The sequence below is a fragment of the Variovorax sp. GW821-FHT09B01 genome (assembly GCF_059418345.1).
This window is the reverse complement of sequence record NZ_JBWKPQ010000001.1, coordinates 956,843-1,014,513: the sequence shown is the minus strand read 5'-3', so window position 1 is coordinate 1,014,513 and position 57,671 is coordinate 956,843. Positions and strand designations below refer to the sequence as shown.

At 70.1% G+C, this 57,671-nt stretch carries 40 protein-coding genes (2 of these 40 running past the window's edge); 20 read left to right on the top strand and 20 right to left on the bottom strand.

The annotated features are described in order from the left end of the window. On the top strand, positions 1 to 556 hold the 3' portion of the coding sequence (locus AC07RV_RS04340; RefSeq protein ID WP_296785535.1) for an AraC family transcriptional regulator. Its footprint begins 395 nt before the window's first position; 556 of the gene's 951 nt are visible here — the last part of the coding sequence; its start codon lies off the left edge, out of view; its stop codon occupies positions 554 to 556. Between the two features lie 31 nt (positions 557 to 587). Further along, a complete protein-coding gene (locus AC07RV_RS04335; RefSeq protein WP_296785533.1) occupies positions 588 to 1,079 on the top strand; it encodes a GNAT family N-acetyltransferase in 492 nt (163 codons plus the stop codon). 27 nt (positions 1,080 to 1,106) lie between these two features. Here the strand turns inward: AC07RV_RS04335 and AC07RV_RS04330 are convergent, their stop codons facing one another. From AC07RV_RS04330 to AC07RV_RS04320, 3 genes are all read right to left on the bottom strand, one after another. Continuing rightward, positions 1,107 to 1,367, bottom strand: coding sequence for a hypothetical protein (locus tag AC07RV_RS04330; protein WP_495338093.1), 261 nt, complete (start codon positions 1,365 to 1,367; stop codon positions 1,107 to 1,109). Positions 1,368 to 1,376: 9 nt separating this feature from the next. After that, positions 1,377 to 1,712: a patatin-like phospholipase domain-containing protein gene (locus AC07RV_RS04325; protein ID WP_296785528.1), complete on the bottom strand. Its 336-nt coding sequence runs from the start codon at positions 1,710 to 1,712 to the stop codon at positions 1,377 to 1,379. A gap of 640 nt (positions 1,713 to 2,352) precedes the next feature. Next, complete coding sequence (locus AC07RV_RS04320; protein WP_296785525.1) at positions 2,353 to 3,279, bottom strand: LysR family transcriptional regulator; 927 nt, start codon at positions 3,277 to 3,279, stop codon at positions 2,353 to 2,355. 119 nt (positions 3,280 to 3,398) lie between these two features. On the opposite strand from AC07RV_RS04320, the gene AC07RV_RS04315 reads away from it, so the two are divergent. The 4 genes from AC07RV_RS04315 (at position 3,399) to AC07RV_RS04300 (ending at position 6,771) form a co-directional block, all read left to right on the top strand. Beyond that, positions 3,399 to 4,346, top strand: coding sequence for an alpha/beta fold hydrolase (locus tag AC07RV_RS04315; protein WP_296785522.1), 948 nt, complete (start codon positions 3,399 to 3,401; stop codon positions 4,344 to 4,346). Positions 4,347 to 4,380: 34 nt separating this feature from the next. Further along, positions 4,381 to 5,172 carry an SDR family NAD(P)-dependent oxidoreductase gene (locus tag AC07RV_RS04310; protein ID WP_296785518.1) on the top strand — a complete coding sequence of 264 codons (792 nt, stop codon included), beginning with the start codon at positions 4,381 to 4,383 and terminating at the stop codon, positions 5,170 to 5,172. Positions 5,173 to 5,437: 265 nt separating this feature from the next. Further along, the gene (locus AC07RV_RS04305) at positions 5,438 to 6,211 is read left to right on the top strand and encodes a DUF1444 family protein (protein ID WP_296785515.1); all 774 of its coding nucleotides are present in this window, start codon (positions 5,438 to 5,440) and stop codon (positions 6,209 to 6,211) included. Beyond that, positions 6,187 to 6,771: a DUF695 domain-containing protein gene (locus AC07RV_RS04300; protein ID WP_444852452.1), complete on the top strand. Its 585-nt coding sequence runs from the start codon at positions 6,187 to 6,189 to the stop codon at positions 6,769 to 6,771. Before AC07RV_RS04305 ends, AC07RV_RS04300 begins: the two co-directional genes overlap by 25 nt. A 175-nt stretch (positions 6,772 to 6,946) precedes the next feature. Here the strand turns inward: AC07RV_RS04300 and AC07RV_RS04295 are convergent, their stop codons facing one another. The 3 genes from AC07RV_RS04295 to AC07RV_RS04285 form a co-directional block, all read right to left on the bottom strand. After that, a complete protein-coding gene (locus AC07RV_RS04295; RefSeq protein ID WP_296785509.1) occupies positions 6,947 to 7,345 on the bottom strand; it encodes a hypothetical protein in 399 nt (132 codons plus the stop codon). Positions 7,346 to 7,421: 76 nt separating this feature from the next. After that, a complete protein-coding gene (locus AC07RV_RS04290; protein ID WP_093352444.1) occupies positions 7,422 to 7,778 on the bottom strand; it encodes a hypothetical protein in 357 nt (118 codons plus the stop codon). Between the two features lie 241 nt (positions 7,779 to 8,019). Further along, positions 8,020 to 8,673, bottom strand: a complete 654-nt coding sequence (locus AC07RV_RS04285; protein WP_296785505.1) for a hydrolase — start codon at positions 8,671 to 8,673, stop codon at positions 8,020 to 8,022. 152 nt (positions 8,674 to 8,825) lie between these two features. On the opposite strand from AC07RV_RS04285, the gene AC07RV_RS04280 reads away from it, so the two are divergent. Continuing rightward, entirely contained in the window at positions 8,826 to 9,707 is an 882-nt protein-coding gene (locus tag AC07RV_RS04280) for a LysR family transcriptional regulator (protein WP_093352438.1), read from the top strand. Here the strand turns inward: AC07RV_RS04280 and AC07RV_RS04275 are convergent. The 5 genes from AC07RV_RS04275 to AC07RV_RS04255 form a co-directional block, all read right to left on the bottom strand. Beyond that, positions 9,613 to 10,308 carry an RNA polymerase sigma factor gene (locus AC07RV_RS04275; RefSeq protein ID WP_296785477.1) on the bottom strand — a complete coding sequence of 232 codons (696 nt, stop codon included), beginning with the start codon at positions 10,306 to 10,308 and terminating at the stop codon, positions 9,613 to 9,615. The genes AC07RV_RS04280 and AC07RV_RS04275 overlap by 95 nt on opposite strands. An 89-nt stretch (positions 10,309 to 10,397) precedes the next feature. Next, positions 10,398 to 22,835: a filamentous hemagglutinin family protein gene (locus AC07RV_RS04270; protein WP_493196306.1), complete on the bottom strand. Its 12,438-nt coding sequence runs from the start codon at positions 22,833 to 22,835 to the stop codon at positions 10,398 to 10,400. Between the two features lie 321 nt (positions 22,836 to 23,156). Further along, a complete protein-coding gene (locus AC07RV_RS04265; protein ID WP_296784920.1) occupies positions 23,157 to 24,173 on the bottom strand; it encodes a FecR family protein in 1,017 nt (338 codons plus the stop codon). Positions 24,174 to 24,252: 79 nt separating this feature from the next. Beyond that, complete coding sequence (locus AC07RV_RS04260; RefSeq protein ID WP_296784918.1) at positions 24,253 to 24,759, bottom strand: RNA polymerase sigma factor; 507 nt, start codon at positions 24,757 to 24,759, stop codon at positions 24,253 to 24,255. Beyond that, positions 24,756 to 25,481 (bottom strand): TonB C-terminal domain-containing protein, encoded by a 726-nt coding sequence (locus AC07RV_RS04255; RefSeq protein WP_296784915.1) that lies wholly within the window; start codon positions 25,479 to 25,481, stop codon positions 24,756 to 24,758. The genes AC07RV_RS04260 and AC07RV_RS04255 overlap by 4 nt, the downstream gene beginning before the upstream one ends. Positions 25,482 to 25,889: 408 nt before the next feature. On the opposite strand from AC07RV_RS04255, the gene AC07RV_RS04250 reads away from it, so the two are divergent. The 5 genes from AC07RV_RS04250 to AC07RV_RS04230 all read left to right on the top strand — a co-directional run bounded on the left by AC07RV_RS04250 (position 25,890) and on the right by AC07RV_RS04230 (position 41,284). After that, the gene (locus tag AC07RV_RS04250) at positions 25,890 to 26,639 is read left to right on the top strand and encodes an STN domain-containing protein (protein WP_296784913.1); all 750 of its coding nucleotides are present in this window, start codon (positions 25,890 to 25,892) and stop codon (positions 26,637 to 26,639) included. An 8-nt stretch (positions 26,640 to 26,647) separates the two neighbouring features. After that, complete coding sequence (locus AC07RV_RS04245) at positions 26,648 to 27,196, top strand: RNA polymerase sigma factor (RefSeq protein ID WP_093352433.1); 549 nt, start codon at positions 26,648 to 26,650, stop codon at positions 27,194 to 27,196. A gap of 5 nt (positions 27,197 to 27,201) precedes the next feature. Beyond that, positions 27,202 to 28,182, top strand: a complete 981-nt coding sequence (locus AC07RV_RS04240; protein WP_296784908.1) for a FecR family protein — start codon at positions 27,202 to 27,204, stop codon at positions 28,180 to 28,182. A 204-nt stretch (positions 28,183 to 28,386) separates the two neighbouring features. Then, a complete protein-coding gene (locus AC07RV_RS04235; RefSeq protein WP_296784905.1) occupies positions 28,387 to 40,554 on the top strand; it encodes a filamentous hemagglutinin family protein in 12,168 nt (4,055 codons plus the stop codon). A gap of 91 nt (positions 40,555 to 40,645) precedes the next feature. Further along, on the top strand, positions 40,646 to 41,284 hold the full coding sequence (locus tag AC07RV_RS04230) for an RNA polymerase sigma factor (protein WP_296784903.1): 639 nt from the start codon (positions 40,646 to 40,648) through the stop codon (positions 41,282 to 41,284). Here the strand turns inward: AC07RV_RS04230 and AC07RV_RS04225 are convergent. Beyond that, on the bottom strand, positions 41,281 to 41,973 hold the full coding sequence (locus tag AC07RV_RS04225) for a hypothetical protein (RefSeq protein WP_296784901.1): 693 nt from the start codon (positions 41,971 to 41,973) through the stop codon (positions 41,281 to 41,283). The genes AC07RV_RS04230 and AC07RV_RS04225 overlap by 4 nt on opposite strands. 290 nt (positions 41,974 to 42,263) lie before the next feature. Between AC07RV_RS04225 and AC07RV_RS04220 the strand changes: the two genes are divergently transcribed. Together AC07RV_RS04220 and AC07RV_RS04215 are read left to right on the top strand one after the other, a co-directional pair. Continuing rightward, positions 42,264 to 43,286, top strand: coding sequence for a cyclase family protein (locus tag AC07RV_RS04220; RefSeq protein ID WP_296784899.1), 1,023 nt, complete (start codon positions 42,264 to 42,266; stop codon positions 43,284 to 43,286). Positions 43,287 to 43,338: 52 nt separating this feature from the next. Then, positions 43,339 to 44,328, top strand: coding sequence for a Bug family tripartite tricarboxylate transporter substrate binding protein (locus AC07RV_RS04215; protein WP_296784896.1), 990 nt, complete (start codon positions 43,339 to 43,341; stop codon positions 44,326 to 44,328). Positions 44,329 to 44,346: 18 nt separating this feature from the next. On the opposite strand, the gene AC07RV_RS04210 is transcribed toward AC07RV_RS04215, so the two are convergent. Genes AC07RV_RS04210 through AC07RV_RS04175 form a run of 8 tightly spaced genes read right to left on the bottom strand, consistent with a single transcriptional unit; the run spans position 44,347 to position 51,659 of the window. Then, on the bottom strand, positions 44,347 to 45,420 hold the full coding sequence (locus AC07RV_RS04210; RefSeq protein ID WP_296784893.1) for an NAD-dependent epimerase/dehydratase family protein: 1,074 nt from the start codon (positions 45,418 to 45,420) through the stop codon (positions 44,347 to 44,349). 4 nt (positions 45,421 to 45,424) lie between these two features. Continuing rightward, entirely contained in the window at positions 45,425 to 46,405 is a 981-nt protein-coding gene (locus AC07RV_RS04205) for an NADPH:quinone oxidoreductase family protein (RefSeq protein ID WP_296784890.1), read from the bottom strand. Then, a complete protein-coding gene (locus AC07RV_RS04200) occupies positions 46,402 to 47,643 on the bottom strand; it encodes a CaiB/BaiF CoA transferase family protein (protein ID WP_296784888.1) in 1,242 nt (413 codons plus the stop codon). The genes AC07RV_RS04205 and AC07RV_RS04200 overlap by 4 nt, the downstream gene beginning before the upstream one ends. 11 nt (positions 47,644 to 47,654) lie before the next feature. Continuing rightward, complete coding sequence (locus tag AC07RV_RS04195) at positions 47,655 to 48,515, bottom strand: MaoC/PaaZ C-terminal domain-containing protein (RefSeq protein WP_296784887.1); 861 nt, start codon at positions 48,513 to 48,515, stop codon at positions 47,655 to 47,657. 7 nt (positions 48,516 to 48,522) lie between these two features. Further along, entirely contained in the window at positions 48,523 to 49,683 is a 1,161-nt protein-coding gene (locus AC07RV_RS04190; protein WP_296784885.1) for a thiolase family protein, read from the bottom strand. Next, complete coding sequence (locus AC07RV_RS04185; RefSeq protein ID WP_296784884.1) at positions 49,680 to 50,069, bottom strand: Zn-ribbon domain-containing OB-fold protein; 390 nt, start codon at positions 50,067 to 50,069, stop codon at positions 49,680 to 49,682. Before AC07RV_RS04185 ends, AC07RV_RS04190 begins: the two co-directional genes overlap by 4 nt. A gap of 4 nt (positions 50,070 to 50,073) precedes the next feature. After that, positions 50,074 to 50,838, bottom strand: a complete 765-nt coding sequence (locus AC07RV_RS04180) for a crotonase/enoyl-CoA hydratase family protein (protein ID WP_296784882.1) — start codon at positions 50,836 to 50,838, stop codon at positions 50,074 to 50,076. Positions 50,839 to 50,891: 53 nt separating this feature from the next. Continuing rightward, positions 50,892 to 51,659, bottom strand: coding sequence for an SDR family NAD(P)-dependent oxidoreductase (locus AC07RV_RS04175; RefSeq protein ID WP_296784880.1), 768 nt, complete (start codon positions 51,657 to 51,659; stop codon positions 50,892 to 50,894). 235 nt (positions 51,660 to 51,894) lie between these two features. Here AC07RV_RS04175 and AC07RV_RS04170 point away from each other — a divergent pair, with 235 nt between their 5' ends. The 6 genes in view from AC07RV_RS04170 to AC07RV_RS04145 are tightly spaced (at most 44 nt apart) and all read left to right on the top strand, a layout consistent with a single transcriptional unit that may run on beyond the window. Then, complete coding sequence (locus tag AC07RV_RS04170) at positions 51,895 to 53,061, top strand: ABC transporter substrate-binding protein (protein ID WP_296784877.1); 1,167 nt, start codon at positions 51,895 to 51,897, stop codon at positions 53,059 to 53,061. 44 nt (positions 53,062 to 53,105) lie between these two features. Beyond that, positions 53,106 to 54,251 carry an ABC transporter substrate-binding protein gene (locus AC07RV_RS04165; RefSeq protein WP_093352392.1) on the top strand — a complete coding sequence of 382 codons (1,146 nt, stop codon included), beginning with the start codon at positions 53,106 to 53,108 and terminating at the stop codon, positions 54,249 to 54,251. Between the two features lie 7 nt (positions 54,252 to 54,258). Next, positions 54,259 to 55,071, top strand: coding sequence for an ABC transporter ATP-binding protein (locus AC07RV_RS04160; protein ID WP_296784872.1), 813 nt, complete (start codon positions 54,259 to 54,261; stop codon positions 55,069 to 55,071). Next, positions 55,068 to 55,814, top strand: a complete 747-nt coding sequence (locus AC07RV_RS04155; protein WP_093352389.1) for an ABC transporter ATP-binding protein — start codon at positions 55,068 to 55,070, stop codon at positions 55,812 to 55,814. The genes AC07RV_RS04160 and AC07RV_RS04155 overlap by 4 nt, the downstream gene beginning before the upstream one ends. After that, the gene (locus AC07RV_RS04150) at positions 55,811 to 56,683 is read left to right on the top strand and encodes a branched-chain amino acid ABC transporter permease (RefSeq protein ID WP_093352387.1); all 873 of its coding nucleotides are present in this window, start codon (positions 55,811 to 55,813) and stop codon (positions 56,681 to 56,683) included. Before AC07RV_RS04155 ends, AC07RV_RS04150 begins: the two co-directional genes overlap by 4 nt. Then, positions 56,683 to 57,671 carry the 5' portion of a branched-chain amino acid ABC transporter permease gene (locus AC07RV_RS04145; protein ID WP_296784869.1) on the top strand. 16 nt of this gene lie beyond the right edge of the window, so only the first 989 of its 1,005 coding nucleotides appear in the window; it begins with the start codon at positions 56,683 to 56,685; its stop codon lies off the right edge, out of view. The genes AC07RV_RS04150 and AC07RV_RS04145 overlap by 1 nt, the downstream gene beginning before the upstream one ends.

The following is a 57,671-nucleotide window of genomic DNA, read 5'->3' as shown; positions in this document are numbered from 1 at the left end:
TCCGCTCGACGACGGGCTGAAGTTCGACCCCGTGCCGTTCACGCCGGCGCTCGAGCGTTCATGGTCCGGCGTGTGGGACCTGGTCGACACCTTGCCTGCTGCGCTGCCGGCCCCGGCGTATCGTTCGCTCGAGCAGTTCGTTCTCATGTCCCTGCTGCACGGGCATCCGCACAACTACACCGGCTGGATGCGCGGAGAGCGGCCCGTATCGCGGCCCGCGCGCCTTGCGGGCCTGGCCGAGGCGCTCATTCACGACCGCATCGCGGACCTGTCGCTGACGGTGTCCGACATCGCTTCGTCGCTGGGCGTGGGCGTGCGCGCCTTGCAGCTCGCGTTTCAGGCGCACCGGGGGATGACGCCGACGGCCTACCTGCGGCAGATCCGCCTCGCGCAGGTGCGCGAGCGATTGCTGGATGGCGCTGACGACGACACGGTGACGGACATCGCATTCGCCCACGGCTTCTTTCATCTGAGCCGCCTCGCGCAGCAGTACAAGGCGCAATTCGGCGAGGCGCCATCGGACACCCTGCGCGCGCGCCATCGCCGGACGGCATGATGGGCGCATGCCTCGTTCCAACCCCTCATCCATGCCAGAACCCGTTTTCCGCCAGGCCCTTCCTTCCGATGCCGAACGCTGCTACGCGATAGAGATCGGCGCCTACGAGGGCGACGAAGCCGCCACCCTGGCCAAGATCCGCACGCGCATCGACCAGTACCCGCAGGGCTTTCTCATCATGGAGCTCGAGGGGCAGCTCATCGGCTTCATCAACAGCGGGTGCGCGCACGAGGTCGTGATGTCGGACGAGGCCTTCAAGGAGCTGGTCGGCCACGACGCCGCCGCGCCCAACGTCGTGATCATGTCCGTGGTCATCGATCCCCTGTTCCAGGGGCGCGGGTATGCCAGCGTGATGATGAAGACCTTCGTCGACCAGATGCGGCAGGCCGGCAAGCAAACGATCCACCTGATGTGCAAGGAGCGCCACGTGGCGCTCTATGCACGGCAGGGGTACGGCTACGTGAGGCCTTCGCCGTCCGACCATGGCGGGATGTCCTGGCACGAGATGCTGATGGTGCTCTAGCGGGCACAATCAGCGCGCCGCAGGCTCTCAGCCTTCGTTGGTCGGAGGCAGGAAGCAGAAGGCCATCGGCGTGTCCTTCTGGTAGTCCAGCGCCACGCCGTAGCAGTCCTCGGTGTTCCACTGCTGGGCGCCCCAGTCGAAGAAGGCGCCATCGACGTTCCCGTCGATGGACCCCAGCTGTCCCGGCATGGCGCCGCTGGACGTCGCGGCCACCGCGATGGGGGTGTCGCCGTTGCCGTCGAGGCCGTCCAGCCGGTCCCGGTCGCTGCCGAGCATGTTCGTGAACATCATCGGCTTTCACGGCGTGGGCATCATCTTGTTGTCGCGGTCGGGTTCGACCTGGCCGACGTTGAACGAGACGAGCAGGACGTCCTTGCGCGCGTCGGCGATCTTCGTGTCGAAGTGGATGGCCTTCTGGCTGCCCAGCACCTTGTCGATCGAGTAGGCGGGCGTCCGCGGGTCGGGGTTCATGGCGTTGTAGAAGTTCAGTTCATCGCCGGCGAGCATTCTCGTTTCGTCCAGCAGCGCCTTGTTGGCGTCGTACAGGCGCTGGAGGATGGTGGCGGAGAGCAGGCCGCGGATGCCGCCGCCGACGAACGAGAGAATTGTGTAATGGCCGGGAAGCGTCGACATTGCGAAAGCTCCTTCAGGTGAGTTGATCCCATGCGGGGAGTCGCAGTGTCGAGTGCCGCTATTGCAATTGCACCTTACTTTTTTTGCAGTGGATATCTCGATGCAATGGAGAAATTGCCAATCAGGTCTATTGGCTGACAACGGATTTCAGTGGGGAATGGCGGAGGTTGCGAGGTCAATCAGGAGCCTGCGAAGTTCGCCATGGCTCGGGCACCGGAATCGGTGAGACCGGGCTTTTCGGAACTTCACGCCATCGGCCACCCATGGTGATGGAATGCGAGGCGCAATGTGCTTCCTCGCGCGCCGCGCCGGCATGAATTTTTTCGAATTACCGCTAATCGCCAAACCAGAAAATCACCCAAAGCCCGACGGAGCTGTATGCGACGAGCATGGCCAGCGTTTCGCGTTGAAGGGCAAGGCGCGCGTGCTGGGCGCGAATACGAATCGTCATCTCGACCCCCTCTCTCCACAGCCACTCCCCTCGACGGAGATTGTGCGAGGCCTGTCCATTCGTCAAGCCGAAATTAGTTCGCTGCGGGACTGTCGGTATTGCGTGTTGTCAGTAGATACGGTTCGAGGACTTTCCGTGCGACGCAACGGCGAGGCAATTGAACAGGAGGCCTCGCAAGACGTTTGGATATCAATGGCCCGCCATCGCCGATTCGACTTTTTCCCGCGGCGAACTCTGAAGCGCATCGACCAGGAAGTCGACCATCACCCGCACCTTCGCGCTGAGATGGCGACGGCTGGCGTAGATCGCGAGGATGTCGATCGGCGGCATGCGATAGCCGGGCATGACCTCGACCAGTCGCCCGGCCTGCACGTCGTCGCCAATCACGAAACTCGGTTGCCAGATGACGCCGGCGCCGGCAAGCGCCGCCGCACGAGCGGTTTCGCCGTTGTTGGCCCGCAGGGCCCAGCGCACGCGAACCGATTCCAGCGACCCGCCGGGGCCGGCGAACTGCCACTCGTCGGAGGTCGCGCCGTAGGTATAGCCCAGGCACAGGTGCCGCGACAGGTCCGCGGGCACCTCGGGCATGCCATGCCTCGCCAGGTAGTCGGGCGAGGCGCACACGAGGTTCTGCGAACGCCCCAGGTTGCGCGCGATGTGATTGCCCGAGGTGGTCCGCGAGATGCGGATCGCCAGGTCGTAGCCCTCCTCGACGATGTCGACCACGCGGTCGATGAGCGCGATGTCGAGTTCGACGTCGGGGTACTTCGCCATGAACTTCGGCCACAGCGGCGCCAGCACGAGGCTGCCGAAACTCAGCGGCGCATTGAGGCGCAGCCGCCCGCGCGGCTGGAGCGAGGCGGTGGTCGCGAGCGCCTCGGTCTCGGCCACCTCCTCGAGGATCGACTTCGCCCGGTCGAACAGGGCCTCGCCGCCCTCGGTGAGCGACAGGCGGCGCGAGGTGCGGTTGATCAGCCGCGTGCGCAGGTGGGCTTCGAGCTCGTTGACGTAGCGCGTCACGTTGGCCGGGGAGGTGTCGAGCGCGTCGGCCGCCTTGACGAAGCTGCCGCGCGCGACCACGGTCACGAACACCTCGTACGCACGCAATCGGTCCATGGCCCTGGCTCCAATCATTCATGAAAGCTGAATGAGTAAACCACTTTTGGGGCCTTTCTGGAAGTGAAGCTGAATCATAAATTCGCTTCACCCCAAAACACGGACCGAAAGGCCTAGACATGAACACCACCCATCCCGCCCCCACCCGCCGCGCGCTGATCGCCGGCGCCGCCGCATTCGGCGCCGCGCTGAGCTTCGGCCCCGTGGCGCACGCCGCGCCCGCAGTCGACGCGGTACCAGGCTTTCGCGCAGGCAGCGCCGAGGTGAACGGCACCCGCATCGACTACCGCATCGGCGGCACCGGGCCGGCCATCGTGCTGCTGCACGGCTATGCCGAGACCGGCCACATGTGGAACCCGCTGATGCCGTTGCTGGCCAAGACGCACACCGTGGTCGTGCCCGATCTGCGCGGCGCGGGCAACTCGTCGAAGCCCGAGAGCGGCTACGGCAAGAAGAACATGGCCGTCGACATCCACGAGCTCGTCAAGTCGCTCGGCATCCGCAACGTGAGCATCGTCGGCCACGACATCGGCCTGATGGTGGCCTATGCCTATGCCGCGCAGTTCCCCTCGGAGACCGACAAGGTGGTGCTCATGGACGCCTTCCTGCCCGGCATCGGCCAATGGCAGAACGTCTGGCTGCTGCGCGACCTCTGGCATTTCCATTTCCACGGCGCGACGCCGCTGGCGCTGGTGCACGGACGCGAGCGCATCTACTTCGAGCATTTCTGGAACGACTTCGCGGCCGACCCCAAGCGCTCGGTGCCCGAGGCCGATCGCCGCTTCTATGCCAAGGCCTATGCGCAGCCCGGCGGCATGCGCGCCGGATTCGAATACTTCAAGGCCTTCGAGCAGGACGCGGCCGAGTTCGCCGAACTGGGCAAGACGCCGCTGCCCATGCCGATGCTGGTTCTCTCCGGGGAAAAGGCCGGTGGCACCTTCCTGATCGAACAGGGCAAGATGGTCGCGACCAACGTGCAGGGCGTGATCGTCAAGGGGTCCGGTCACTGGCTGATGGAAGAGGCGCCCGACCAGGTCATTCCCGCGCTGGTCAATTTCCTGGGCTGACACCCGTCCCGTCATCGACACAAGGAGCATCGACATGGATCTACAACTGAAGGGCAAGCTGGCCCTGGTCAGCGGCAGCACCGCCGGCATCGGCTATGCGATCGCGCACACGCTGGCCCGCGAGGGCGCCAGCGTCATCGTCAACGGCCGGTCGCAGGCATCGGTCGACGAGGCGGTGGAGCGCATCCGCTCGGAGACGCAGGGCACGGTCGTCGGCTACGCCGGGGACCTCAGCCAGGCCGAGGCCGCCGAGGAGGTCGTGCGCCGCCATCCCGGCATCGGCATCCTCGTCAACAACCTCGGCATCTTCGAGGCCAAGGCGTTCGAGGACATCCCCGACGAGGACTGGCTGCGCTTCTTCGACGTCAACGTGCTGAGCGGCGTGCGGCTCGCGCGCCTGGTGCTGCCGGAGATGAAGCGGGCGAACTGGGGCAGGATCATCTTCATCTCGAGCGAAAGCGCGGTGCAGATACCGACCGAGATGATCCACTACGGCGTGACGAAGACCGCGCAGCTCGCGGTGTCGCGCGGGCTCGCGGAATCGGTCGCCGGCACGAACATCACTGTGAACAGCGTGCTGCCCGGACCGACGAAATCGCGTGGCGTCGGCGACTTCGTCGAGGGCATGGCGCGCTCGAGCAGCAAGAGCTTCGAGCAGGTCGAGGCGGAGTTCTTCGACCATGTTCGCCCGACCTCGCTGATCAAGCGTTTTGCGTCGCCGCAGGAGGTGGCCTCGCTCGTGGCCTATGTGGCGAGTCCGCTCGCGTCGGCGACCACGGGCGCGGCGCTTCGCGTCGATGGGGGCGTGGTCAAGAGCGCCTTCTGAGTTCGCTGGCGCGGGGCGCTCCTCGAGGCCGTCTTTGGTATCGTGCGGTCGAATCGCGGGGCGGTGTACGCCGCTTGGCGATGCGGGCTCGACACCCGACAACGGGTTCAACGATCGCGAGGAGACGCGCAATGGTGGTGCGGCAGTGGTGAGCGAGCACGCAGCGACACGGCCGCCGATCCGCATCGGGCGCCTTCGGCGTGCGTCGTGGGTGGCCGCGGTGGCGGTGCCGAGCCTGGGCGCCGGCGTTTGCCAGGCGGACGGCTTGACCGACAAGGTCTTGCGGGCACTGCGGAGCGAGGCCCCGGAGATCGGCGTGACCGTCGTGACCGACAACGAATTGAAGATCGCGAGCAAGAGCGCGTCGACGGTCTATCTTTTCAATGTCCGCAAGTCCTGCGAATCCCGTGCCGATCGCTGCGACGAGGAGATTGCGAACTTCGTCCGGGGCGTTGTCTCCGTCGCCTCGGTGGACTCGGCGCAGCGTGCGTTCGTGGGCGAAAAAGTGTTCCCGGTGCTGCGCCGGTCCGGCTTCGGAACACGGGCCACCGAGCGGATCAAGGAGCCCGACAAGCAGCTGGTGGTCATGCCCTTCGCCGAAAGCATCGAAACGCTGTTCGTCGTCGACAGCGAGAAGACGGTTCGGTTCATCAACCTCGAAGACATGGCCAAAGCCGGATTGACGGTGACGACGCTCGCCGAGCTGGCGTCGCGCAACGCCGCGCGCCTGCCCGCGTTGAAGGCCGAGCCCATCAACGGGATGGAGGGCGTCCATTTCATGCCCGCCAACGATGGACTGGGATCGTCGAGGGTCTTCGACCCCGCGCTCTGGACCAGGCTGGAGGCCCTGGCCGGCGGACCCGTGGCCATGGCCGTGCCGACCGGGGACTGGATTTTCTTCACGCGCGCAGACCAGCCCGACCAGGTGGCGAAGTTGCGTGGACTGGTCGCGCGTGTCGTTCGCGGGGAGCCTTATTCGGTGTCCGATGCGGTGTTGGTCAGGGATCGGGGCAGTTGGAAGGCATTGCGCGCGCAATGAGCCCGGAGCCAATCGTTCGAGGCGGCCATTCGACAGCGGCGCTGCCATGTTCAAGGCGCCGTTGGCTGTCGTTCACGCTCGGCGTTGCGGCGGTGCCCTTGCTCCCTGCTCATCTGTGGGCGCAACCTCAGGCGGTCGAGCCGTGGCTGATCGTGGAAGGGGAGACCGATGGCGGGAAACGGCTCGTCGGCAGGATCCTGGATCGAGCGCCTAAGGCCGACGAACTGCGCCGCATGTCGCGTCTGGTGCGCGTGACGGCTGCCTACGGTGGCGAAGACAAGGGGATGCCGAGCGAAACCGAACTCGAGGCCTTGCGTCGGCTGGAGGATGAGCTCTGTCTGGCGCTTGAAGAGGGACACCACTCCAAGCTGGTGATGGCAGAAGCGGGCGATGGGATTCGGCTCTGGCTGATCTACGTCGACGACACGGTCGACATTGCGGCGGCCATGCGCAAGGCGAGTTCGAACAACGAGCGCGTATTCATCTTCTCGACCATCGACGATGCCGGGTGGACCGTTCACCAAGGAAAGCGAATTCGGGTCGAGCGGCGCCGGCTGTGAGGGCACGCTGGATGCGGAAGCGCGGCGTTCGGAACTTCAACCGCGAGCTGCGTTGTGCAGCCAGGCTTCGAGTTCTCGTGCAGCAGCCGCCACGAACCACGCCGCCGTTCGCGCGGCCGCAGGGGTCATAGGGATCGCTCCAGCGCGCGATGGAGGCGTCGATGTCGCTCCCGCTTCAACGCGGCACCTGGGCATCGGCTTCCTTGACCGGGCATGCCGAAGCATTGACGGATTTGCCGGGCGCGATGACACCGCCTTCGTACACGCAACGATGCAGCGGGCGATCGGGCCAGCGTGCTTCGTACCACTGCACGCGGCCAGCGACGTAGTAGGCGGTGATGACCTTCTCCATGGCGGACGGTGCGTTGCCATCGCCGATCCAGCCGTATTGGCAACCGGTGAACGAATTCGGAACCGGCTGGGGATCGACGATGAAGTCGAAGCCGTGCGTGTGGGTGACTTCGGCGCCCGCGCGCGGTGAAGCCCGGGAACAGAGTTCGGCCGCGCTCGCGACCCCTGCGCACAAGGCGGCGGTCGAAACAATCATCGGGATGAACAGCCTGTACAGGCGCATGGGTCGATTCCTTGCATGACGGGTCACGCCGGCCTCATGCATCGGCCGGTGCGCAATTCTCATCCAAGGCCGAGCATCAGACCCGGAACCAGATCTTGAACGTCACGTACAGCGCATACCCCAGCGCGAGAACGAGCCACACCATGTAGAAGACGTTCGACCAGTACTCTCCCGCATGCGTCGCCAGCGCATACACCTGCCCCGAGCAGGCCTTGCCTAGGCACGGCACCTCGCCCCGGATCAGCGCGCGCAAGGTGGAGACGAAGAGATAGCACGCGATGGCGCCCGCCACGAGGAAGCCGACCGGTCCGACGAAGCCCTTGGTGAGTTCGTCGTTCTCGTCGCGATTGCCTTTCTTCAGCAGGCTCTGCCCGAAGCGGTACCAGGCGAATCCCAGCAGGAGCATCAGCGAGTAATAGAGAAAGTCACGCATGGCATCGAAGGGGCGAGGGCGGTCGAAAGCACGGATTCGTCACGAAGCCGTCGCGGCCACGATGTGGCCTTCGCCGCATTTTGCGACAGCCGGCTCCTCGGTTCTCCCGATGCCGTCCGCGCCATTCGGCCTGGCCGCGGTCCATGCGCGAGCGCCCAGGCCCTGCGGGGATGAAGTGGCTCGAGCCGGCGTTCAGCCTTCGCAACGCCTCGACGGAAGCGCTCCATCCCCCCTTTTCCCGTCAGGCCGCCTTGGCAGGCACCGGCGTGTTGAGCAACTGCTGTTCCCAGAGGTATGCGATGCCGCTGCCTCCCGCGTGTTGCATGATCACCTGGGTCAATGCAGCGGCGCTCTCGGTGCGCGCCCAGTCGCGCTGCCATTCCGAGGCGACCGCGAGCCAGGTGAGCATGTTCGCGCCGGCCGCGATCATTCGCTGGATCGCGACCTGGTGCGACTCGACGGAGACGCCGCCGGACGCGTCGGTGACCACGGTGACGTCCCAGCCTTCGCCGAGTGCCTGGATCGTCGGCATCGCGACGCAGACCTCGGTCCACAGACCCGCGATGATCAGTTGCTTGCGGCCCGTGGCCTTGACCACATCGACCACCGCCTTGTCCTGCCAGGTGTTGATGAACGTACGGTCGATGACCTCCTGCCCGGGGAAGACCTCGGTGAGCTGGGGGAAGAGGAGGCCGCCGCGCTCGGCGATCACGCTCGTCAGGATGGTGGGAACGCCGAAGGCCTTGGCGGCCTTCGCGAGGCCGACGGTGTTGTTGATGACCATCTGCGGTTCGTGACTGTTCAGGTTCGCGAGCTGGTAGGGCTGGTGGTCGATCAGGACGAGGACCGAGTCTTCGGGGCGAAGAAGCGAAGAGAGGCCGTTGCGAGAAGTCATTGCTGGTTCCTGTGTTGCCGCTGTCAGCGGGAGGGGTTCTGGACGACGGCACCGCTCGTGGCGATGCCGTCCGCAGGGAGTATTGCGATCCCGCTCTTCACCCGGTAGTACCATTCTTCGGCGAACTGTGTCGCGATTGGAGGAACGCCAGCTTGGACATCGAGGACCTGCGTACATTCGTCGAAGTGGCCAGTGCCGGAGGGGTGTCGCCGGCGGCGGTGCGACTGGGCATCTCCAAGTCGATGGTGAGTCGGCGACTGCTTCGGCTCGAAGCGGAACTGGGTGTTCAACTGCTCGCGCGATCCACGCGCGGCGCGGCGCTCACGGAAGCGGGCAGCACGTTCCGCGACTACGCGGCCAAGGTCTGCGTGGACATCGACACGGCGATGGAGACGATCCTGCCCGCGGGCGAGCTTCGCGGCCGCCTGAGGATCGCGGTGCCATTGAGTTTCGGCCCGACGCACTTCGCGCCCATGCTCGCCGAGATGGCGAAGCGCCATCCCCAGCTCCACATCCAGACCTGCTACAGCGACAGATTCGTCGATCTGATCGCCGAAGGCTTCGACTGCGCGATCCGGGTCGGCTATCTCGAGGACTCCAACCTCATTGCAAGAAGCGTCGGCCCGATCTACGGCAAGCTCGTGGCGAGCCCGAGCTACATCAGCGCGCACGGGTCGCCCGAGACACCGGACGAGCTCGGTGCCCATGAAGCGCTGATGCAGGGCACCGAGGCTTGGCAACTGATGGATGGCGACCGGATCATCACGGTCCGACCGCAGGGACGATTCAAGGCCGACAACGGCACGGCACTGGTCGCCGCCGCGGTGGCAGGCCTCGGGATCGCCTATGTGCCGGACTGGCTCACGCACGAATACGTGGCCGCCGGTGCGCTGGTGCCGGTCATGACGCGTTATCCACCGCCCCCCGCGGGGGCTTACGTCATCCGGCCGCCCGGCCAGCATCCGGCCAGGAAGATACGCGTGTTGACCGAACTGCTGATCGAGCACTGCGAGCGGTTGTCGCATCCCGCGTGAGCTGGGGACAACCCACGCCGGCGGGCGCTTCGGGCGCGCTCCGTTCGGCGCAGTGGCCCAGGGCCTGGCGCAGCGTCGTGTCCACGGTACGCAGCGAGATGCGCAGCCACTCGGCGACGTCTTCGCGCGTTCGTTCCTCGATGCGCAGCGCGACCAGCACGGCGCGATGCCGACGAGGCAAAGCCCGCAAGGCACGGTCCAATGCCAGCACCTCGGAGCGCTGCTCGGCGATCTCGTAGGGGCCGGGCGTGGCGTCCGCCAAGGCGTCCAGGTCGACCTCCTCCATGCTCACCATGCGCCGAGCGCGCGCGCCGCGCAGCCGATCGATCGCCGCGTTGCAGGCGACCCGGTAGACGTAGGCCTGCCGATTGGGCAGCGGCACCGCCAGGCTGCTTTCGCCCAGGCGCAACCATGCGTCGTGCAGGCATTCGCTGGCCATGTCCGCGCAGCCGAACTTGCGCGCCAGCTGGCGTTTCAAGCCGTCGTAGTTCATAACCAGCACGTCGCGCAGCGCGAGGCTGTCGTCGATCCCGGCGAGATCCTCCTGCGCAGCAGGGGCGGCCGCGGGCATCTCCAGGTACTGCACAACGCTCAGGTCCATGACGGATCGATCCTCGGGTTGGGGGACGCGCCATCCCAGGCCTCGCGCGAAGCGAGGCCTGCGAAAGCGCAAACGCGGAGAGAGCGGAGCTATCGATCCCGCTGGAGGCTGCGACGCTCGTCGTCGGTCAGGCGGGCCCATTGCCTGGGGTCGATGTTGTTGCCGAGCCCCACGATCTGGGCGACGCTGGAGGCGTTGTAGGGGCGCGGAACGCCGGACTGCGCGCCTGGACGGGGCAAGCTATCCGCGCCTTTTTCGTCGGGCGCCTCGTTGCCGAAACCGAGCACGCGCACCGTGAACACCGAGGGCAGCGCCTGCCGAGCGGCCGTGCGTTCGCGCTGCACCGTGTCCTGCGCGGCCATCGCGGCCTGCGATGCCGCGGCACTCGCATTGGTCAAGGCGCTCACGTTCACCGACGCGACCACCGGCAACCCGGCCGATTCGCCCTTGACCTGGATGTTGGCCGCGTTCACCACCTGCAGCGCAGCGAGGTTCACGTTGCCCGAAACGCGGATGCCTGCCTCGCCTGCGTCGATCGTGCCCAAGGGCGCGATCAGGTCCACGTCGCCCGGAGGCACTTCGGGAATCGGATCGAGCGTGGCGATGCCGGCGCCCGTGCTCGGCACGTTGGGCGAGAGCTTCACGTTGCCCAGCGTGTCGTACTCGCGCTTGGGCGGCGTGTACACCAGCGTCGTCTTCGAGCCGCGACCCGCGTTGATGTCGCCCTCGGCGGACCAGGCGAGGATGTCGCCGCCGAAGGTGGTCATGATGCGCGACAGGCCCAGCAGGATGCTGCCCTTGCTGTACATGTCGATGCTGCCTTCGCCCTGCGTGAGCAGGCCGGCGGGCACGGCATCGGGCGTGTTGGAAGGCACGACGCCTTCCACGCCGAGAATCGTTTTTCCGCCCGGCGTCAGTATCTGGACATCGCCTCCGGCGATGGTGCGGATGCCCGCATTCTTCGGCGCCCCCTGGAACAGCGTCAGATCGCCGCGGCGGACGATGGCCTGGCCCGCCGCATCCTGTTCGGGGAACAGGGCGGCGATCGCATTGCGTCCGCGCAGATAGCTGCCGAAACGCTTGCTGTCCGGCGCGTTGTATTCGCGGCCGCCGGCGGTGAGTTCGGCATAGAACACCTGCCGCACGAAGATGCGTTGCTGCTCCGGCGCGAGGGCCTGGAAGTAACTCAGTGCATCGAGGGCCGACGCGGCCAGGTAGCCATAGCGATCCTTCAGCCACTGCGCGAGTTCGGCGTCGTAGGTCTTCACGACCTGACCCGGCTGGTCGGCCAGTGGCGCCGACGGATCGATCGCGCGGGCCGGATCCAGATACTGCCGCGCGAAGCCGGCGACGTCGGTCGCGCCCTGTCCCGGCAGCCCCTTGCCCAGGCCGCTTTGCACCACGATGCCGGCACCCGGCCGCAGATCGCCGGGGACCAGCGCGCCCATGCTGGTCAGGCTGGCGATGTTGCCCTGATAGACCTGGCCGCCCGCGGACACTTCGAGTGTGCCGGGGCCGGCGATCGAGAAGTTGGAGAAGATCACGTCGCCCTGCGCCGCGATCATCGAGACGTCGGTGACGGCGTCCTGCACGATCAACCCGCTGCTGTTGACGATGTCGCCGCCGGCCAGCATCCGCAGCGGTTTGGAGGCCTGGTAGAGCGTGGCACTCTGCCCCACGCTCCAGTTGACGTTGATCGCCTGGCCGATCTGGACCTTGATCACATCGCCGGTCAGCGCATAGACATGCGACATCACGCCGCTGCCGGCCATGCTGCTGTCGCTCACCGTGTTCGGCCCGAACATGAACAGCGTGCCGCCCGCGCCCTGGTATGCACCGCCGGAAACAAGGTTGAAGTCGTAGAGGGACAGGCGATCCGATGCCGCATCGAGGCCGCGCCAGTGGTTGGTGCCGACGAGGTTCCGCTGCGGCGTGTCGTCGACGATCTGCCAGGCGGGGTGCCGCGGCGTGCTCATCGCCGCCGCGCTGGTGCCGAGTGGCCCGATGAACGAACCCGACGTCGAGCCGCTGTTGGATTCGTCGCCGCTGACCAGGCCCCTGGCCAGCAGATCCAGGTGGCCGTAGGGGGAGGGCGCCATGAACGCGTTGTCCGTCGAGTAGTAGATGCTGCCGCCGGCAGCCACCATGCTCAGGCTGGCGGGCAAGGTCGACGTGGCGATCAGTCCGATCGTGTCGCCATGGGGGCCGAACGGCGAGGCGTTTCCGCCCGCGGAGAACAGCGCCAGCGCCGTGCGGTCGGTCCACAGCGTGAACCAGCTGGCAGCGGAGCCGCTCGCACCGCCGGCGGATGCCATCGTCTCGGATCGTTCGCCCACGCGTCCTGGATCGATCACCGAGCCCAGCACCAGGTCGCCCAGCGTATCGACGCGCAAGGTGCCGTCGCCCGGCGCGAAGTTCACGGCGCCGCTGCGCACCGAACTGTGGGCGATGTAGGGGTCGGCTGCGCGTGGGTCCTGGTTGTTCGCCGTGGCAAAGCCGCTCAGCAGCAGACCGCCGACGTCCCTTGCCTCCAGTTGGGTGTCGCCGCGCAGGTTGACGTACAGGCCGCCGCTGACGAGACCCCCGGCCTTCACATCCAGCGTGCCGCCGCCGGTCTGCAACAGGGTTCCCGCATCCGTCATCCGGCCGCTGCCGCCGACCGACGCCAGCAGGCCCTTGGTCTCGTCGCCGGCCACGCCGATGTTGCCGCCGACGCGGATCACCGCATTGCCGCCGCCCAGTGCGCCGACCCCGGCGTAGCCGGCCAGGCCCAGCGTCGCGAGCGAGATGCCGCCGTCGAGCACGTAGCTGCCGAAACTCAGTCCCCAGGCGGTGCGTTGGCCCAGTTCGGCGCCGCCCTGGCGCCACAGCCAGTCGCCAACCGACACGGCGCTGGGCGTCAGGTAACCGCGGACGTCGCCCTGTGCCGACAGCGTGAAGTCGCCGCCGTTTTCCGTGAACCACAGGCGTTGCGCACCGAGCGTGTTCTCGTAAGCCGAATTGCCGGCGCTCAGGACGCTGCGGCCGCGTGGATCGGTCGCGTCGGGCACGGTGGCGCGCGCCGCGTTCCAGCCGGATTCGGCGCCGGTGCCGGCCACCGAGGTCCCGGCGGTGTAGACGCCGAACAGCGAGTTCTGTTTGTAGTCGCCGCCGACGTACAGATCCAGATCGCCGGTACCGGTGCGGATCACGCTGAGCGCTTCCGACGGCTGCACTGGACCCTGGCTGCCGGGCGCGGCCTGTGTCGCGGCCAGGTGGAGATCGTCGAGCACCATGTTGCCGCGCCCCGAAAGCTGCGTGCCGGTCTGCAACGAGCGCGTATCGGCGGCAGCCAGGTCCGCGCCGCTCACGAGGCGGATGGACGCCGACAGGCTGCCCGCGGCCAGCATCGGCGCGATGGCCCACATCCGGCCCGGCTCCGGCCGCGAACCGGAGAGCACGATATCCGCGCCGCCGGGGACATCCGAGACGAGCACGGTGCCCGCGGCGACCGTGATGGTGCCGTACAGGAAGCCCGGAATGCTGTCGCCCGGCAGGTAGACGGCGCCGGTGCCGTCCGAGACGGAGCCCGAGACGACGACGGGATAGCCGATACCGGTCATGACGCTGGGGAACAGGTAGTAGGCATCGCCCCAGTCCGGATTGAAGGGCGCGTCGAACGTGACGTCCCGCGTCGTTGCCTGCCCCGTCAGCAGCACCTGCTGCCGGATCTGCCAGCCACCATCGTCGGGCGTGGCGGGCGGCGGCGCGAAGCCGTCGTTGATGCTGCCGTGGATGTTGAGGTCGCCCCCCGCGCGCAATGCCAGCGACATCGGTTCGCCGGCACCGTAGCGGGCCGATGCGGGGTTGCGATCGGCATCGGGGCCGTAGCGGTAACCCGAGAGATCGAGGTCGCCCTTGACCGTGAGATTGCCGTCCGGCGTGCGGCTGTCGATCTCGACGCCGGGGCGCAGGTGGAAGGCCGCTGCGTAAGCCGCGAGTCCGGCGATGCGCGCCTGCAGGCCCGCATTGCCGCGTGCGGCGTTGTCGAAGGCCCGGCTGTCGCTGTCGATGAGGTCGAGGTAGGCCTGGTCGACGATCTGGCCGTCGGCATCGTTCGGGTCGACCGGTGCATTGGTGTAGCGCGCCACGCCGTTGAGCGCGATGCTCTGCGCGCCGCGGATGTTCAGCGGCCCGGCCGCCGAGATGGCGATGTTTCCGCCGGTGGCATTGGCGGGCGCGTCGGGGCCGGTGGCGCTGGGACCGGTGCTGCCCACGCGCGGCGCATCGATCTCGAGGCGGCCGCGCGCCATACCGTCGGGCGAACTCAGGTCGATCGTCACGCCCGTGTCGAGGCTCACCGTTCCGTTGACTGCACGCAGCGACACCTTGGCCCGGTTGGCGGCATCGATCGGCGCACCGTAGCTGTCGGTGGCCAGCCTGCTGGCGTGCGCGTCGAGCACGGCGCGGCCGGTCAGCCTCAGGTCGTTGCTCGCGGCCAGGTCGATCTGCCCGGGCCCTTCGCTCGAAGCGTCGATGGTCCCGTCCACCGTCAGGCTGCCCCCATCGGTGCTGATGCTGACCTGGCGCGCGCGCACACCCGTGCCCACCGTCAGATCGCCCTGCTTCACGACAAAGCGGCGCGCACCGAAGAAGCCCGCATCGTTGAGCTGCCGGTTCAGTGCGGCGAAGTCCGTGTCGGCGAGACGCTGCACGGTCAGACCGAAGCGCCCGTCCGAGAATCCCGCGCCGCCGCCGGTGGCCGCGAGCGTGCCCGCCAGCGTCGCGCTGCCCGCCGCCGCGCTGACGGTGAGCGATCCCGCATCGTTGTGCGCGGCAGAGACATCGATGCGCGAGCCGGCCGACGGCGCGATGCTGCCTCCGGTGCTGGTCATCGTCACATCCCCGCCCCAGCTGTACTTGGTGATGTCGTAGAACGTGACGGCACGGCCCGACAGATCGATCCGCGCATCGTCGCCCAGGCGCACATCGCCGTCGGCCCTCAGCGTGAGCACGCCGCTGGGCAATGCGACTGCCGTGTTCAAGGTGATGCTGCGGCCCTCCAGCGTCAGCGATGCGCCCAGGTCGGCGATGGACGCCGTGTCGGCCGCGCTGGTTCCCGGCAGCGTCGACACGTCGATCGCGCCACCCGCCACATAGCGCATCGCCGCGCCGGCCTCACCGGTCAGCAGCGGCGTGGCGATCGTCAATGCGCCGCCATGCAGCGTGCCATCGGCATCCCGCGACTGCCCCACCGACAGCGCGCCCTTGTTGTTCGCCGTCACGCGTCCGGAGGCATGGATCGCCACCGCGCCGAAGCCCAGCGCCAGCCGGTTGAGCTCCACCTGCCGTTGCGGCTGGCTCATCGCGTCGTAGCCGAACTGCACGGTCTGCGCATCGATGACCAGCGAGCCCCGTCCGGTACCGGGCCCGCCGGGCCGCACCGCCACCGGCGGCACATTGGCATACGGGCTGGTGGTGCGTCCATTGCCGGTCGCGAGACCATTCCAGACGAAATTGCGGGTGGCGATGCGCACGGTGTCGTCCTCCGCGCCCAGGCCATAGAAAGCCGGGGTGTTGAAGACCATCTGCGCCGACGAGTCGCCGGTATCCAGCGTCAGCGAGCCATAGAAGTTGAAGGCGCCGCCGGCCGTCAGGCTCAGGCGCTCGAGTGCCGGCACCCCGGCGGACGACGACGGACGCAGCAGGCGATTCAACGTGTCCTGCGTCAGTTGCCAGCCAGGCTGCAGGCTGCCGGCCGTCTGCGCCGCGGCCAGGCTGGCGGCCGTGCCGATGTTGATCTGGTCCTGCGCCACCGTGAGATAGCGCGCGCCCAGGTTCACGTCGCCCAATGCCAGTCCGCCCGGCGCGGCGAAGGCGATCGTGCCTTCGCTGAGCAACGAGGCGCCGTCGCTGACGACCATCTTGCCGGTGCCCGTCGCGGGCAGGAAATCCAGCCAGCCATTGCTCAACGCGAGCACCGCCGGGCCGTCATTGGCGTACAGGAAGCCCAGGCTGGAATCGATGCTCGGCTGCCCCATACCCCGGGTGTCCAGGACCGCGCCGCCATCGACGTCGACCTGCTGGCCCAGCAGGAAGATCTGGCCGGCGCGCAGGCTGGCGCCGTCGTGAACCCGCACCACGCCGCCCGTTCCGTAGGCGGAGAAGGAAATGCGTGCACCGGCGTCGCCGGTGGATGCGCCGTTGTTGAACACGACGACCCCACCGATCGACAAGGTGCCGGCATTCAACGCGCTGAGGGTGTCGGAAGAAATGGAGATGGCGCCCGCCGTCGGCTGCGCGGCACCGCCGACGATCTCGATCGGCTTGTCGCCCAGCACCGAGACCTGGCCGCGCGTGCCGCCGGCGGCCGCCTCCAGGCGTGCCGTGCCGTCGAACTGCAGCGGCACCACCTCGTCGTTCTGCACGAGCCTGAAGCGCAGTATCTTGCCGTCGGCCGGCAGCATCGGCCGCACATTGCCGAACTGCGCGGCCTGCGCCGCCGCGAAGTCCGCGTAGCCGGTCTCGTTGTACTGCGACAGGTGCCGCACCGTGTCCGCGCTGGTGAGCAGCACCTGGCTCGGCAGGCTGTCGCGGATGCCGGTGTTGGCCGTGGACAGCGTGCCCGACGTGGCCCATGTTCCCGCCGTCGCCAGCGCGCCGGGGACCGGCCCGGTGCCGGCCCGAGCGCTCAGTGGCGGTCCGACTTCGATGCGCCATGCGTTCGGCATCAGTGCGAAGCTCGCCGGCAGCAGCGTGTAGGTGCCGGCCGGCAGGCCCGGCACACCGGCGCCGATCGTGATCTGCCGCCCCAGCGCCGGATCGCCGGCCCCCTTGTCGTCGATCGTCGGCGCATAGCTGGACGCATAGCCTGGAACGATCGCATAGACCGCGTTGCCCGCCTGGCTCTGTCCATGGCTGCGCGGATTGGCATTGGCCAGCGGCGTGGTCAGCACATCCACCGAACCGCCGCGTCCGCTGACGAAGCCCGCGCCGCGCAGCTCGCCACCGCCGGACAGGTCGAGCACCGCGCCCGCCTCGGCCAGCACCGAGCCACCCCCCAGTGCGATGCCTTGCGGCAGCGAGAAGCTTTCGCCGCGCACCGCGCCACCGTCATGGACGAGATAGTCGACCGCATTCACCCCCAACTGGTAGAGCGTGCCATCGGCGCCGCGGTAGCTCACGCCATCGGAGGTCCCGCCATAGGGCATGCTCAGCCCGGCCGCGCTGACCGAGGTCACGCTGCCGTTGCGCAGGATCAGGCGCATGTCCGCCGTGATGTCCGTGCGCAAGGTGGCCGTGGTGATCCAGTTGAGAAAGCCACTGCCCCCGCTGTCGTTCAATGCGATCGAGCCCAGCGGCGCGCGGACGATGCCGCCCTGGTCCAGGGTCGGCGCGATCATCACCAGCCGGCCGAAGACCGAATCGGGCATGGGCGCGGCGTGGCCATTGGAACGAATCACCAGGCTGGCGTCGGGATTCCATGCGGTCCGGCCCGTGTTGTCCGAATAGAAGCCGGCCAGCAGCATGCCGCGCTGGTTGCTGACGGGATAGAGCTGGGCCGCCTCGATCGACAGATCGAGCGGCACCACGAAGGCCGCCTCCCTGTTGAAGCGGATGTCGCCATCGCTTCGCAGCGTCACGCTGGCGAAGCCGTCCGCCGTGAAGGCCACGGTGGAACTGGGATTGTTGGGGTTCGGCGGCGCCGCGATCGTCGTGCCGTCGCCATGGGTGCCGGAAACTCCGCTCTGCACCGTGCCGAAGATATCGATCAGGTCCGCCGTGAGCGTCAGCGCGCTGGCGCCAGCGGGCTTTTCCGCGGGTCGAGCCGTCGCGATGCCCGGGGTGTAGTAGTTCGGTGTCCCGGTCCAGTTGCCACCATCGAGCCGGATGGTCGGCGCGGCCAGCCGCACCTGCGCATCCGGGGTCTGCGCGGCCACGGTCAGGAAGCCGTTGCGCAGATTCAGGCTGCGGCCCAGCGACAGGTCGATGTCGCCGTCGAAGACGAACAGATCGCGGGCCGACAGCGTCAGCGCATCGAAGCCGCCCGCCTGCACCTGGTCCACGCCGAGCACCGCCGTGCCGACCTTCAGCGTGGGATCGCTCACGCCGGGGCGCAGCTCGGCCGGCAGATCGTTGCCGGGACGCTGCTGCACCAGCGTGATGTTGTGCATCGTCTGGAAATCCATCGAGATGGCTTCGCTGTTCGCGGAGTAGTTCCGATTGGCCATCTCCAGCGTGAGCGAGCCGCCGGCCGCGCCGGCACCGCCCGCACGCGCCGACAGGCTGCCGTCGATCGCCATGCCCATATAGGAATGCAGACCGATGCTGCCGCCGTTTCCGGCCAGGGCCAGCGGTTGCGAAGCCTGGCGGGCCGACCCGCCGGCCGCGCCATCGACTTCGGCGAACGCACCCGATGCGTCCAGCACCGCGCCCGGACGAATCACCACGAACGCGTCCGACAGTCCGATGTCGATCGTGCCGCCGTCGGGCGCGATACCGTAGGCGCGCCCCTCGATGTCGTACGCCACATGGGGGCGCGCGGCCGCATCCAGCACCGCATGCTCGCCGATCCAGATCGAACGCGACGGCGATGCCCGATAGGCCAGCGGCCCCGGCAGCGAGGCGATCGAGATGCTTCCGCCCCAGGCGTCGAGGCGGCCATCGACCGTCACCTGCCCGCCATTGCTCCACAGCGCGATGTCCTGGCCGGGATCGACGCCGATCCGCGCGCCGGTGCCGACGATCAACGATGCATTCGTGCCGGCACTCGCCACCCGGGACCCGGCGTCCAGCGCGATGCCGGCACCGCCGCGCTGCGTCAGCGTCGCATGCACCGCATCCTCGAGATAGAGCGGCGGCGTCCAGGTCGCAAGGCGGTCGCTCAGCCTGGCACCGGTGGGCAGTGCGCGCACGGCATCCAGATCGGGCCACAGCACGGGCATCTTCACATCGACCTGCGTGCCCGGCAGCACCGTGATGCCGTCGTTGGCGGACACGAGGTAGTGGGCAAAGCCGCTCTGGAACAACGACGATGACAACTGCGCCGTGGCGCCAACCCCGGCAGCCCGCGGCAGCACGGCACCGGCGGACAGCATCGATCCGGCAGGCAGCGTGAGCGCCGCGCCCAGTACCGTGCCCGCCTGCAGGTACTGCGGCGTCGGATAGATCGGCACGCCGTCCGGAAACACGTCCGGCGGAATGGTGGCGCCAACGCCCAGCTTCAGGCTCAGCAGTGCGGTTCCCGCGGGGATGCGCGTGCCTTCCAGATAGGCGGCGCGCGCATCGGTAACGATCGATCCCGGTGGCACCACCCATTCGGCCTGCGTCACCACGGCCGCGCCGTTCTGCAAGTACGACAGCACGGGAGCGTCCGTCACCGTGTAGCCGGCGGGTCGCTTGGAGATGGTGACGACCACGTCCATCGGCACGCGCTCGCCAGCGGCAAGCTTGTAGTCCTGCAGCAGTCTCAGGTTGGCCGGCGCGGCCTGGCCGGCCTGCAGCAGTCCGGGCGTGTCGAGCAAGGCGCCGCCGATGCCGACGGCCGCGCCCGACTGCACGTGGAGCGTGCCGCCGCCGTCGACGCCATAGCCTCGCAGCGCCCCCTCCAGCGTCAGCAACGCCGCTCCCGGCGTCGCGCCGAGGTCGGTCACATACGCCGCCGCCAGCGTGATGTCCCCGCCGGTTCCGCCGCGCAGCGCGCCGGTGGACAGCAGCGCCGCGCCCGAGGACACGTCGATCGCGCTGCCTTGCGACAGCGTGACGGCACCGGTGTCGCGGATCGATACGCTGCCGCCGTCCACATGGGGCAGTCCGGTGGCATCGTCGGGGTCGCCTTGCAGGTTGCTCCAGAGGCCGCTCGCATCGAGCGTCACGCCGCGGGCCACCGTGACTTGCGGTGCATCCTGCCCGGACGGCGTCGGCAGCGCCACGTCGAGCGTCTTGCCCGAGGCGGTGATCGAGGTCTGCACATTGCCCAGGGCGATGTGGCCGCTGCGCGCGGTCAGGTCGGCGTTGACGCGAACCTGCGGTGCGTACAGCGCGATCGTGCCGCCCGGCGTCACCGTCAATGCACCATCGACCGTCAGGCTCTGCTTCGCGGCGGCCAGCATGGCGCCCAGCCCGAAACCATCCAGCAGCGAGCTGTCGACGCGCGCCTTGCCCTGCAGTTCCTCCGGCAGCGGCGCGCTCGCGTTGCCGTCCTGCAGCGTGTCCGTCACCTGCTTGCCACCCGTGCCGAACACGATCTCGTTCATGGTCGGTGCGAGGTTGTGGAACACGCCGGTCGGACCGTTCTTCGCATCGGTGTTGAAGGCGCTGGTGTAGCTGCCGAGGATCAGTTGCGCGGCGAGCGCCGCGGCATCATGCGATTGGCCGTACCCATCCATTCCGTCATCGCGCTTGATCGTTTGCCGCGGGCCCTGGTACACGTTCGATGTGATGTCGCCCTCGAGCACGGCCGCTCCGGTCGAGACGATCAACTGCCCCGCATCGCGGCCCACCGTATAGCCGTTCTCGAGCCGCTGCTGCGGCCCGATCAGCGGGTTGTAGAAGAAGCCCGTGGTCTTGTCGCCCCAGCGCTTGTGCGCGTCCTCGTAGCCCTTGTAGAGGCCCGTGTACTGCACATCGGCGGGCGCGCTCGAGACTTCGTAGAGCCGGCCATCGGCCCCCTTGATCCAGCTCTGTTTGATCATCCCGGTCTGCACGTCCAGCGTGCCGCCCGAGAGGTTGATGTTCGAACCCGCCTGCGCGACCAGTTCGTTGCCCGCGAACACCACGCTGCCGCCCTGCGCGCCCCACTCGCCCACCGTGTGGCCCTGCAGGCCCAGGTAGCCGCCGACCTCGAGCAGGCCGCCCGGCGTGTACCAGCGCTCCTTGTCGTAGCCGCCCACGCCGGCCGCCACGCGCAGCAGCTTGCGCCGGTCGATCCACACATTGCTGTTGTTGAGCAACGTGGTGTCGCGGTTCAGCGGGGCGTCGCGCTGTTCGTTGCCCTGGATGTTGATTTCGACGTTGTTCGAGGACATCGCGACCTGTACGCCCACGGCGCCCGAGACATCGAGGCGCGCGCCATTGGCCACCGTGCTGCGGCCATTGCTCGCGGCCACCGCGATCTGCCCACCGGTGGCCAGCGTGGTCGATCCGCCTTCGAACACCACGCCGCCGCCCGAGACGATCTCGATGCGCGACTGGTCGCGGCGGTCGTCGAGGCGTGCGAGATTGTCGAAGCCGCCCGAGGCCGCGGTGCGGCGCGCCAGGTCCTGCACGGCGGAGTCGGCGATCAACGCGTCGCGCTGGCTGTCCAGTGCCGTGCGGCCGTTCTGGTCGTCGAGCAGGATGGCATTGAGACCGCGTGACGTGACGGTGACGCTGCCGAGCTTGTCGCTCGCCGAGTTCAGCAGATGGATCGTGCCGCGCGTGTCCACCGTCGTCGTTGACACGGCCACGCCGTCCTGCATCACCTTGCGGCCCGCGAGCGTGATGTCGCCTTCGGGCGCCTGCAGCAGGCCGGTGTTCGTCACCGCGCCCGCCGCGCTGTCGGCATTGAACTGCGGCGCGACCTCGTTGCCGCGCGTGGTCGCGTACTGGTTGCCCGTGGTGCTCTGGCCGGGCCGCACGATGAAGAAGTCGCCGGCTGCCATCTGCACCTGGCCGCGCGGCGTGGTGATGGTGCCGGCGTTGCTGACCTCCTTGCCGAGCAGCAGCGCATAGCCACCGCCTTGCGTGACGGTCGTCGGCACCGCGGTGTTGATGCGCGCACCGGCCTGCACCTCGACCTTGCCGTTGGCATCGGTGAAGCTCGGCGTGTAGGCCCCGCTCTCCTGCGCGCTGTAGATGCCGCGCGCCTTGAACTGGTCATCGCCGATCCTGGCGGCGGCCGCCACGAGGTTGCGCGTGTCCGTCTGGCTGCTGCCGCTGAACACGATGCCGTTGCGGTTCGCGATCAGCACCGTGCCATCGGCCTTGATCTGGCCCTGGATCTGTGACGGTCTCGCCTGTGGGTCGTTGACGCGGTTGAGCACGGCCCAGTCGGCCTGCTGCTTGAAATCGACCGTGGTGCGCTTGCCGACGTTGAAGGTCTCCCAGTTGAGGATCGCGCGGTCGCCGGTCTGCTGGATGGTGACCGTGGTGCGGCCATCGGTGCCTTGCGATTGCACGGGCGCTTGGGCATTGAGCCAGCCCGCGGTCAACGAATTGGTGTCGACACGAAGACCACCGTTCGCGAGGCCGTCGGGCACCGACGAAGGATCGTCCAGCGCCGCCTGACGTGCCGCAGCCTGTGCAGCCTGCTGCGCCGCAATGCTCTGTGCTGCGAGATTCAGATTGCCGAGCGAACGCTGCAACTGCTCGCGCGCCTGCTGCTGTTGCGCACTCGGCGTGTTGAGCGAGGACACCGGCAGGCCATTGGGCAAGCGCCCGGTGGCGATCGCCTGTCCCTGCGCGATGTTCTTCTGCGCCATCCAGCCGGCACTGAATGCGCGTTGCTGCGCATGCGCCGCACCCGCCGCGCCGATCGCAGCCAGCATCAGCGTGATGACCCGTGCCACCGGTGCCATCCTGAATACCGAAACCTCCCCGCCCGCCCTGTGGTCCTTCGCGCCGCGCTGCCGTGTGCTCATTGAAATGCCCGCTGATAGGTTGTGTCGATATCAAGCGGCCGTCCGACTCCTGCCGGCCAGCCAAGTCCATGTCCATTCACGCGGTACTGCGACGGGTCGCGAGCAGTGCGCAAATCTTCTGTGGGACTAAGACAAATGGCAGCCAACGAGTCCGCAAACTTTTTTTGTTTTCTTTTTGAAGCGATGCGCTGCCCCAACGCGCATCGAACAGGAGAGCCCCTCGCGGATGACGCGACGCGATGGTGTCCGTCAGCTCAGAACGTACAGGCCACCCGGCAGGGAACGGGCTTTCAGGTCATAGGTGCGCTGCAGCAGCGACAGGGCCTCGCTCAAGGAGGCAATGTAGAAACTGCCGCTCACGGGCATGTCGCGCACCGATCCATTCATCAGCAGCACGCGGCCAGGGCGGTAGCGGTTGATCTCGGCGATCACTTCCGCCAGCCGGGTGTTGTTGAACACCAGTTCCCCCTTTCGCCAAGCCGATGCCTGCGCGGGATCGACGGTGCTCGCAAGGCCCAGCGTGCCGCCGTCATAGATCAGCTGTTGATGGGCGACCAGGCGGCGTTCCCCGAGTGGATGCTCCACGCGGGCCGATCCCTCGATGCAGGTCACGCAGATCTTCCCTTCCAGGTTTCGCACCTCGAAGCGTCCGTCCTCGGCGAGGCTGCGACCGGGCCCGGCCACGACCGCGAAAGGCCGGCCGCCCGAGGCGGTCGCAGGCCTGTCGATGTCGACGGCCGCCTCTCCGCTCAACAGCTCGATCCCCGTGGTCTCGCCGCCCGCGCCCTGACGGCGGATGCGGGTCTGCGTGTTCAACGTCACCTTGACCCGAGGGGCCAACTCGAGCGCCTGCTGCTCGCCGGTCGCGGTACGGTAGTCCGCCCCCCATTCGCCGGCGGCCGGCCAGAGGCCGGCCGGTGGATACACCAGGGCAACGCCCGCCACCGCCGCCGCGCCGGTCGCAGCGGCCAGGAAGGCGCGGCGGTTTCGCAGATCGCGCGAGCGTTCTTGCTTGCCTCGCTCACGCGCGGCAACGGCATCGGGCATGCGACGCAGCGCGGCGCCGGCCACGGGCTTGAGCGTCGCCCACTGCTGCTTGGCGGCCCGAAAGGCGCTCTCGTGCGCCGGGCTCGCGTGCAACCAGCGTTCGAAACCTTCGACATCCCAGGCCTTGGCATCGCCGGACGTGAGCAGGCGCAGCCACACCCAAGCCTGCTGAAAGGGCTCGTCGGACGGACTCGCTCGATGGTCGGCACTGATCTTCATGGCGCTACCTCAGGGGCTCGCACGCCCGGGGCTGCATTCACCAAGACAAATGGCGCGGCATCGGTCCGCAAACTTTTTTTCATCGGCGTGACATCCGGGCCGTCAATTGATCGTGCGCGTGCTTCAGTTCATATTCGACCGTGCGCTTGGAGCATCCCATGCGCTGGGCCGCCTCCTCCTGGGTCACGCCTTCCCAGTGCACCAGGATGAAGATATCCCGGCGGCGCGCGGGCATGCGCTCCACCCACTGGATCAGGATCTCCATTTCCTCGCGCGATTCGGCGGTCTGCGCCGGACCGGGTGCCGGATCGGACAGGTCCGCCAGCGCGTCGATCTCCTCGATCGACACCGAGCGGCTCTGCCGCCGCTGGACGTTCACCGCCAGGTTGATGGCCATGCGCACCAGATAGCTGCCCGGACTCTGGATCGATCCCTCCACCTCGTGGGTCTTCAGGCGCAGCCAGGCATCGTGCAGTGCATCGCTGGCCAGGTCGTTGTTGCCGACCAGCCGGGCAATGCGCTGCTTGAGCGTGCCGTAGTGCTTGGTGAGGTAACCGATCAGGAGCAGGCGGGCTTCTTCGCTCATGGCCGCAGCGATCCGGCAGCGCACGGCGTTTCATCGGCGTGGCCCTCGTCGGGTGGCGCGATCAGCAGGGTCACCGGCTGTGGCAGCCCGGACGGCGGAGGACCGCCCACGCGCACCCCCTGCAGAACCGTCAGCACCGCGGCGTCCCGCGGTGCGTCGCCGGTGGAGCTCAGCAGGCGCGGTTGCCGGATCTGCCCGGCGGCATCCAAGCGAAAGCGCATCAGCGAGCGATAGCTGCCTGGCCTGGTCCGGGCGTCGGCACACAGGGCCTCGAGCACGCGGGCCTGGATCTCGCCCGGATAGCCGGACAGGTCGTTCAGGCGGGCGCGCGGAGCGACGGACGAGGGATCGAGCGCCATCAGCACGAAGCCGGCACGTGGACCGGCGTCGGCCCTCTCGGCCGTGAGGCCGGTGCCCTCGAGCAGCAGAAACAGGGCGGCCGCCGCCGAGTAGCGGCCCTGCACGGCGGCTGCCGAACGGCCGTCGACCAGGTCGCTGCGAAAGAGCGTGGGTTGCCGCGTCAGCGACGCATAGAGGCGCAGTGCATCGGCGAGCGGCTGGGCAGGAAGATCGAATTCGAAGCGCTCCGCGGCAAGCTCGGGGTCGGCCGCGGCGAGTCGCACCGCGCGCATATCGGCCGGCCATGCCGACTGCATGACCAAGGCGAGCAGCGCCGCCTGCATCGTACGAACGCCGGTCGAGCCGGCCACGCGCAGGAACATGCGGCTCAGCCAGCGAGTCCGGATCGGCCGCGCACGGGCTTTCCGCCGCAGCAGTGCCGTGTTCGCCGCAGTTGCGATGGGAAGGCTCGAGACCGATTCGACACGATGCAGACGCCGTGGGGGAACCCGGCATGGTGCGACGACTGCGTGACAGGGCTGTTGCAACGCGTGCTGCATCGGCTTGCGCGGACAGGGGCTGAACGACCGGAAGAGCCGGCGTCGTTGTCGCCGTTCTGTCACGTACATGTAAACAAATCGAACTAGCCTCCTCGACAACTTGCTGAGCGGTCTGCCTCGGGCACTTTCATTTCAACTTCCGGACGTGTGCGATAGCAGATGACAGCTAACCCGGCATCGGTCAGTGTGCTGGCACTGACAGGGTGCCTGCTGTGGGGCTGCCTCGCGTTCATGGGCACGCTGCTGGTGGCTTCGGAGGCCCGGGCGCAGGTGCCGGCGGCAGCCGATGGCGTAGCCGTGAATCCCATCCCTTTCGACATTGCCGCCCAGGACCTGGGCAGCGCGCTCAACGCCTACAGCCGCCTGACCGGCCTCGCCGTGATGATCGACAGCGCGGACGCGAAGCGCCAGGCCGGCGCGGTGCAGGGCAGCTTCGGCGCGGACGAGGCGCTGCGGCAACTGCTCGCGGGAACGGGGCTGCGCGCGCGCCATGCCGATGCGCAGTCCGTCGTGATCTCTGCGGCGGACGATCCGGCGCCGGCCACCACGGTGCCGCCGGTTGCGACGACGGGAGGCCCCGACATCCCGGGCGTCACCGGCAGGAACCCCGACTTCATGGCTTACATCGCGCGGGTGCAGCAGAGCCTGCGCGATGCGCTGTGCGCGTCGCCGCAGACCCGGCCCGGTCCGTACCGGCTGGCGTTGCAGCTTCGCCTCGATGCGCGTGGCATGGTCGAGCGCTTCCGGCTGCTCGACACGACAGGACAGGCAACGCGCGACGCGGCGATCGCCCGGGTGCTGCGGCGCATGGCCGTGGGTGCGCCGCCGCCCGCCGCGATGGCGCAGCCGGTCTCGATCCTGTTGCTGCCCGAAGGGCCCTCGGCGCGCCCGCAATGCCCGTCCGTCATCGAGGGCGAAGGGGAGGGCGCGGCCCTGACCGCCGCGCGCACGCCGGACGCGTTCCGGATCGTCGGGCCCTGAGCCACGCCATGCCGGACTCGCTTCGTTCCACGCTGCGCCTGCGCCTGACCGCGCGCTATGCGGAGCTGCGCCGCAGCCTGGAGCGCATCGTGGGCTCGCGCGACGATGCCGCCGATGCGCTGCAGGAGACCTGGGTGCGGCTCGAGGCGACGGCCACGGCGGGCTCGGTGCGCAATGCCGATGCCTACCTGCTGCGCATGGCCGCCAACATCGCGATCGACACGCACCGCCACAACAACGTGCTGCTGACCGATGGCGACGTGGAGGCGCTGATGAACATCGCCGACGAGGTGGGCGATCCGCTGCGCACGGTCGCGGCGCGCAGCGAGCTCGCCACGCTCGATGAAGTCCTGGCGGAGATGCCGCCGCGGCGCCGCGCGATCCTGATCGCGGCGCGCATGGACGGGCTGCTCAACACGGAGATCGCCGAGCGCTTCGGGATCTCCGAGAGCTCGGTGGAAAAGGAGCTGCGCCACGCCATGCGCCATTGCCGCGAGCGCATGGCGCAGTCCGATGCGGTCGAGCGTTCGAACGTCGCGGGCCGTCGGAGATACTGATGTTCATGAGCGCCGACCGCAACGCCCACGCCTCGATCCGCGAACAGGCCGATGCCTGGTGGGCGCGGCTGCGCTCGGGCCGGGCCACGCGCGCCGATGCCGAAGCGCTGCGCCAGTGGTGCGCGCAGAGCGCCGAGCACGCCCAGGCCTGGCGCGAAGTGAAGAAGGCCTGGGAGGCGCTGGAACCGGCCGCCGCGCGGGCCGTGCAGGCGGATCCCTCGGCGGCGTTTCCCGAGCGGCCGCGCCGCGCGGCCGCACCGGCTTACCGGCCCGGCCGGCGTGCCTTCGTCGCGGGTGCGGTGGCGGCGTCGGCCACCACCTTCCTGGCCTTCAGGCCGCCGCTGGGGCTGTGGCCGTCGGTCGCGGAACTGGGCGCCGACTACCGCACGGGCACCGGCGAACAGCGGCAGGTGGCGCTGTCCGACCAGGTCAGCGTGCAGATGAACACGCAGACCCGCATGAACCTGAAAGCCGGCGAGGCCGGCGACGGCATCGAGCTGGTGGCGGGCGAGGCCGAGATCCTCGCGGGCCCGCAGCGGCCGTTCGCGGTGTACGCGGGCGCCGGGCGGCTGCTGGCGCGGTCCGCGCGCTTCAACGTGCGCCACACCGGCCCGCAGGTGTGCGTGAGCTGCCTCGAGGGCACGGTCGACGTCGACCTGGCGGGCCAGCACCGCGTGCTCGAGCGCGGCCTGCAGCTGGTCTATGACGCGCAGGGCGCGCGCGCCGCGGTGGCCGTCGATCCGGCGAGCGTCAGCGCCTGGCGCAGCGGCGCGCTGATCTTCACCGACGTGCCGCTGACCGAGGTGATCGACGAGATCAACCGCTACCGGCCGGGCCGCGTCATCCTGCGCAATGCCGAGATGGGACGCCGGCCGGTCCAGATGCGCTTCGCCATCCACCAGACCGACACGGCGCTGACGATGATCCGCGAGCTGTACGGCGCCAAGCTGACGGCGCTGCCGGGCAACATCGTGCTGATGAGCTGAGCGGCTTTACCGCTCTTCAACCGCGGTAGCGGCTGCCCCAGGGCGCGGGTGCCGCGCGAAATTCCAGAAAAAAAGTTCGAGAAGCATTGCGACTTCTTTCGACGAGGCACGTCATCGAGGCATGGATGTCCTTTTCCCATGCGTCGCGTGCCCGGGGCCGGCGTCCTTCGTCACCCTTTCAAACAGTTCCAGGAAAGTACCCTCATGAAATCGTTCCATGCAGCGGCGCGCCGCAAGGCCCTCGGCAGGCCGCCCGCGTCGTCTGCGCCGGCCTCGCAGGGGCTGGGCTGGCGCCTGACGCCGCCGGCATCGGCCGTCGCCGCGCTCCTGATCGCCGCGGGCGCGGGCGGCAGCGCGCATGCGCAGCACGCCTTCAGCGCGGGCTGGATGGCGCAGAAGAACATGGCGCAGAGCACGGCGATGGCCACGGGCCGGCTGCCCAACGGCATGCCCGCCTCCACGCTGACCAACCCGCAGGCGCAGCAGCAGCAGGCCAGCGCGCAGTTGCAGCGTTCGATCGGCAACCTCAATCTGGCCGCGCAGGCGATCGCGGCGCAGCAGGCGGCACAGGCGGCCGCGCGCCAGGCCGCGCAGAACGATCCCTCGTCGGTGCCCGACGGTCTGGCCGACGGTGGCCTGAAGGTCGATACCGATTCGCTGACTGCCGGCTGGCTCAATGCCAACGCGCCCGTGCAATCGCAGGTCGGTGGCCGCACGCAGGTCGCGATCCAGCAGACCGGCGACAAGGCGATCCTCAACTGGGAGAGCTTCAACGTCGGCAGGAACACGACGGTGCAGTTCCAGCAGCAGCCCGATTGGGCGGTGCTCAACCGCGTCAACGATCCGCAGGCGCGGCCTTCGCAGATCCAGGGCCAGATCAAGGGCGACGGCACGGTGTTGATCGCCAACCGCAACGGCGTGGTGTTCTCGGGCAGCAGCCAGGTCGATACACGCAACCTGGTGGCGGCAGCCGCGAAGATCGGCGACGAGCAGTTCAAGGCGCGCGGCATCTACAGCGCGCAGCAGGACGGGACCTATGCGCCCAGCTTCACCGACGCACTGGGCAGCGTGAAGGTCGAGGCCGGCGCGCGGATCGCGACCACGGCGCCCGCCTCCGTCACGCAGGGCGGCGGCTATGTGCTGCTGCTGGGCACCGAGGTCGGCAATGCCGGGCAGATCGGCACGCCGCGCGGTCAGGTCCAGCTGGCGGCCGGCGATTCCTTCCTCATCCGCGCCGGCCAGGCCACCACGGCGAATGCCTATGCGACCACGCGCGGCAACGAGGTCTCGCCGCAGTTCAAGGTCGACAGCACGGCGGGCGCGGTGAGCAACACCGGCCTGCTGCAGGCGCCCGAAGGCGACATCACGCTCGCGGGCCGCCAGGTGGTGCAGGACGGCGTCGCGCTCGCCACCACCACCGTCAATGCCCGCGGCAGCATCCACCTGCTGAACTCGGCCAGCGATGCGCTGGGCAGGGTGACCATCGGCGCGCACGCCACCAACGCCATCGTGCTCGACGACAGCGCCGGCAGCGCGCTCGACAGCCAGCGCGACGCCTTGATCGCCGAGTCGGCGAAGCAGGACTTGGCGCGGCTGACGGTGCCGGTCACGCCCGGCGTATTCGACAACCTGGCGCGCATGGACGACCGCCGCGACCTGTCGCGCTTGGAGATCGTCTCGGGCGGCGATGTCGGCTTCGAGGGCGGCTCGCTGACCCTGGCCACCGGCGGCCAGGTCGCGGTGAGCGCGAAGGGCCGCAGCAATGTCGCGAGCCAGGCCCGGCTCGACGTCTCCGGCGCGGTCGGCGTGCAGGTGGCGATGGCCTCGAACAACGTCGAGATCAACGTGCAGGGCAACGAGCAGCGCGATGCGCCGCTGAACCGCGACACCACCCGGCTCAACAACGCCAACGTGTGGATCGACCGCCGGAAGCTGCTCTACGTGCCCGCCGGCGTCGGCGGCTACGACAAGGAACGCTGGTACACGCAAGGCGGCCTGCTCGAGGTCGGCGGCTACCTGGGCCTGCAGGGCCACGGCATCGGCGAGTGGGCCGCGCAGGGCGGCAGCATCGCCTTCGCGGGCGGCGAGCTCGTCACGCAGAAGGGCTCGAACCTCAACCTCTCAGGCGGCACGCTGGACGTGCAGACCGGCATGCTGCGCCAGAGCTGGCTCAAGGGTGCGGACGGGCGGCTCTACCGCGTCGACGATGCACCGGCGGACGTGCAGTACCAGGGCCTGTACAAGGGCTACGAGGACGCGCACCCGCGCTGGGGCGACGAGAACACGGCCTACTACTACAACCCGCTGATCGGTCCGCAGCAGCGGCTGGAGAGCGGCTACACGATCGGCCGCGACGCGGGGCAACTGATCGTGGCCACCGGCGCGGCGGTGCTCGAGGGCGATGTCACGGCCACCGCCTACCAGGGGCCGCGGCAGGTGCAGAAGCCGCAGGCCGGGCTCGACGGCTACGGGCAGTCGCAGTTCGCGGCCGCGCGCGCGGCGCAGTGGATGCTAGGCGACTGGCGCACGGCGCTGAACACCGACGCGAAGAACGGCCCGCTGGGGATCTTCCACAACCTGGCGCCGACCTCGAACGAGATCGTGTTCGCGCCCGACACGGCCGCGGTCGCGGACAGCCTGCAGGGCGGCAGCCAGGCCGCGCCGCTGCCCGAGGAACTGCAGGGCAAGGTGGTGGTGGACAGCCGCCTCGTCGACGGCTTCGGCCTGGGCACGCTCATGGCCGCCGCGAAGAACGGCGTGACGGTCGACGGCGAGCTCGCGGTGACGCCCGGCGGTGCCATTCGGCTCTACGCGCCGCAGGTCGACGTCAACGCCGACCTCACGGCGCGCGGCGGCGAGATCGCGCTGGGCAATGTGCGCGCCGTCACGCTGACCACGGGCCGGACCGTCGACCAGGCGATCTATGCCGCCACGGGCAAGACGACGCAGGTCACGGTCGGCGCGGGCGTGATGCTCGATGCGCGCGGCCTGTGGAGCAACCTGCAGCAGGATGCCGGCGACATCGCGTTCGCGCCCTACATCGACGGCGGCAGCGTGTCGATCCGCAGCATCGGCGACGTGCGGCTGGGCGCGGGCAGCGTGGTCGACGTCTCCTCGGGCGCCTCGGTCGGCCAGGGCGGCGCGTTGACCGGCGGCAAGGGCGGCGACATCGCGCTCGCCGCCAGCATCAACCTCAACGACGGCAGCAACCGCGCGCCGGGCCATGCGGAACTGCAACTCGGTGGCACGTTGCGCGGCTACGGCGTCACGGGCGGCGGCAGCCTCAGCATCGAGTCGGGCACGGCGATCGGCATCGGCGGCGAGGTGCTGCGCAACCCCGGCGAGCTGATGGCCGGCGAAGGCGCGCAGGTGAGCCTGCGGCTGCTGCACGACTACGTGATCCAGCCCGGAGAGACGGTGCCGGTCGACCAGATCACGGTCAGCCGGCTCGCGCCGGGCGAGCAGGTGCAGGCCACGGTCGTGCCCGCGCTGAGCTACGGCACCTCGGTGGTGGTCACGGCGGCCGCGTGGCGCCTGAGCCCGGGCCAGGTCGCCTACGGCATCGACGCGCGCGGTGCCACCAGCCTGTTCCAGTCGGGCAGCGTGGTGCCGGCCGGCATCAGCCTCTACTACATCTCGCAGTTCGCGGCGGGCGACGTGGTGCCCGCCGATGCCTTCCCCGACGGCATCCCGATCCCGCCCAGCACCCAGCACTACGCACCCGGCAGCGTCGCGAGCGCGCCGATCCGGCTCGCGGCTGGCACGCTGCTCGCGCCGGGCGTGGTGCTGCAGCGCGACAGCGCGGTGCAGCCGGTGCTCGGCCTCGACCCCTCGCTGTTCCGCAGCGGCTTCTCGCACTACGCGGTGACGGGCCACGACGGCGTCGCCGTGCTCGACGGCACGCAACTGGACGTGCGCATGCCGGTCTACCGCTGGGACGGCAGCGCGCCGCTGCCGCCGACCGGCACCGAGACGGCGCGCGCGCTGCAGCTGTGGACGCCGCCGCTCTACACCGAGGACCCGCTGCACGCGAAGCTCGCGCAGCGCGGCGGCGCCAGCCTGGCGCTGGGTTCGCAGGTCGCGGGCACCACCATCGGTGCCGTGTCCGACGTGGTGCCGCTGTCGATCGGGGCGGGCGCGGTGGTCACGGTCGATCCGGGCCAGGAGATCGCGCTGCTCAGCAGCGGCGGCCAGGTCACCATCGACGGCACGCTCAACGCCTGGGGCGGCCGCATCTCGGTCGCTTCGCTGAACCTGGCGGCCGGCGGGCCGGGCACCTCGATCTGGATCGGCGACGACGCGCGGCTCGACGTGGCGGCGCGGCCCTACGTGGCGCGCGACACGCTGGGCCGGCCCTACGGCATCGCGCCCGATGGCGGGTCCATCGAGCTCGGCCTGGCGCAGGCCTTCATCGTGGTGCGGCCCGGTGCGGTGCTCGACGCCTCGGGCAGCCAGGCCGGCATCGATCTCGCGGCCGGCGGCGCCGCATCGGCGCCCGCGCATCCGGTGCAGATCGCGGGCGACGGCGGCAGCATCGCGCTGCGCTCCTACGACGGCATGTTCCTCGACGGCCAGCTGCTGGCGCGTGCCGGCGGTGCCGGCGCGGCGGGCGGCACGCTCACGCTGGAGATGAACAACCGCATCTACGACACGGCCACCGACGACGACCAGGTCCTGCACCGCATCACGCTGTCGCAGCGGCACGTGCCGACCGCGCTGCCGTCCACGCTGCGGCCCGGCCAGGCCGATGCGGCGCTGCGCTGGGGCAATGCGGCGCTGGGCGTCGACCAGGTCGAGGCCGGCGGCTTCGATGCGCTGACGCTGTATGCGCACGACCTGATGGTGTTCGACGGCGACGTCGATCTCTCGCTCGGGCGCAGCCTCAACTTCAAGAGCGGCGTGTTCACCATGGCCGACGGCACGCCCACGGCGCAGGTCCGCATCGCGGCGCCCTACATCCGGCTCGACGGTGGCGTCGACTGGACGCCGAACGGCAGCCGCTACCAGCCCGGCCTGGTCGGGCCGACGGCCGGGCCCGGTGTCTCGAAGGGCAGCCTGCTGTCGCTCTCGGGCGACCTGATCGACATCTACGGCCAGGTGCTCGACGGCATGAGCGTGTACCTCGGCGGCGCGGGTCCGATGGTGCCGGCGCACACGGCCTCGGCGCTGGCCTTCGACACGACGGCGCTCACGAGCAGCGGCGACATCCGCTTCGCGGGCGCGGTGACATCGAGCGGCGACATCGTGGCCACCGCGGCGCAGCTCTATCCGATGAGCGGCAAGTACGGCGGCCTGCTCGCGGGCGCCAGGGGCAACGGCACCAGCGGCGGCATCGATCCCGACAGCGTGCTCGCGATCCGCTCGAACGGCAATGCGGCGCCGGTGCCGGCCTCGGTGTTCGGCGCCCTGCTGCTGGCCGGCGGCACGGTCGACCAGGGCGGCGTGGTGCGCGCGCCGCTGGGTGTCATCGCGCTCAACGAACTCGGCGGCCCGCTCACCAACATCGCCTGGCAGACCGCGGCCGGTGCGAACCGCCTGTTCGACGGCAAGGTGGTGCTGCGCGACGGCAGCCTGACCTCGGTCAGCGCGCAGGGGCTGGTCATGCCTTTCGGCGGTACCCAGGACGGCCTGACCTACCAGGGCGCGAGCGGCACGCTGTTCGACCTCGCGCAGGCGCAGGTCAACATCGCGATCGCCGGCAAGTCGATCCAGGTCGAGCCAGGCGCGGTGCTCGATCTCTCGGGCGGTGGCCAATTGATGGGCGAGGGCTTCGTCTCGGGCCGCGGCGGCTCGGTCAACGTGCTGGCCACGCCGCTGTACAACGCCAACCCGGCGCTCAACCGCTACAGCAGCGCCGGCAACGCGGTGTATGCGGTCGTGCCCGGCTATGCCGCGGCCTATGCGCCGACCATTGCCGACAAGGGCGCGGGCGACCCCGCCATCGGCCAGCAGGTGACGGTGGGGGCCGGCGTGCCCGGCCTGCCCGCGGGCACCTACACGCTGCTGCCGGCCAGCTATGCGCTGCTGCCCGGCGCCTTCCGCGTCGAGCTCGGCGCGCCGCAGGACGCACTGCTGCCGGCGCGCCAGTCGGGCCTGGTGGCCGTGCCCGGCGGCTCGTGGCGCACCGAGGGCACGCTGCAACTGGCCGGCACCGGCATTCGCGAATCGCTGCCGCGCGAACTGCTGCTGACGCCCGGCCAGGCGGTGCGCAGCTACACCCAGTTCAACGAAACCAGCTATGCCGACTTCGCGCTCGCGCAGGCGGCGCAGTTCGATGGCCGGCGCGCGCGCCTGCCGTCCGACGGCAAGACGCTGCTGCTGGACTTCCGGCAGAGCGACGAGGTGGCCGCGCCGCTGCGCTTCGGCGGCAGCGCGCGCTTCGACGCCGCGGCCGGCGGCATTCCGGGCCAGCTCTTCGTGATCGGCAATGCCGACATGGAGATCACCGGCCCCGGCGCGGCGCCGGTGCCCGGCGCGATCTCGCTCGCGGCCAGCGAGCTCAGCGCCTTCGGCGCCAGCACGCTGGCCCTGGGCGGCTGGTACACCTACTTCAACGGCCTGGATTCGTCGGGCGACGGCGCGCGCCTGTACTTCACGCAGGTCTACAACGGCGGCAACGCGCTGCACGTGCGCGACGGCGCCACCCTGCGCGCGGGCCAGATCTTCCTGCTCGGGCGCGACGAGGTCACGGTGGACGGCGGCGCCACGCTCGACACGCGCGGCTTCGGCTCCCCCGGCATCGACTCCGACCTCGGCTACATCTATGCCAACAACCTGCGCAGCAGCGCCACCAGCGACACGCCCGCGGTGCTGGCGGTGGGCAACGGCTGGCTCGACTTCCTGCCGTCGGTGGGGCCGGGCCGCGTCACCGTGGCCGACGGCGCCACCTTGCTGACCGAAGGCACCATCGCCTTCGCCGCGCCCGGCGATCTGGTGCTCGGCGATGCGCGGCTGGGCGCGCGCTACCTCTCGGTGTCGCAGAACCAGATCAACATCGGCACCGCCGATTCGCTCGCCGCAGCGCGGGCCGCCGGTGCGTTGCCCGCGGGCTGGCAACTGACCCAGGACGTGCTCGACCGGTTGCTGCGCCCGGCCGCCGACGCGGGCGTGCCGGCGCTCGAACGCTTGAGCCTGTCGGCCGGCGGGGCCTTCAATTTCTTCGGCTCGCTCTCGCTCGACACCGGCAACGCGCAGGCCCAGCTGGTGCTCAACACGCCGGCCTTCTACGGCTGGGGCGACAGCGCGGACACGGTGCGCATCGCGACCCGCTCGCTGGTGTGGAACGGCGTCGCGACCGGCGCCGGCACCGTCGCCAGTCCCTACGCCAGCGCGCTGCCCGCGCCGGTGCAGGCCGGCGGCCCGGGCACCGGCAGCGGCCGGCTGGTGATCGATGCGCAGAGCGTGCAGTTCGGCTACGACGCACTGAGCCGGCCGCAGGCGCAGGCCACGCTCGACCGCGTCGCGCTCGGCTTCGCCGGCGTCGAGATCAATGCCAGCGACAGCATCGTGTCCAACAGCGCCGGCTCGCTCTCGGTCGGCCATGCGCGCGGCGTCGACGGCCGGCTGGTGGACGGCGACCTGCGCATGAACACGCCGCTGCTCGCGGGCCAGGCCGGCTCGTCGATGCGCTATGCCGCGGGTGGCGCGCTGCGCATCGCCGCGCCCGAAGGCGTGGCGGTCGCCGACACGGCCGCCTTCGACGAGCTCGGCGGCCGCATCGCGCTGCAGGGGCGCTCGGTGTCGCTCGACACCGCCGTGGCGCTGCCCAGCGGCAGGCTCGACGTGCAGGCCGAGGGCGACATCGCGCTCGGCGACCACGCGCAGATCGACCTGGCGGGTCGCGGCATCGCCTTCTTCGACCTCATGCGCTACAGCTGGGGCGGCAGCGTGACGCTGACCAGCACCGGCGGCAGCATCGCGCAGGGCGCGGGCTCGCGCATCGACGTCTCGGCCGCCCACAACGACGCCGGCTCGCTGAGCGCGAGCGCGCTCGGCGCGGGCGGGCAGGTCCGGCTCGGCGGCACGCTGCGCGGGCAGGGCGGCGGCACGCAGGAGGGCCGCGGCTTCGCGGACGGCCGCTTCACGCTGGCGGCCGACCGCTTCGGCGATGCCGACTTCGCGGCCTACAACACGCAGCTCGACGGCGCTGGTTTCTTCGGCGCGCGCGACTTCACGCTCGGCAGCGGCGACCTGCGCGTGGGCAGCCTGCGCGCGCACGAGGTCAGCATCACGGTCAACGGCGGCAGCCTGGCCATCGACGGTCGCATCGACGCCTCGGGCCCCGACGTCGGCAGCATCGCGCTGGCGGCGCGCGGCGATCTCTCGCTGGGCGCCGGCGCGGTGCTCGACGCGCACGGCACGCGGCTCGCGGTCGACAGCCAGGGCCAGGCCATCGATGCCTCGAACCGGGCCCGGGTGTCGCTGGCCACCACGGCCGGCACCCTGCGGCTGGCCGGCGGCGCCAGCGTCGACCTGCGCGCGGCCGACGACGTGGCGCGCGGCCAGCTCGGCCTCGCGGCGCCGCGCCTCGGCGAGACCGCCGGCGACCTCAGGATCGAGGCCGGCGGCGCGCTGTCGATCAAGGGTGCCGCGAGCATCGCGCTCGATGCCTTCTGGACCTACACGCCCACGGATGCGAACGGCACCGTCACGCAGGACAACGGCGACGCGGCCGGCGGCGCGGTCGGCGCCAACGGCAAGGTGGGCCTGAACCAGGTCGACCGGCGCAACGCGGCCTTCATCGACGCGGCCTGGGCCAACCTCGGGCTGCGCGGCCGGGTCGCGGGGCTCACGGCCTACGGCGATGCCTTCCACCTGCGCCCCGGCGTGGAGATCCGCGCCAGCGGCGACCTGAGCACCGAGGGCGACCTCGATCTCTCGGGCCTGCGCTACGGCCCGAAGGCCGATCCCGCGCGGCGCGGCTCGGGCGAGCCGGGCACGATCGTGCTGCGCGCCGCGGGCGACCTGAACATCCGCGGCAGCATCAGCGACGGCTTCGCGCCGCCGGGCGCCACGCCCGACGACAACGGCTGGGCGGACCGCCCGACCGGTGCCGACGGCACGCAGGGCCGCATGTGGGCGACGGCGCCGATGCTCGCGCCCGGCATGCAGTCGTGGTCGATGCGGCTGGTCAGCGGCGCCGACCTGCAGAGCGCCGACAGCCGCACCGTGCTGCCGTCGTCGCGGCTCGGCGGCAAGGGCGCGCTGGTGCTCGACGACCTGCACTATGCGGGTACCGCGGGCGATGCGCCCTTCGCCGCGGTGAGCGTGGTGCGCACCGGCACCGGCGACCTCGGGCTCTACGCCGGTGGCAGCTACGTGCAGAAGTCGCCGTTCGGCGTCTACACCGCCGGCACGCAGCTGGCGGACACCGGCCCCGACTCGGGCTACAACGCGCCGCGCTCGCTGCAGTCCGACGGCACGGCCTTCGGTCCCTACCAGGACGCCTACGGCGCCACCCTCGGCGCGCAGCGCATGTGGTACACGGGCGGCGGCGGCGACCTGAACCTCTGGGCGCAGGGCGACATCATGGGCTTCCAGGACGCCGGCACGCAGTCGGTCGGCGAATGGCTCTGGCGCCAGGGCGGCGATGCGCTGGGCCAGAAGACCGGCTGGGGCATCAACTTCGGCAGCTACGCGGTCGACAGCGACGGCTTCAACTACTCGCTCACGCTGCCGGCCTTCTCGGGCATCGGCGCGCTCGGCGGCGGCAACGTGTCGGTGCGCGCCGGCGGCAACATCGGCAGCCCGCACGGCTGGAACGATTCGACTTCCAAGCCCGGCCTGGACGGCATCGCGGTCGCGGTGGGCGGCAGCGGGCGCGTGGTCGACGGCCGGCTGCAGCAGACCGGCGGCGGCACGCTGCGCGTGAGCGCGGGCGGCGGCATCTACGCCGGCGTGTACGCCAACCTGCGCGGCGACACCCTGGTCGACGCGCAGCACGCGGGCACGCTCGAGCTCAAGAACTACGGCGCGCGCAACACCGACCCGCGCACGCTCGATCCGCGCACCGCCTATGCGGCCGAGACGCGCGATGCGCTGAACTTCGCGCCCGGCGACGGCACGGTGTCGGTGCGCACGCTGGGCGACCTGGCGCTCAACACGCTGATCGACCCGGGCCGCGTGGGCCAGCACGTCGACACCGCCGTGCCGCTCGACGGCAACCCCACCGGCGGCGCGGGCGCGACCTGGTTCACGCTGTGGTCCGAAGACAGCGGCGCCGAGCTGTTCTCGGCCGGCGGCAACCTAACGGCCTTCGGCACCACGCTCACGCAGTTCCTGCCACCGGTGATGCGCGCGGTGGCCGCGGGCGGCAGCATCTACAACGCCCCGGCCAATTCGGCCACCCTGATGCTGCCCTCGCCGCGCGGCGCGCTCGACCTGCTCGCCAAGGGCAGCGTGGTGGGCGACTCGGCCAACAATCCGGCCAACAACACCGGGCAGATCGGCCTGCTCGGCAGCTCGCGCGCGACGCTGGCGACGCCGCTGAACCCGGCCTGGCGCGTGATCCAGACCGGCACCGTCGGCGACTACATCGTCGCGAGCAACTACTGGACCGCGCCCTATCCCTTCTCGTACATCGACCCGTTCGACTACACGGCGATCTACGAGCACCTGTACGACTACTACGGCGCCCACGGCTACATGGGCATCGGCGGCACGCCGTTCGTGTTCGGGCCCAACACCCTGACCGACGACAGCGCGGCCGGCAACGGCACGCCGATCCACGTCTATGCGGTGCACGGCGACGTGCTCGGGCTGCAGCTGGGCCTGGAGCTGGTGACCGACACCAGCGCGCCGAACTCGCCGGGGCCGCTGTACTACCAGGCCTCGAAGCCGGTGCGCGTTCTCGCGGGCGGCGACATCGTCGGCAGCCGCGGCCTGATCGTGCACGACGCGACCACCGACGTGTCGATGATCGCAGCCGGCGGCAGCGTGATCCAGAGCAACTTCGACATCGCCGGGCCGGGCACGCTCGAGGTCAGCGCGGGCCGGCAGATCTACCAGGGCAACAGCGCCAGCCTCACCAGCCTGGGCGGCATCGAGAGCGGCGACCTGCGCCCGGGCGCCAGCATCGTGCTGCAGGCCGGCCTGGGCGCCGGGCTGCCCGGCCAGGGCGCGAGCGATTTCGCGGGCTTCGCGGCGCGCTACCTCGATCCGGCCCATGCCAGCGATGCCTCGCGCGCGCTGGCCGACCAGCCGGGCAAGGTGGCCAAGACCTACGACGCCGAGCTGGCGCAATGGCTGCGGGAGCGCTTCGGCTACGCGGCCGCGTCGGCCGCCGATGCGCTGGCCTACTTCGAGGCGCTGGCGCCCGAGCAGCAGCGCATCTTCGTGCGCCAGGTGTTCTATGCCGAGCTCACGGCCGGCGGGCGCGAGTACAACGACGCGAGCAGCAAGCGCTTCGGCAGCTACCTGCGCGGGCGCGATGCCATCGCGGCGCTGTTCCCGGGCGTCGATGCGCAGGGCCGGGCCATCGTGCACGACGGCGGCATCACGCTGTACCAGGGCGCGAACACCAATGCCGGCGTGCGCACCGTGGCGGGCGGCGACATCCAGACGCTGGCGCCCGGCGGCACGACGCTGGTGGGCGTGGAGGGCATCACGCCGTCGAGCCTCTCGGGCGTCACGCCCGCGGGCCTCGTGACGCAGGGCGAGGGCAGCATCGACATGTACAGCGAGGGCAGCATCCTGCTGGGCCTGTCGCGCATCATGACCACCTTCGGCGGCGACATCCTCGCGTGGTCGGCCACGGGCGACATCAACGCGGGGCGCGGCGCCAAGACCACGCTGGTCTACACGCCGCCCAAGCGCGAGTACGACCCGCTGGGCAACGTGAAACTCTCGCCCAACGTGCCAAGCACCGGCGCGGGCATCGCGACGCTGAACCCGATTCCCGAAGTGCCGCCGGGCGACGTGGATCTGATCGCGCCACTGGGCACCATCGACGCGGGCGAGGCGGGCATCCGCGTGTCGGGCAACGTGAATCTCGCGGCGCTGCAGGTGGTCAACGCGGCCAACATCCAGGTGCAGGGAAAGAGCGCCGGCATTCCCGTGGTGGCCGCGGTGAACGTGGGCGCGCTGACCAATGCCAGCGCCGCCGCCTCGCAGGCCGCGATGGCGGCGCAGGACACGGTGCAGCGCGAACGCACGGCCGCGCGGCAGGCCTTGCCCTCGGTCTTCACGGTGCGCGTGCTGGGCTTCGACAACGAGAGCCCGGCGGGCAACCCCGATGCACCGGCGAATGCGCCGCGCAGGGAACCCGCCAGTTACGACGCGACCAGTTCGGTGCGCGTGCTGGGCGTCGGCGACCTGCCCGATTCGGCGCGCCGGCAACTCACGCCGCGGGAGCGCGCCAACCTCGGCCTGTAGCGCGCCGGACCGGCGCGCCTTCGGTGGATTCGGGCTGCCGCGACCGGCAGGCCCGGCCGCCGCATGCCTTCTTCACCCGAGCATCACCACCATGACCCCCTCCCTTCATGCGAGCGCGGCGCGTCCGGCATCCGGTGGCCGCTGGGCCGCGTCCTTCGAGCCTTTGGACTTCGGGCGCGAAGTGCCGTCGCGCGAACGCGGGGAACCGCGCGGCGCGACGGAAGGCATCGGCCCCGATCTGCAGGTGTTCCTGGTGGCGAACTACGCGCGCCTGCACCGGCGCCTGATGCATCACCTGGGATGCCCCGACCTGGCCAGCGACAGCCTGCACGATGCGTGGATCCGCCTCGGCGATCGAACCTCCGCGCAGGCGGCGCAAAGCCCCGAGGCCTATGTCTACCGCGTCGCCTGCAACGCGGCGACCGACCGGCTGCGCGCCGACAGATCGTGGCAGTACGCGAGCGATGCCGAGACCGAGCTCGAGCACCTCGCCGATCTCTCGCCGGGCCCCGAGGCCATCGCCGATGCGCGCTCCGAACTCGCGGCGGTGGAGCGCGCCTTGCAGCACCTGCCGCAGCGCCATCGCTCGGTGCTGATCGGGTTGCGCATCGAGGAGATGACGCGCGAGGAGGTCGCCCGGCGCTGCGACCTGAGCCTGCGGCGGGTCGACACGGTGCTGCGACGGACGCTGGACCACTGCGCGTCGTCGGTCAGCATGGACCGGCTCTAGAGCGACGCCACCGCCGCCACGGCCCGCTTGCCCGCATTCGCCGCCTGCGGGTGCGCGTGCGCCGCGCACATCGATGCGATCTCGCGCAGTGCTGCGGACGGACGCTTCGCGATCTCCACCGCGAGCGCTTCCGCCACGAAGAAATTCTCGTGCGACGCGAGCTCGCGCAGCAGCCCGTTATCGCGCAGGTCCAGCGACGGAATGAAGGCGACGGCCGCATCCTCGTCGTCCGCGGAAGCGAGCAGCGAGCGGATCAGCGCGCCCACGCCCGCCTGGTCGTCCGCGGGCGGCGATACCGGGGGATGGAAGTCCTCGATCTCCCGATCGTCGGCGGCGGCGCGCCGGACCGCGTCGAGAAAGCCTTCGACGTCGGCGAACACCACGCGCGAGTCGCCGTCGTGGCTCAGGTACAGGACCGCGCCGGCCAACGGCGGCGCGGCCAGCAGCAGGTGATGGTTGCTCGTCTGCGGATCGTCGAGCACCAGGCCGTCGAGCCGCCGCGGTATCGGGAGCGACCGCAGGTCCAGGCTCCAGCGGACGATGTCGACGGCGGAAAGCAATGACGCGCCGGAGAAGTCCTGGCCGTCGATGCGCGCGAGATACGCATCGAGTCTCTGTCGCGCGGTCGCCGAGAGGGCCTCGGGCGGTTCCGGGGCGTGGGGAGGAGAGGAGGAGGGATCGCTCGGCATGGACCAATGGTATCGGCGGCGACTGCCATCGCATCCGTATCGGTGACGGACCGCTCTCGCACGAGCCACCCCATGCCAGTACATACCGAGTGGTATCTATTGAGAAGAAGGGCAATGATAGGCGCTTGATAGTAAAGGGATCGATATAGAACCTGTCCTGGAGCCCGAGGGTCACCCTCGATTGACTGCGTGCCATACCTAATAGTATGTTTCGTCTGCTGCCGGCAGACGGGACACGACTCCACGCGCGCAGCCCTTCTTTGGCCTCTCTCTTCAAGAAAGCTCCGCCCATGGACAAGCCACGCTGGCAACACCGCCCCGAAGGATCGAACTGGGGCGATTTCGGCCCCGACGACCAGATCGGCCGCATGAACCTGCTGACACCGGCCACGCGCCTGCGCGCCTTCCGCGAGGTCGAGCACGGCACGGCGTTCTGCCTGAGCCTGCCGCTCGACCATCCGGGCGGCAACACGCTGTTCCAGCACCGCAAGGCGCCGAAGTTCGTCTACGAGAAGCGCGGCGACAGCTTCAACTTCAACTACCGGCTGTCCAACGTCAACGACTGCTTCTGCGACGTGATCTCGGACGACGCGGTGCTGATGTTCCTGCAGTACTCGACGCAGTGGGACGGCCTCGGCCACGTGGGCCAGATGTTCGATGCCGACGGCGACGGACGGCCCGAGAAGGTCTACTACAACGGCTTTCGCGCCGGCATCGAGATCGTCGGCCCCGACGACGCCGAACGCGGCTGGGGCGCGCGCTCGATCGGCATCGAGCGCATGGCCACGGCCGGCGTGCAGGGCCGCGGCGTGCTGGTCGACCTCGAGCGCATCCACGGCCGCGAGCGCGCGCTGGTGGGCTACGACGGCCTGATGGCCGCGCTCGAGGCGCAGGGCGCGAGCGTGGAGCAGGGCGACTTCCTGTGCCTCTACACCGGCTTCGCCGACCTGATCCTCGAGATGAACAAGCAGCCCGACGGCGAGGTGCTGGCGCGCTCGTGCGCGGTGCTCGACGGCCGCGACGAGAAGCTGCTGCAGTGGATCACCGACTCGGGCATCGTCGCGATCTGCGCCGACAACTTCGCGGTCGAGGCCTATCCGGCCCGCCCCGGCGCGAACGGCTCCTACCCGGGACTGCCGCTGCATGCGCACTGCCTCTTCAAGCTCGGCCTGCACCTGGGCGAGCTCTGGTATTTCGCCGAGCTCGCGCAATGGCTGCGCGCGCACAAGCGCTCGAGCTTCCTGCTGACCGCGCCGCCGCTGCGGCTGCCGGGCGCGGTGGGCTCGCCGGTCACGCCGGTGGCGACGGTCTGAAGCGCGCGCATCGACACGCGCGAACCGACGAAGAACCAAGGAGACAAGAGACATGCGAATCCGATCGAAGACCCTGGCGCTGGCCGCCGCGCTGGCCCTGCCGCTGCTGCCGCTGGCCGCGGCGGCGCAGGCCGATGCCGCGGCCAACTGGCCGAGCAAGCCCGTCACGCTGGTCGTGCCGTTCCCGCCCGGCGGCACCAGCGACGTGGTGGGGCGCCAGCTCGCGGTGCAGCTCGGCGAGGCGATGGGCGGCACCTTCATCATCGACAACAAGGCCGGCGCGGCGACCGCGATCGGCGCCTCGTTCGTGGCGCGCGCGCCCAAGGACGGCCACACGCTGCTGCTGTCGGCCGGCAGCACCTTCACCACCACGCCGCACCTGATCGACAAGCTGCCCTACAAGCTCGAGGACTTCGCGCCGGTGGCGGCGGTTGCTACCGTGCCCTTCGCCTTCGTGGTGAAGAAGGACTTCCCCGCGAAGACGGTGGCCGAATACGTGGCCTATGCCAAGGCCAACCCCGGCAAGATCAACAACGCCACCAACGGCCAGGGCAGCATGGTCCACCTGCTGGGCGAGCTGATCGCCACCGGCCTCGACGTGAAGATGACGCAGGTGCACTACAAGGGCGCGGCGCCGGCCACCATGGACATGATCGGCGGCATCGTCGATTCGAACGTGGAGGCGCTCACGAGCGCGCTGCCGAACGTGAACGCGGGCAAGTACCGCGCGATCGCGGTGCTCAGCGCCGAGCGCCAGCCGCTGATGCCCGAGGTGCCGACCTTCAAGGAGCTCGGCTATCCCTCGATCGTGGGCGAGACCTGGTATGCGGTGTTCGCGCCGGCCGGCACGCCCAAGTCGGTGATCGACAAGCTCAATGCGGCGCTGCGCAAGGTCACGACCTCGAAGCGCTTCGCCGATGCGATGCACAAGATCGGCAACGAGGCCAAGGCGAGCACGCCCGGCGAGCTGATCGAGGTGACGCAGCAGCAGAGCCAGAAGTGGGGCGAGCTCATCACGCGCCTCAACATCAAGGCGGAGTGAGTCCCCGGCGCTGCCTGCCTAGCCGGGCAGGTAGCGCAAGTCGCGCATCGCCTGCAGGTGCTCGACGATGCATTGCTCGGTGTCGATGCAGTCGCCGAAGCCGGCCTGCCGCAGCTTGACGGTGGACACCAGCGGCGGCAGCGCGAGCGGGCGCCGCGCGGCCCAGGTCGCCTCGGCGTACTGCCACGAGAGGCCGATCAGCGCATCGAGATCGCGCTCGCGCAGGCCCTCGCGCTGCGCGATCCGTTGCCACAGCGCGGCCTGCGCGGGCATCTGCTCGCGCAGGCGCACGCCCGTGGCTTCGCCCAGCGGCATCTCGAAGAAGGCCGCCAGCCGCTCGAACAGGCTGGCCCAGACCACCACGTCGCCGTTGGCGATGTTGAAGGCCTCGCCGTGCGCGCGCGGCTCGTGCCAGGCCCATTCGATGGCCTTGGCGATCAGGCGCGCGTCGGTGCATTCGGTCAGCAGGTGCGGATGGGCGGGGCAGGCCAGCGGTTGGCCGCGCTCGCGCGCGAGCACCGCGTAGGCGCCGATCGCGGCCACCGGGTTCATCGCGCTGCCGGTCGCCACGCCCAGCACGATCTGCGGCCGGAACACGGTCCAGGCGAAGCCCGCGCGCGCCGCGCGCTCGGCCACCAGGTCCTGCTGGTCGAAGTAGAAGTTGGCGTGGTCGCGCACCGCGTCCTGCTCGCGCGCGGGCACGCGCATCGGCCGGCCCGTGTGCACGCCATAGGCCTTGGTGCCCTGCAGCAGCGTCACGTGTCGCAGGGGCGCGCCCTCGAGCGCATCGAGCGTGTGGCGCAGCATGCGGTTGTTGAGCTCGATGTTCTCGCTTGCGCGCCAGCCCTGCAGCAGGTCGGGCTGCTCGTTGAGCGCGGCATAGACCAGGTGCGTGGCATCGCGGTGCGGCGCCAGCGCCTCGCGCGTGGCCCCGGCATCGCGCAGGTCGGCCGAGACCCAGGTCGCGTCGGGCGCGAAGTCGGGCCGCCTGCGCGCCAGGCCCACGGCACGCAGGCCGGGCCGCTGCGCGAAACGTTCCATCGCGGCGCGTCCCACCACGCCGAGCGCGCCCACCACCAGCACCTTGTCCATGGCCTCAGTCCTCCGTGGTCAGCACGACCTTGCCGTGCACGCGGCGCTGCACCAGGTCGTCGAGCGCATCGGCCGCGCGCTCGAGCGGATAGCGCGCCGAGACATGCGGCCGCAGCCGCCCGTCGCCGACCCATTGCATCAGCTCGCGCAGGTTGGCGGCATTGCGCTCGGGCTCGTTGCGCGTGAAGGCGCCCCAGAACACGCCGAGCACCGCGCAGCCCTTGAGCAGCGGCAGGTTCAGCGGCAGGCTCGGGATGCGGCCGGCCGCGAAGCCCACCACCAGGAAGCGGCCGCGCCAGGCCATGCCGCGCAGCGCGGGCTCGCTGTAGTCGCCGCCGACCGGGTCGTAGACCACGTCGACGCCGCGGCCGCCGGTCAGGGCCTTGATGCGTTCGCGCAGGTCCTCGGCGGCGTAGTCGATCAGCTCGTCGGCGCCATGGTCGCGGCACACGGCGAGCTTGGCCAGGCTCGAGGCCGCCGCGATCACGCGCGCGCCCATGGCCTTGCCGAGCTCTACCGCCGCCAGGCCCACGCCGCCCGCGGCACCGAGCACCAGCAGCGTCTCGCCGGGCTGCAGCACGGCGCGGTCCTTCAGCGCATGGTGCGAGGTGCCGTAGGTGAGGGTGAAAGCCGCGGCGGTCGCGAAGTCCATGCCATCGGGCATCGGCAGCGTGCGCGCGGCCTCGGCCACCACCTCCTCGGCATAGCCGCCCCAGGTGGTGGCCGCGATCACGCGGTCGCCGGGCTTGAACTGCGTGACGCCTTCGCCCACCGCCTTGACGATGCCGGCGACCTCGCCGCCGGGCGAGAACGGCAGCTCGGGCTTGAACTGGTATTGGCCCTGGATGATCAGCGTGTCGGGAAAGTTGACGCCGCAGGCCTTGACCGAGACCACCAGCCGGCCCGGGCCTGCCACGGGCGAGGGCACCTCCTCCACCACCAGCGAGGAGGGCGGCCCGAACTGCTTGCAGAGCACCGCCCTCATGGCCGTTCTCCCTGCGCGATCGCGCCTTCGGCACCCAGCTCGGCGAGCTCGGCGTCGCCGACCGCGAGCAGCTCGCGCAGCACCTCGTGCGTGTGCTGGCCCAGCAGCGGCGGCGGCCGCTTGTATTCGACCGGCGTGGCCGAGAAGTTCAACGGGTTGGCCACCACCGACAGCGAGCCCGACAGCGGATGGTCGATCTCGCGCACCATCTCGCGATGCCGGATCTGCGGATCGTCGAACACCTGGCGGAAGTCGTTGATCGGGCCGCTGGGCACGTTGGCCTCGCGCAGCAGCGGCAGCCAGTGGGCGAGCGGCTGCCGGCGCAGGATGTCGGCGATCGCCGGCACCAGCGCCTCGCGGTTCGCCACGCGCTCGGGCGTGGTCGCGAAGCGCGGGTCGGCCGGCCATTCGGGATGGCCGAGCACGCGCGCGAGCGAGACGAACTGCGAGTCGTTGCCCACGGCGATCATCATCGGCCCGTCGGCGCAGGCAAAGTCCTGGTAGGGGCAGGTCAGCTGCGAGCGGATGCCCACGCGCTGCGGCAACTGGCCGGCCACCAGGTAGCTCATCGCCATCGAGGAGGTGGCGGCCACCTGCGCGTCGAGCAGCGCGAGGTCGATGTACTGGCCCACGCCGCTGACCGTGTCGCGGTGGTGCAGCGCGGCCAGGATGCCGATGGTGGCGTAGAAGCCCGCGGTGGTGTCCGACACCGGGTAGCCCGCGCGCTGCGGTCCCGCGCCGGGCTCGCCGTCGGGGATGCCGGTCAGGCTCATCACGCCGCTCATCGACTGGAAGATCAGGTCGTAGCCCGGCATCGCGCTGTAGGGGCCCGACTGGCCGAAGCCGCTGATCGAGCAATACACCAGCTTGGGATTGACGCGCGCCAGCGAGGCGTGGTCGAGCCCGTAGCGCGCGAGGTCGCCGGCCTTGAAGTTCTCGACCACCACGTCGGCGCAGGCCGCGAGCCGGCGGATCAGCCGCTGGCCCGAGGGCTTGGCCATGTCGATGGCGATCGAGCGCTTGCCGCGGTTGAGCGCGAGGAAGGTCGAGCGCTCCTGCGTCTCGCCGCCCGCGCGGTCCTTGAGGCGCGCGCCCTGCTGGCGCACGTCGTCGCCGATGCCGGGGCGCTCGACCTTGATCACGTCGGCGCCGAAGTCGGCCAGCATCTGTGTGGCCCAGGGGCCCGAGAGCACGCGGCTCAGGTCGAGCACGCGGATTTTCGAAAGCAGTCCACTCATCGGGTGTGTCCTCAGGCGGTTTCGAGATGGCCGTTGTCGATGACCACGGCGCCGCGTGCGGGCACGCTGGCGCGGAAGGCGGCGCGGGTCGGTCCCTCGCGCCAGAGTTCGAGCCGCACCGTCTCGCCGGGGAGCACGGGCGAGGAGAAGCGCCCGCCCATCTCGCGCAGCGCGGCGGGATCGCCGTCGCACCAGCGCTTGACGATGCCGTGGCCGGCCACGCCGAAGGTCGCGAGGCCGTGCAGGATCGGGCGCGCGAAGCCGGCCTCGCGCGCGATCGCCGGCACCGCATGCAGCGGGTTGTAGTCGCCGCACAGCCGGTAGATCAGCGCCGACTGCGGCGAGGTCGGCAGCTCGATCGCGGCATCGGGCTCGCGCGCCGGAATGGCGTGCGGCGCGGGTTGCGCGCGGCGCTCGCCGCCGAAGCCGCCGTCGCCGCGGCAGAACACCGTCTGGCGCACGGTGGCCAGCAGCTCGCCGCTGTGCATGTCGGCGATCTCGCGCTCGACGAAGATCAGCGCGCCGCGGCCCTCGCCCTTGTCGATCAGGTCGACGATGCGGCTGGTGCCGCGCACCGAGGCCTTGGCCGGCAGTGGCCGGTGGATGCGCGTGGAATGCTCGCCGTGCACCGTGCGCACCCAGTCCAGGCCCAGCGGCAGGTCGCGCATCCAGAAGCCGGGGTAGCCCATCACGTTGGCCATGGTGGGCTGCACCTTCAGCCGGGTCTCGTCGACGAAGGCCAGGTCGGCCTCGTCCATCGGGTCCAGGCCCACGCCGATGCCCAGCGCGTAGACGATGCATTGCTGCCAGTCGTAGTGCTGCTCGATCTGCGGGATCTGGGCCGCCAGCAGCCGTTCGGGGTCGATGGTCATGCGGTCCTCACAAGGTGGCGGCCGTGCCGAGGATGGCGGTGGCCTGGCTCGACAGCACGCCGCCGTTGGCGTGCGCGAGCGAAATCTCGACGCCCTCGACCTGCCGCGCGCCGGCGCTGCCGCGCAGTTGCTCGACCGACTCGATCACGGTGAACAGGCCGTACATGCCCGGGTGGTTGCACGACAGGCCGCCGCCGTTGGTGTTGACCGGCAGCCGCCCGCCCGGCGAGATGGCGCCCGAGGACACCATCGCGCCGGCCTCGCCCTTGGCGCAGAAGCCCAGGTCCTCGAGGAACAGCAGCGTGTTGATGGTGAAGGCGTCGTAGACCATCAGGTGGTCGATGTCCTTCGGGCCGACGCCGGCCATCGCATAGGCGCGCTGGCCCGACTCGACCGCGCAGGTGGTCGTGAGGTCGGGCATGGCAGAGATCTGGCGGTGGCTCACGGCCACGCCGGTGCCCAGCACGTAGGCCGCGGGCCGCGGCATGTCGCGCGCGCGCTCGGCGCGCGTCAGCACCAGCGCCGCGCCGCCGTCGGTCACCAGGCAACTGTCGGCCTTGGTCAGCGGGTCGCTGATCATGCGCGAGGCCAGCACGTCGGCGCGGCTCAGCGGATCGCGCGCGAAGGCATCGGGATTGAGCCGCGCCCAGTCGCGCGCGGCCACCGCCACGTCGGCCAGCTGCTCGCGCGTGGTGCCGTACTCGTGCATGTGGCGCGCCGCGGCCAGCGCATAGCTCGACAGCGGATAGCGCGGGCGGAACGGCGATTCGTAGGGCTGTGGATCGGGCATCGAGGCCAGCTTGCCGCCGGCCGTGAGCTGGTTGGAGCCATAGCAGATCAGCGCGACCTCGCACAGGCCGAGCTCGAGCGCCATCAGCGCCGACTGCAGGTGGAACAGGAAGGAGGCGCCGCCGACCATGGTGCCGTCGGCATGCCGGGGTTTGATGCCCAGGCGCTCCGCGACGTTGAGCACCGGCAGGCCCGAGGTCGACATGGCGCAGAACAGGCCGTCGACCTGCGACATGCGCAGGCCGCAGTCCTCGAGCGCGAGCACGGCCGCTTCCTGCAGCTGGTCGAAGGGCGTGCGGCCGGGCGCGTTCCAGCGCCGCGTGTTGCCGATGCCGACGATGGCGCCGCGGCCGCGCAGGGAATGTGTCGCGCGGCTCATGGCACGTCTCCGTCGGCCGGCGCGAAGACCACGAAGGGCTCCTCGCCGGCCACGATGCGCGCCCGCACGCGCTGGCCGATGCGCACCGCGTCGGGCGCGACGTCCTCCACGCGGCTCATCATGCGCGCGCCGCCCTCGAGGTCGACCAGCGCCACGTTGTAGTCGCCCGCGCGGTCGCGCACCGTGGTCAGCGAATACACGCTGCCCCGTCCCGGCGAGGCGCGCCATTGCAGCCGCGGGCCGCCGCAGGCGCGGCACACCAGCGCGGGCGGAAAGCGCACGGCGGCGCAGTCCTCGCAGTGCTGCAGCATCAGCCGGCCTTCCTGCAGCGCCTGCAGGTACTGCGCATCGGGGCCGGGGCCGTCGAATCGGGTGTCGGTGGCCATGGCGTCACTTGCCCTGCCACACGGGCTTGCGCTTCTCGGCGAAGGCGGCCGAGCCCTCGCGCGCATCGGCCGAGCTGAACACGTGCTCGGTCAGCGCGGCCTGGCGTTCCCACAGCTCGGCGGCGGGCCAGTCCTGCGACTCGACCACCACGCGCTTGCTCGCGGCCACCGACAGCGGGCCGTTGGCCGCGATGGTTTGCGCCAGCCGGCGTGCCTCGGCCAGTGCCTCGCCGGGCGCGGCGAGCCGGTTGACCAGGCCGTAGTGGTAGGCGCGCGCGGCCGGGAACATGTCGCCGGTGAGCGCGAGCTCGAGCGCGATGCGGTAGGGCAGCTGGCGCGGCAGCCGCACCAGGCCGCCGGCCGTCGCGGCCAGGCCGCGCTTGACCTCGGGCACGCCGAACTGGGCGTTCTCGGCCGCCACCACCATGTCGCAGGCCAGCACCAGCTCGAAGCCGCCGGCCAGCGCATAGCCCTCGACCGCGGCGATCAGCGGCTTCACCGGCGGCTTCGCGGTCAGGCCACCGAAGCCGCGGCCCTCGATGCTCGGGCGCTCGCCGCGCAGGAAGCCCTTGAGGTCCATGCCGGCGCAGAAGGTGCCGCCGGCACCGGTGAGGATGCCGATGCGCAGGTCGTCGCGCCGGTCGAGCTCGTCGAGCGCGGCCGCGATGCCGTGCGCCACCGCGAGCGTGGCCGCGTTGCGCGCCTGCGGGCGGTTGATGGTGATGGTCAGGATGCCGTCGCTGCTGTCGACGAGGACTTCTTCGGTCATGGGTGCTTCCTCTGGGAGAGAAGGGAGAAGGGTGAACGGGGAGGGCGGGCGATTCAGCGCGGCGCCATGCGCAGCGCGCCGTCGAGCCGGATGGTTTCGCCGTTGAGCATCGGGTTGCTCACGATGTGCAGCGCGAGCTGCGCGTATTCGTCGGGCGTGCCCAGCCGCGAGGGATGCGGCACCGAGGCGCCGAGCGAGAGGCGCGCCGCTTCCGAGACGCGCGCGAGCATCGGCGTGTCGAAGATGCCGGGCGCGATGGTGCACACGCGGATCGCCTTGCTCGCGAGGTCGCGCGCCGCCACGATGGTCAGGCCCACCACGCCGGCCTTCGACGAGGCATAGCCGATCTGCCCGATCTGGCCCTCGTAGGCCGCCACCGAGGCGGTCAGCACGCAGACGCCGCGCTCGCCCTCGGCCGTGTGCTCGTTGCGCGCCATGCGCGTGGCTGCCAGCCGCAGCGTGTTGAAGGTGCCGACCAGGTTGATGCGCACGATGTTCTCGTAGGTCTCGAGCGAACCCGGGCTGCCGTCCTTGTCGACCAGCCGCACCGGGCCGCCGCGGCCCGCGCAGTGCACCAGCACGTGCAGCGGACCGAAGGACTCGGCCACGTCGCAGGCCGCGTTCATGTCGACCTCGCTGGTGACGTCGGCGGGTGCGAAGCGGACCCGTTCGCCGAGGCTCTTCGCGATGGCCTCGCCCTGCGAGGAGGGCAGGTCGGCGATCACCACGCTGGCGCCCGCCGCGTGCAGCCGATGGACCGTGGCGAGGCCCAGGCCCGATGCGCCGCCGGTGACGAGCGCGCTGATTCCTTCTGTGTTCATGAGTGCTTGCCTTGTGCAGTTGGGAAGATGCGTCGGTTCATGATACATACCGATGAGTATCGTTGCAACGAGACCGCGATGGATTCGCGTGGCATGCCACCTGTCCCATAGGGTATTCGCCTAGGGTTCTTTCATCGCGATGGCGTTGACCCGATTAAATACTCAATGGTATGTTCGCTCCGCGGCACGATGCGTGCCGCCTGGCCCGAGGTCGCGCACCGCGCAAGGAGACGAGATGGATCCGACACGACGCATGTTTTCGATGGCCGCGATCGCCGCGGCGGCACTGGCTTCGGGGGCGGGCGCGATGGCGCAGTCGCCCGCGCCGATCAAGGTCGGCGTGATCCTTCCGCTGTCGGGCGGCGCGGGGCCGCAGGGCCAGCACGTGACCGAGGCGATCCAGGCCATGGCCGCGCTCATCAACGAGGCCGGCGGCGTGCTCGGGCGGCCCATCGAGATCCTGGTGCGCGACGACGAATCGACGCCGGCGGTCGGCGTGTCGCGCGCCAACGAGCTGATCGGGCAGGGCGTGGCCGTGATCATCGAAGGCTGGAACAGCCCGGTGGCGCTGGCGATGCAGCCGGTGATCGCGCGCGCCGGCGTGCTCGACATCACGACCTTCGCGAGCGCCGATGCCGTGCTCTCGGGCGAGGGCAACCCGCTCGCGATCCGGCTCAATGCCTCCAACTCGCAGGGCGGCGCCGCGGTCGCGCAGGCCATCGCCACCGGCTTCAAGGGCCGGCGCATCGCCTTCCTGACCGAGAACGACGCCTACGGCATCGGCACGCAGCAGGCGATCGAGGCCGGGCTCAAGGCGTTGAACCACGACTACCAGAAGGTGGCCGAGGAGAAGTTCCCGTTCACGCAGTCGGACTTCCGCATCGCGCTGACCAGCATCCGTGCCGCCAACCCCGACGTGACCGTCGCGATCAATGCCAACGAGGGCCTGGGCATGCCCGCGATCCTGCGCCAGTTCAAGCAGGGCCGCGTGCCGGGCCAACTGCTCGCGGCGCTGGGCACGGTGGCGCCCAGCGTGATCTCGGTGGCGGGCGAGGCCGCCAACGGCGTGGCCGGCGTGGACATCTACTTTCCCGACGTCGAGCCCTTCGCCTCCGATCCCGTCAACAAGCGCTTCGTCGCGCGCTCGCAGGCGATGTTCAAGCGCACGCCCGACAAGTTCATGGCGGTGGGCGCGGCCGCGCTGCAGTTCTGGGCCATGGCGGCGAACGAACTCAAGACGCTGGAGCGCGAGCCGCTGGCGCGCCGCATCCGCGGCGGCAGCTTCAAGGGCACGGTGTTCGGCGACGTGAGCTTCGCGCCCAACGGGCAGCTGCAGCTGCCCACCCATGCCTTCACGGTCAGCAACGGCGCGATCGTCGTGCAGAAGCCGGCCGGCAGATAGACGACGAAGAGCCTTTCCCTTCCATAACGAGCTGGAGACACACCATGAAGCTGATTCGGAACCTGATGACGGCGGCGGGCCTGGGCCTTGCGCTGTTCGGCCTTGCCCAGGCGCAGACGCCGCCGACCGTCAAGGTCGGCACCATCTTCCCGCTGTCGGGCGGCGCGGGCCCGCAGGGGCAGCACGTGACGCAGGCGATCCAGGCGATGGCGGCCGTCATCAACGAGAGCGGCGGCGTGCTGGGCCGGCGCATCGAGATCGTCTCGCGCGACGACGAGTCGACGCCGGCCGTGGGCGTCTCGCGCGCCACCGAGCTCGTGAGCTCGGGCGTCGCGGTGATCATCGAGGGCTGGAACAGCCCGGTCACGCTCGCGATGCAGCCGGTGATCGCGCGCGCCGGCGTGCTCGACATCACGGCGGTCTCGAAGGCCGACCCGATCCTCTCGGGCGAAGGCAATCCGCTGGCGGTGCGGCTCAACAGCTCGAACTCGCAGGACGGCGCGGTGATCGCGAACTACATCGCGAAGGTGGTGAAGGCCAAGCGCGTCGCTTTCCTGACCGAGAACGACGCCTACGGCAACGGCGCGCAGGAATCGATCGAGGGCGAACTCAAGAAGCTCGGCTACGCCTACGAGAAGGTGGCCGAGGAGAAATTCCCGTTCGCGCAGGCTGACTTCCGCGTGGCGCTGACCAACGTGCGCGCCGCCAACCCCGACATCACGGTGGCGATCAACGCCAACGAGGGCCTGGGCATGCCCGCGATCATCCGCCAGGCCAGGCAGTCGCGGCTGCCGGGCGCGCTGGTGGCCGCGGTGGGCACGGTCGCGCCCAGCGTGATCGACGTGGCCGGCGATGCCGCGCACGGGCTGGTCAGCGCCGACATCTACTTCCCGGCCGTGGAGCCTTTCGTCTCGAACCCCGCCAACCAGCGCTTCGTGGCGAAGACGCAGGAGCTCTTCAAGTACACGCCCGACAAGTTCATGGCGCTGGGCGCCACCTCGCTGCAGGTATGGGCGATGGCCGCCAACGAGCTCAAGACGCTGGACCGCGAGGCGATCGCCAGGCGCATCCGCGGCGGCAGCTTCAAGGGCACGGTGATGGGCGACCTGACTTTCGAGCCCAACGGCCAGCTGCTGTCGCACCACTACCTGTTCAAGGTGGACGGCCGCAAGATCGTGGTGCAGCAGTGAGCCGGGCATGCACAGCGACGCGATGAACCCGACCAACGCCAGCGCCACTGCCACCACCCCGCCCGCGCTGCGCGTGGAAGGCCTGGGCGTGCGCTACGGCGCGCTGGTCGCGCTCGACGGCGTGGGCTGGGAGGTGGCGCCCGGCGAGCTGCTGGGCATCATCGGCCCGAACGGCGCCGGCAAGAGCTCCTGCTACGACGCCGTGACCGCGATGGTGCGGCGCGGCGGCCGCGTGAGCCTGCACGGGCGCGACGTGACGGCGGTGCCGCCCTATGGCCTCGCGGGCCTTGGCCTGAAGCGCGCGTTCCAGCAGAACGCCTTCTTCGACGACCTCAGCGTGCTCGGCAACTTCGTCGCCGTGCTCGGCGCGCAGGCGCACTCGGGCCTGTGGTCGAGCGTGCTCAACCCGGTCGGCGCCGCGCGCCGGCGCGGCGAGGCCGAGGACTTCGCGGCGCGCCAGCTGGTGCGCTTCGGCATCCCGGCGCTCTATCACGCGATGAGCCCGAAGGAGATTCCCTACGGCGTGCAGCGCATGCTGTCGATCGCGCTGGCCTACGGCGCGGGCGCCAGCGTGCTGCTGCTCGACGAGCCGGCCGCGGGCCTGGGCGGCGAGGACATGGCGGCGCTGGTCGCGCTGCTGTCCGCGCTCAAGCGCGAGGGCGTGGCGCTGGTGGTGATCGAGCACCACATGGAACTGATCATGGCCGTGGCCGACCGCATCTGCGTGCTCGACCTGGGCCGCCAACTCGCCTACGGCACGCCGGCCGAGATCCAGCGGGATCCGCGCGTGCGCGAGGCCTACCTGGGGAAGGCGCAATGAGCCGCACGGATCAGGACACGGTGCTCGAGGTGCGCGGCCTCGCGGTCTCCTACGCGGGCAACCGCGCGGTGGCGCTCGATGCGCTGCGCGTGGGCCGCGGCGAGATCCTCGGCGTGATCGGCGCCAACGGGGCCGGCAAGTCGACGCTGGTGAACGCGCTCGCGGGCTGGTCGCGCGGCGATCCGCGCGTGGCCGGCGAGGTGGTGCTGAACGGCGAGCGCATCGATGCCTGGCCCACGCACGACCGCGTGCGCGCCGGCCTGCTGCTGGTGCCCGAGGGACGGCTGGTGTTCTCGCGCATGAGCGTGGAGGAGAACCTCTCCACCGCCTTCGCGCCGCTGGCCGCGCCCGGGCGCAAGGTCTACACGCGCGACGAGATCTACGGCCTGTTCCCGCGCCTGCACGAGCGCCGCGGCCACCTGGGCGCGCAGCTCTCGGGCGGCGAGCGCCAGATGCTGGGCATCGGGCGCGCGCTGATGATGGGCCCGCGCCTGCTGCTGCTCGACGAGCCCTCGATCGGCCTGGCGCCGATGCTGGTCTCGCAGGTGCTGCAGACCATGCGAACGCTGGCCCGCTCGGGCCTTTCCATCCTGCTGGTCGAACAGAACGTGCGCGCCGCCATGGAGGTGGTCGACCGCCTCGTGCTGCTGGAGCGCGGCCGCGTGGTCCTCGAAGGACCGGCGGCCGAGTTCGGCAACGACCCGCGCATCGCGCAAGCCTACCTCGGAGCCCACGCGGCATGAACCTGTTGCAACAACTCATCAACGGCATCGTGCTCGGCCATGCCTACGCGCTGGTCGCGATCGGCTGGACCGTGCTGCTGGGCGTGGCGCGCCTGGTGAACTTCGGCCACGGCCAGATGTACATGCTCGGCGCTTTCGTGAGCTGGTGGGCCGTGACGCGCGCCGGCGTGCCCTACGCGCTGGCGCTGCCGATCGCCATGGCGGTGGGCGCGGCCTTCGGCGTGGCGATGCAGCGCGTGATGCTGCGCGCCACCTTCGAGCAGAACCTGGTCTCGATCATGATCATGACGCTGGGCTTCGGCTACGTGTTGCAGGGCGCGGCGGCGCTGATCTTCGGCTCCACCGGCCAGATCCTCGAGACCGCGCTGTCGCAGCGCGAGATCGACATCGGCGATCTCTGGCTGACCTGGCAGGACGCGGCCATCGTGCTGGCCGCGATCGCGGTCTTCATCGGCCTGAAGTGGACGCTCGACGGCACCCGCACCGGGCGGCTGGTGCGCATGGTGGCGGAAGACCCGAAGCTGGCGCAGCTCGCCGGCGTCAACGTGCGGCGCGTCTACTACGGCGTGTTCGCATTCGAGGGCGCGGCGGTCGCGTTCGCGGCCGGCATGGTCGCGCCGCGCACGCCGATCCTCACCTCGATGGGCTTCGAGGAGGTCATCATGACCTTCGTGGTGGTGGTGCTCGGCGGCATCGGCAGCGTGGCGGGCAGCTACGTGGCGGGCGTGGCGCTGGGCATCTTCACGGCGCTGTTCGGCGCGCTGGTCTCGCCGGCCTACACCACGGCCGCGGCCTTCCTGGTGCTGATCGCGGTGCTGGTGCTGCGGCCCGGCGGCCTGGGCGCCGGCGCGCGCGGGGGAGTGCACTGATGGCCCGCCTGCGTCCGCAGCGCGCCGCGCTGCCCATCGTCGCCGTGCTGGTGCTGTTCGCGCCGGGCTGGCTCGGCGGCGGCGCCTCGGTCTACAGCGCGGCCGTGCTGATCGCGATCCTGGCCGTGCTGTCCTATGGCCTCGACGTGATCGTCTCCGACCTCGGCGAGGTCAGCCTCGGCCACACCGTGTTCTTCGCGGTCGGGGCCTACACCACGGCGCTGCTGTCCACGCGCGCCGGTGCGGGTTCCTGGGCCACGCTCGGCGCCTCGATCGCGCTGGCGCTGGTGTTCGCCGCGGCCATCGGGCTGGTGACGCTGCGGCTGCGCGAGTTCGTGTTCTCGCTCGTCACCTACGCGATGGCGGTGGTGGCGATGACGCTGGCGGCCAACTGGGCCTTCCTCGGCGGCTCCGACGGCGTGCGCGGGCTGCCGATGCTCGACCTCTCGATCGGGCCGCTGACGCTGACCGCGCGCAACGACAAGGAGCTCTGGCCCTATGCCTTCGCGCTGCTGGTGGTGGTGATCTACCTGGTCGACCGCTTCCGCCATTCGCAGCTCGGCGCGGCGGCCATCATGACCCACCTGAACCCGCGGCTCGCGACCATCGGCGGCATCGACCCGGCGCGCGTGCGGCTGCAGGTGTTCCTGTTCTCGGCGCCGATCAGCGCGCTGGCCGGCTGGCTCTACGCCTACCAGCGTGCCTACGTCAGTGCCGACATCCTGGAGAACTACTTCCTGATCCTGATGCTGACGGCCGTGGTGCTGGTCGGGCGCCGGCAGCTGCTGGGCCCGCTGCTGGCGACGGCGCTGGTGCTGGTGCAGGAGAAGTTCTTCTCGCTCGGCGGCTACGTCGACAAGATCGTGCTGGGCAGCGTGCTGGTGCTGATCCTGGCTTTCTTCCCGCAGGGGCTGATGGGCCTGGCGCGTCCGCTGGGCCGCCTGTTCCGCGCGCGCGCCGCCCCGGCCACACCTTCTTTGACCACCCT

Coding starts and splice junctions, on each gene's coding strand:
- AC07RV_RS04335 (WP_296785533.1), top strand. CDS start 588: ATGCCAGAACCCGTTTTCCGCCAGGCCCTTCCTTCCGATGCCGAACGC.
- AC07RV_RS04330 (WP_495338093.1), bottom strand. CDS start 1,367: ATGTTCACGAACATGCTCGGCAGCGACCGGGACCGGCTGGACGGCCTC.
- AC07RV_RS04325 (WP_296785528.1), bottom strand. CDS start 1,712: ATGTCGACGCTTCCCGGCCATTACACAATTCTCTCGTTCGTCGGCGGC.
- AC07RV_RS04320 (WP_296785525.1), bottom strand. CDS start 3,279: ATGGACCGATTGCGTGCGTACGAGGTGTTCGTGACCGTGGTCGCGCGC.
- AC07RV_RS04315 (WP_296785522.1), top strand. CDS start 3,399: ATGAACACCACCCATCCCGCCCCCACCCGCCGCGCGCTGATCGCCGGC.
- AC07RV_RS04310 (WP_296785518.1), top strand. CDS start 4,381: ATGGATCTACAACTGAAGGGCAAGCTGGCCCTGGTCAGCGGCAGCACC.
- AC07RV_RS04295 (WP_296785509.1), bottom strand. CDS start 7,345: ATGCGCCTGTACAGGCTGTTCATCCCGATGATTGTTTCGACCGCCGCC.
- AC07RV_RS04290 (WP_093352444.1), bottom strand. CDS start 7,778: ATGCGTGACTTTCTCTATTACTCGCTGATGCTCCTGCTGGGATTCGCC.
- AC07RV_RS04285 (WP_296785505.1), bottom strand. CDS start 8,673: ATGACTTCTCGCAACGGCCTCTCTTCGCTTCTTCGCCCCGAAGACTCG.
- AC07RV_RS04275 (WP_296785477.1), bottom strand. CDS start 10,308: ATGGACCTGAGCGTTGTGCAGTACCTGGAGATGCCCGCGGCCGCCCCT.
- AC07RV_RS04265 (WP_296784920.1), bottom strand. CDS start 24,173: ATGAAGATCAGTGCCGACCATCGAGCGAGTCCGTCCGACGAGCCCTTT.
- AC07RV_RS04260 (WP_296784918.1), bottom strand. CDS start 24,759: ATGAGCGAAGAAGCCCGCCTGCTCCTGATCGGTTACCTCACCAAGCAC.
- AC07RV_RS04255 (WP_296784915.1), bottom strand. CDS start 25,481: ATGTTCCTGCGCGTGGCCGGCTCGACCGGCGTTCGTACGATGCAGGCG.
- AC07RV_RS04250 (WP_296784913.1), top strand. CDS start 25,890: ATGGGCACGCTGCTGGTGGCTTCGGAGGCCCGGGCGCAGGTGCCGGCG.
- AC07RV_RS04245 (WP_093352433.1), top strand. CDS start 26,648: ATGCCGGACTCGCTTCGTTCCACGCTGCGCCTGCGCCTGACCGCGCGC.
- AC07RV_RS04240 (WP_296784908.1), top strand. CDS start 27,202: ATGAGCGCCGACCGCAACGCCCACGCCTCGATCCGCGAACAGGCCGAT.
- AC07RV_RS04235 (WP_296784905.1), top strand. CDS start 28,387: ATGAAATCGTTCCATGCAGCGGCGCGCCGCAAGGCCCTCGGCAGGCCG.
- AC07RV_RS04230 (WP_296784903.1), top strand. CDS start 40,646: ATGACCCCCTCCCTTCATGCGAGCGCGGCGCGTCCGGCATCCGGTGGC.
- AC07RV_RS04225 (WP_296784901.1), bottom strand. CDS start 41,973: ATGCCGAGCGATCCCTCCTCCTCTCCTCCCCACGCCCCGGAACCGCCC.
- AC07RV_RS04220 (WP_296784899.1), top strand. CDS start 42,264: ATGGACAAGCCACGCTGGCAACACCGCCCCGAAGGATCGAACTGGGGC.
- AC07RV_RS04215 (WP_296784896.1), top strand. CDS start 43,339: ATGCGAATCCGATCGAAGACCCTGGCGCTGGCCGCCGCGCTGGCCCTG.
- AC07RV_RS04210 (WP_296784893.1), bottom strand. CDS start 45,420: ATGGACAAGGTGCTGGTGGTGGGCGCGCTCGGCGTGGTGGGACGCGCC.
- AC07RV_RS04205 (WP_296784890.1), bottom strand. CDS start 46,405: ATGAGGGCGGTGCTCTGCAAGCAGTTCGGGCCGCCCTCCTCGCTGGTG.
- AC07RV_RS04200 (WP_296784888.1), bottom strand. CDS start 47,643: ATGAGTGGACTGCTTTCGAAAATCCGCGTGCTCGACCTGAGCCGCGTG.
- AC07RV_RS04195 (WP_296784887.1), bottom strand. CDS start 48,515: ATGACCATCGACCCCGAACGGCTGCTGGCGGCCCAGATCCCGCAGATC.
- AC07RV_RS04190 (WP_296784885.1), bottom strand. CDS start 49,683: ATGAGCCGCGCGACACATTCCCTGCGCGGCCGCGGCGCCATCGTCGGC.
- AC07RV_RS04185 (WP_296784884.1), bottom strand. CDS start 50,069: ATGGCCACCGACACCCGATTCGACGGCCCCGGCCCCGATGCGCAGTAC.
- AC07RV_RS04180 (WP_296784882.1), bottom strand. CDS start 50,838: ATGACCGAAGAAGTCCTCGTCGACAGCAGCGACGGCATCCTGACCATC.
- AC07RV_RS04175 (WP_296784880.1), bottom strand. CDS start 51,659: ATGAACACAGAAGGAATCAGCGCGCTCGTCACCGGCGGCGCATCGGGC.
- AC07RV_RS04170 (WP_296784877.1), top strand. CDS start 51,895: ATGGATCCGACACGACGCATGTTTTCGATGGCCGCGATCGCCGCGGCG.
- AC07RV_RS04165 (WP_093352392.1), top strand. CDS start 53,106: ATGAAGCTGATTCGGAACCTGATGACGGCGGCGGGCCTGGGCCTTGCG.
- AC07RV_RS04160 (WP_296784872.1), top strand. CDS start 54,259: ATGCACAGCGACGCGATGAACCCGACCAACGCCAGCGCCACTGCCACC.
- AC07RV_RS04155 (WP_093352389.1), top strand. CDS start 55,068: ATGAGCCGCACGGATCAGGACACGGTGCTCGAGGTGCGCGGCCTCGCG.
- AC07RV_RS04150 (WP_093352387.1), top strand. CDS start 55,811: ATGAACCTGTTGCAACAACTCATCAACGGCATCGTGCTCGGCCATGCC.